Source organism: Pseudomonas lurida, from assembly GCF_002563895.1.
GTDB classification, from domain to species: Bacteria; Pseudomonadota; Gammaproteobacteria; order Pseudomonadales; family Pseudomonadaceae; genus Aquipseudomonas; species Aquipseudomonas lurida.
The window spans coordinates 798436-856106 of record NZ_PDJB01000001.1; the positions used below are offsets into that span (position 1 = coordinate 798436).

The window sequence follows — 57671 nt, forward strand, 5'->3', positions numbered from 1 at the left end:
AGATGAGATCTCACTGGAACCTTGAGTTCCCTGAAGGGCCGTCGAAGACTACGACGTTGATAGGTTGGGTGTGTAAGCGCTGTGAGGCGTTGAGCTAACCAATACTAATTGCCCGTGAGGCTTGACCATATAACACCCAAGCAATTTGACTACTCTAACGAGCATCAGATTGCGGTGTGTGAAGACGAAATGAACCGAAAGTTCGAATCTCACAAACACCGAAAGCTATCACATACCCATTTTGCTGAAGCGAGGCCAGCTGGCCACGACTCAGTACCCGAATTTCTTGACGACCATAGAGCATTGGAACCACCTGATCCCATCCCGAACTCAGCAGTGAAACGATGCATCGCCGATGGTAGTGTGGGGTTTCCCCATGTGAGAGTAGGTCATCGTCAAGATTAAATTCCAGAACCCCTGTTTGCTGACGCAAACAGGGGTTTTGTTTTGGGCGGTCGAAAACCCAAAGCAGCCGTCTGGTCCCCAAACAAATTTGCACAGTTATTTCTGAACCAGACCACTAGAATAGGCACCTAACCTTTTTTAGAGTCAGAGCCCTATCTATGCCGGATCCGGTTGATGCCCTTGAGGTGTCGGATTTACCACTGGACGACCTGGTGGCATGCCATGAGTGCGACTTACTGATGCGCAAACCAGTGCTCGCCCTCGGCGAAAAAGCCCAATGCCCTCGTTGCGGTTATGAGCTTTATGCCCACCGTCACAATGTCGTTGAGCGAAGCCTCGCGTTGGTGCTGGCTGCGCTGCTGCTATACATCCCTGCGAACTTTCTGCCCATCATGCAGCTCAATCTACTCGGGCAGTCTTCTGAAGACACCGTGTGGAGCGGTGTCGTAGGCCTTTTCGATACCGGTATGCAGGGCGTCGCCGCCGTTGTCTTTCTATGCAGCATGGGCATTCCATTGCTCAAGCTACTTTGCCAGCTGGCAGTGCTGCTCAGCATCCGCTGGAAGGTTGGCCGCAGTTACGGATTGCTGCTGTACCGCATCTACCATCATATGAAGGATTGGGGGATGTTGGAGGTCTACTTGATGGGCGTGCTGGTTGCGATCGTGAAACTCGCCGACATGGCCTCCATCACCGTCGGCCTGGGCCTGGGTTGTTTCGTCGCCTTGCTGATGGTTCAGGTGCTACTTGAGGTGGTGATGTCGCCCCACCAGATCTGGCAAGCGTTGTCAGGAGAGGATGATCATGCGGGCGATTGATGCGGGCATTCTGATTTGTACCGAATGCCACGAGTTGAACAAGCAAGAGCCGGATACCGACGAGCAGACCTGCACCCGTTGCGGTGCGTTGATCCATGCCCGTCGACCAAACAGCCTCACCCGTACCTGGGCGTTGCTGATCACGGCGGCCATTTTATACATCCCGGCCAACCTTCTACCGATCATGACCATCAACTCCCTTGGCCAGGGTGACCCCAGCACGATCATGGCGGGTGTGATCCAACTGGTGCAGCACGGCATGTTTCCTATTGCCGCAGTCGTATTTATTGCCAGCATCCTGGTGCCGACGTTCAAGCTGGTAGGCATCGGTCTGCTACTGTTCTCGGTGCAGCGTCATCAACCGCTGTCCGCGCAACAACGCATTGTGATGTATCGCTTTATCGAATTCATTGGCCGCTGGTCCATGCTGGACATTTTCGTGATCGCCATCCTGGTGGCGGTTGTAAACTTTGGGCGGCTTGCCAGTGTCGAGGCCAACCTCGGCGCTGCGGCGTTCGCCAGTGTGGTGATCTTGACGATGCTTGCCGCAGTAACTTTTGATCCCCGACTGATTTGGGATAACACGGAGTCGGACGACGACCATGAGTGATTTGCCTAAAGCTAAAACCCGCCCGGCCTCCAACTGGTCGGCTATTTGGGTATTGCCCCTGATTGCCCTGATTATCGGAGGCTGGCTGGGATGGCGTGCCTATTCCCAACAGGGCATCGAGATCCAGGTACGCTTTGAAAGCGGAGAAGGGATCCAAGTCAACAAAACCGAAGTGGTCTACAAAGGCATGCCTGTCGGCAAGGTCAAGACCTTGGCCCTGGACGATGAAGGCAATAATCGCGGGGTGATCGCCACCATCGAGATGGACAAGGACGTCGAGCAATACCTCAAGACCAACACACGCTTCTGGCTGGTCAAACCAAGCGTCAGCCTCGCCGGTATCACAGGCCTGGAAACCCTGGTGTCAGGTAACTACATCGCCGCCAGCCCTGGCGATGGTGAGCCCACGCGCAAATTCAAGGCGCTCTCCGAAGAGCCGCCGCTCTCCGACGCCAAGCCGGGGCTTCACCTGACGATCAAGGCCGACCGTCTTGGCTCGCTGAACCGAGGCAGCCCGGTGTTCTACAAGCAGATCCAGGTGGGCCAGGTCAAAAGCTACCTGCTCTCCGAAGACCAGAGTACCGTTGAGATAAAGGTCTACATCGAACCGACCTACGCCAACCTGGTGCGCAAACACACACGTTTCTGGAATGCCAGCGGCATCAGCATCGACGCCAACCTCTCGGGCGTGAAGGTGCGCAGCGAATCTCTTTCGAGCATCGTCGCTGGCGGCATCGCCTTCGCCACGCCAGAGAACCGCAAGGACAGTCCACCCACTGACCCGAGCCTGCCATTCCGCCTGTACGAAGACTTCGACGCCGCTGCGGCTGGCATCAAGGTCAAGGTCAAGCTCACCGACTTCGAAGGCTTGCAGGCCGGACGTACGCCAGTGATGTACAAGGGTATCCAGGTCGGTAGCCTGAAAACCCTGAAGATCGACTCAGACCTGTCCAGCGCCAACGCAGAGCTGACCCTTGACCCGCTGGCCGAAGATTACCTGGTGCAAGATACCCAGTTCTGGGTGGTCAAGCCTTCCATCTCCCTGGCGGGTATCACCGGGCTTGAGGCGTTGGTCAAAGGTAACTACATTGCCATCCGCCCTGGTGACAAAGGCACCGCCCCACAGCGCGAATTTGTCGCACGGGCAAAAGCGCCGCCGTTGGACCTGCGCTCCCCAGGCCTGCACATGGTGCTGTTCACCGATAACCTCGGCTCCCTGGATGTCGGCAGCCCTATCCTCTACAAGCAGGTCAAGGTCGGCTCGGTGCAGAGCTACCAGTTCTCGCGCAAGAACAAGCAGTTGGTGATCGGCGTCCACATCGAGAAGGAATACGAAAACCTGGTCAACGGCTCCACGCGCTTCTGGAATGCCAGCGGCGTCACCCTGACCGGTGGCCTCACCGGTGGCATCCAGGTGAAGAGTGAATCCCTGGCCAGCTTGATGGCCGGCGGTATCGCCTTCGAAACCCCTGAGCCGAACGTACCGCTGAAAAAACGCATTCCACGCTTCCGCCTGTTTGCCGACCGCGAGGCCGCCAACCAACATGGCACCCTGGTCACCATCAAGGTCGACCGCGCCGACGGCATGCGCACTGGCACACCGGTGCGCTTCAAAGGCCTGGATGTGGGCAAGATCGAAAGTGTTGACCTCAGTGCCGACATGCAGTCGGTAATCCTCAGTGCACGTATCACCCAGGTAGCGGACCGCATTGCGCGCGCCGGCAGCCAGTTCTGGGTGGTCAAGCCAGAGCTGGGCCTGATGAAAACCGCCAATCTGGAAACCCTGGTCACCGGGCAATACATCGAAGTGCAACCCGCCGCGAAAAACGCCGGCCCACAGAAGAGTTTCGTCGCGCTGGACCAGCCTCCTGAAGCCGCCCACCAAGAGGCGGGCCTGAGCCTGACACTCAGCGCCGCACGCCGTGGTTCGCTGAAGGAAGGCGTACCGGTCACCTATCGTGAAGTCACCGTGGGCAAAGTCACCGGCTACGAGTTGGGCCAGACTGCGGACCGCGTGCTGATCCATATCCTGATCGAGCCCAAGTACGCTCCCCTGGTGCGCAGTGGCAGCCGATTCTGGAACACCAGTGGCTTTGGCCTCGACTTCGGCCTGTTCAAAGGTGCTACCGTGCGTACGGAATCGCTGGAGACGTTGGTTGCCGGTGGCATCGCCTTCGCCACGCCAGACGGCGAGCGCATGGGCAATGCCGCTCGACCGCAGCAAACCTTCCCGTTGTTCGACAAGTTCGAAGAAGAATGGCTGACCTGGGCGCCTAAAATCCCACTCGGTAAATAGACCGAGGCGCGGCCATCGCGGGCAAGCCCGCTCCCACATCCGACCGCTTTCCTACAGGAAAAACCCGGTCAACTGTGCGAGTAGGCTTGCTCGCGAAGAGGCCCCCAAAAGCACGCCACTATTCAAAACCATAAAAAAGGCCGCGATCCATAAGATCGCGGCCTTTTTGCGTTTCAGCGCCGTGGCTCAGACTTCATCCAGCTCCGGCTCATCGGCCTGAACATTCATCGTCGCCTTCACCACATCGAGGCGACGGATGTACTTCCAATCCGCCTCATCGATGTAGATGCCATTCGGCCCACTGCCGCCTTCCAGGTCGATTGCTACCTGGGCGGACACCTGTGGTTTCACGCTGGCCAGGATCGGCACGAAGCCCAACTGCAAGCTGGTCTCCAGCAACGCGGCCTGGTTCTTCTCATCGATGTCTGCCGCCTCGTCGAGGTAGTACGGCAAACGCACGCGACCGGCCTGGTCGCGGTCCATCAAGTGCAGCAACAAGTACATGTTGGTCAGTGCCTTGATCGTCATGGTGGTGCCGTTGGATGCAGCACCATCGATGTCGGTATGGATCACTGGCTGGCCATGCACCTTGGTGATTTCGAACGCCAGCTCGAACAAGTCCTTGAGGCCCAACTGGTTATGGTTGGCGGCCACCAGGCGAGCCAGGTATTCCTTGGCTTCTTCGTTCTTGTTGTCCTGCTCGGCGCTCTGGCTCAGGTCGAACACCGACAGGGTTTCGCCTTCTTCATACTGGCCGGCGCTGTGAATGATCTGGTCGATATGCTTGAGCGCTTCTTTGTTCGGCGCCAGCACGATGCGGAAGCTTTGCAGGTTGGAGACCTGACGCTTGTTGATCTCACGGTTGAACAACGCCAACTGGTGCTCAAGGCTGTCGTAGTCGCTGCGAATGTTGCGCAGGGTGCGCGCAATGTCAGTGACGGCCGCTCGGCGTGCCTTGCCCAACGTCAGTGCTTCATCAGTACGGTGTGCATACGCGTTGATCAGCAACTGCAGGCGACGCTCGACATCATCTTCACTGTCGAATTTGGCCACACCCTTGAGGCGCACCTGTGCATACAGTGCTTCGATCTGGCCATCGGCGCGCAGCAAGCCCTGCCAGCTGTCCTGGTAGTCATTGAGCAGTGGCAGCAGGTTGTCCATGGAATCGTCGACCGGGTCCATGAACGGTGTGCCGAACGGCAAGTCCGCCGGCAACAGCTGACGACGACGCAACGCGTCATCCAGCGTACGTTGCTTGGCTTCCATATCGCCGATCTGGCGACCCACCAGTTGCAGCTTGGCCGACAGTTGCTGGACGCGCTCGGTAAAGGCATCACTGGAACGCTTCAACTCATCCTGCGCCGCTTCCATTTGCGCCAGGTTTTCCAGCTTCTCGCCTTCCTCTGCGCTCAGGGTTTGTGCACGGCGGAAGTCTTCGAGGGCCTTCTGCGCGTCGAGTACCTGCTGGTACAGCGCTTCGGTCTGGGTCTTGCTTGCGGCGCGGTCGGAGGCGACAGCTTGCTGGGTTTTCAGCTGCTTGAGTTCTTTTTCCAGGCGTTCTTTCTGGTCGCGCAACGCCGCGCGATCCGCCAGCGCCTGCAATGCCGGGGGTTCGATGTGGGAGATGTCGATGGACAGCCCCGGCACTTCAAAACGCTCGCCCTTGAAGCCGTCGAGGATCTGCTCCAGGGATTTGACCCACTGGCCTTCCTCATCCAGCGTGATGCCATGCTCGCCCAGCGGCAGGCTGAACAACGAGCTGTTGAACAGGCGCATCAGACGCTCGACGTCCTGCTGTGAGAATTCTTCCCGCAGCTTGGCGTAGCTGTTGTTGTCGGCGTGGTCGAGCTGCTGCTTGACCGACTTCAAGCGCTTTTCCAGGTCGCGTAGACGCTCGTCCAAATCCTCGGCGCTGAACTGTCGCGACTGCGCCAGGGCGCCCGCCAATTCATCGTGTGCATCCTTGGCCGCCAGCAGTTGCTGCTCCAGCACCTTGACGTCATCCACCAGGGCAAAGCGATGCTTGAGCACCGACAACTCGCCCAACCAACGCTGGATCCCACTGATTTCCCGCTCCAGGCGCATCAGCTCCTGGGTACCGCCGCGCTGGTCGTTTTGCAGCGCGTCCTGCTCGTTGCGGTAGTGCTCGGCCTGGATGGTCAGCTCTTCCTTGCGCGCACTGGCGTAGTCCGACCAGGTGCCCAGCAGCGAATCCAACAGCGGCGACAGGCGATGCAATTTGCCGCGCAGGATGTCGCGTTGCTTCACGCCATTGGACAGCGCTTCGACCAGCGGGCCGGCGGCGACCAGGGAGTTGTAGTCCTGCTCCATGCGTCGCACATCGCGGAAGGCTTCCTCGCACGCGGCGATGTAATCCACACTGCCGGAACGCAGGCTGTGTTCAAAGGCGTCCAGGAACAATTGCTTGAGCTTGGCGGCCGTGATTTCGCGCATGTGCAGCAGGTTGATAAACAGCGCACGGAAGGTCTTCAGGCTCTGCTCGCTGGTGGAGCGCAGCGGGATCAACGTCAGGTCCAGCGGGATCGACGTGTGGCCGCCTACCAGCAGACGGCGCAGTTCATCCGGCTTGAGTTCGTAGGCTTTCAGGCCTTCGCGCTCCAGGTTGGTGAACAGCTCTTTCTGACGCAGGCAGGTGTCGTTTTTCTGGTAGTGAGCCAGGTCCAGCTTGCCGGCATAGGCGAAGAACTGGTGACCGAACCCGCCGCCGGGGCCGCGCCCGACCACGCCTATCACGTGCGGGCCATGGGGCAGGGCGACTTCCACCAGGATGTAGCTGGTGTCGGTGGCAAAGTAGAAGCGGCGTGACTGCTCCAGGGTGTACTTGCCGAAACTCATGTCCGACATGCGCGCCAGGATCGGGAACTGCAAGGCGTTGATCGACGCGGATTTACCCAGGTTGTTTGCGCCATACACCGACAACGGTTCTTCCAGCGGGAACAAACCCAGGCTGTAGCCGGCGGTGTTCAATAGGGCGAAGCGGCGGATGCCGTAGCGTTCCTTGCTCATGCATCGGTCTCCTGTTCTTCGGCAATGGCGCGGGCCAGTGCGTCTTCTTCGCTTTCATCCGCGAAGTCGCTCAAGTCGAGTGGATCGTCGGTTTTCAGCAATTTCTCATCGCTGTCTTCGTCGATGATCACCGGTGCCGGCAGCGGCAGCACGCTGTGGACGCTGGCCGCAAGATCGCGGTCCTGCTGTACCGACAGGCACACATCGAGGAAGCGGTGCATGGGCGGCAGGAAACGATAGATGCCGTTGTCTTCGCTGGCAAAACCCAGTTGGGTCATACGGCGCATGATTTTTTCTTCGAGCTCTTCCTGGGTCTGCACTTCGGCCTGGATAAACAGGTCGCGGTACTTTTCCAGCAGCGACGGCAGTTCATCACGGCCCAGGCTGCCACCGTCGAGCACGGCGATCGGGTCGCGGCCCTGGTCGGCCAGGTGCTCGACGATGATGAACGTGAACAACGCCAGGCGCTGGGCGGTCTTGTTCACCTGTGCACTGGCGATGGCGGAGTCGGGTACGAAGTAGTAGAAACCGCGCGTATCGCACACCAACTCAAAGCCCAAGGCCTTGAACAGGGTGCGGTACTGGTCCTGGAAGTTCGACAGTTGGGCGTACAGCTCCGGGTCGCGGCGGCTGACGTGGTAACCCTTGAACAGCTCGCGAAAGATCGGCGCCAGCTGGGACAGTTCGGATAGATCAAGATGCATAAGGTGTGCTCGCAGAATTCTCGGCGGCGTCAGGCGTGGCCGGGAGCAGGGCGAATGAGCGCAGGCTGACCTGATGCTCGTGTGTGTGGTAATCGCGGCGTTCCAGGCGTTCGCGCTTGAAGCGTTTTTCGCGAGACAGCCGTGAGAACCAGTACAGCAATTCGTCGGTGGCGCCGTCCGGCTCCTGTTCCAGCAGCCAGGTCATCAGGTCCGGCATCGGCAGGGCGTCTTCGCAGCGTTCGAGCATTTCCTTGACGGTGCGCGGCGCACGCTGGGCATCGCCCTTGTGGGATTTGTGCGCCTTGGGGAAGCGCGCCGGTTTCGGCTCGAAATTCGCCAGGGCGTACACGTACGCCTCTACCTGGCTCGCGCTGCCGAGGAAGGTGCTTTGCGGCCGGGTGAACATCGGCATCGCCGCTTGCGGCACCGCGTCCAGGCCTTTACGCCGTATGGCCGACAGCGCCAGCGCGGCGCCACGGGTGACGGCGTTGTGCCGGCGCGCTTCTTCCCGCAGTGGCAGCAGCAATTCGCGGGCATGACGCAGCGTCAGTTGGGCGCTGGTTTGCATTTCGAGAATGCGTGCGTGGGTCCGCAGCAACATGTCGTCGTCCACCAGGTGACCGAGACGCTGCTGCTCGGTGAGCATGCGCAGCAACACATTTTCCACCTTGCGCACGCCTTGTTCGAAGGCACCGTCGGCGTTCACCAGTTGGATCATCGGTTCGACGTATTCGTCCCAGGTCGCCAGTACCTCGGCGTAACGCTGGCGCAGCGGGATCTGCCGGTCGCTGGTCTTGGCCCGGTCGGCCACGGCGGCGAGGGCCTGTTCGTCGTTGGCAAGTTTTTTCAGCACGTCGCGCACGCGCATGTCGAGCAGGCGCAGTTGACGGGCCAGGTCGTGGCCATCACGGATGTCGAAAGCGTCCTGGATATAACCGGCCAAGCGCTCCAGGTGGCGCAGGTAGGCTTCGATTTCCAGGCACAGGCCAAGCCGGTGCTCCTTGCGAAGATAGGCGAGGAAGTCGTGGATCTGTGCGTTGAGCTCGAAACGGTTCGGGCTCTTGGCGACAGGCACCAGGATATCCAGGCGAATCCACACGTCCAGCAGGCTGGTGATGTCCTGGGGCGTGCTGTCCAGTTGTTGGGCGGCCAGTTGTGCGCGCAGTTCACCCAGGCTCAGGGTGCCTTGGTCGAAGTGTTCGCACAGAGGCTCGAGTAAGGCCCAGTGTTCGGCGAGGGCGCGCAGGACGCGCTTGGGTTCGATCATGGGAATGGCCGGCTGGTTGGCGATTAAAAGTCGCGATTGTACTGCATCGGGCGCGGGATTTATCCACAGCCGGTCAGTGCACAGTGGGCGATTGTTGCCGAACAGCGTTAGAATCCCCGCACTTTAGTTATCCACAAGTGGCCGAGCTGTGCTTATCGAGTCCCGACGTCGCGCTTACTTGACCGCCATGCAGGTGGTCAACTGGCTGCCCCGCACCGAACTGCCGTTTGCCGCGCCATCGCGGCCCGAGCTGTTGCAGGCGCCCGAGCCCTATGAGGCGTTCGAGTCCTCGGGTGAGGAGGCGGCCGCGCCGGTAGCAGTGGTCAAACCCACCCCGCAAACGCGTCCGGTCGTCGAACGGGGTAAGATCGAAGTGCCGCGCCCCGCGCCCGTGGCCAAGGCAGCCAAGGTGGTCGAAGAGCCTGCTGCGGTGGTCAAGGCGCCGGTGGTGCCGCCTCCGCGTTTCGCCCTGCAATTGCTGCGAGCCGGGCGTTGCCTGCTACTGGTGGAATTGCCAACCGGCGAACGTTTCCAGACCCGCGACCCCGCCTACATGCTGCTCAAGGACATGCTGCGCGCCGCCGGCCTGCCCGACAGCCCACAGATCGTCGGCGACCCGGTGCGCTGGCCGTTGCTGGTACGCGGCACCATGGACCAGGGCCCGGAAGCTGCGCGGGATTTTGTGCAAGGCTTTGTGTCGGCGCGCTTGGAAGATGAACCCTGCGTGTGTCTGTGGCTGATCGGCTTGCCCGCTGTGCGGTTTGCCGGCGAAGCCAATGCCGAAGCCTGGTACCGCGAACTCCAGGTCGAAAGCCTGGGGGCGGTGTGGGCCCTGCCGGGCCTGGAATTATTAATGGAAGAGCCACAGCGTAAGGCTGATGTCTGGCAAGCCATGCGCCGGCTGATGGCGCGCTGGAAAACAACCGATGAGTGAGGCTTTATCCTTCCGCCCGATGACCGAGGCCGACCTCGACGCCGTGCTGAAAATCGAATACGCGGCGTTCAGCCACCCTTGGACCCGTGGAATCTTCCTTGACGGACTGGGCAAGTACCAGATCTGGCTGATGTTTGAAGGTGAGCAGCAGGTGGGGCACGGAGTGGTGCAGATCATCCTCGACGAGGCTCATCTGTTGAACATCACCGTCAAGCCGGAAAACCAGGGCCGTGGCCTTGGCCTGGCGTTGCTGGAACACCTGATGTCCCGCGCCTATGCCGCCAACGCCCGGGAATGCTTCCTGGAAGTACGCGACAGCAACACTGGCGCATTTCGCTTGTATGAGCGTTATGGCTTCAATGAAATCGGCCGTCGCCGGGACTACTACCCAGCCGTAGGCGGCCGCGAAGATGCGGTCGTGATGGCCTGCACCCTCGTGGATTAAGCGCTTGATCCCTTGTGGCAGTCGGCTTGCCCGCCATCGCGATGGTGGTTTCACCCGCGCAATCGCAAGCAAGCCAGCTGCCACAGAGGCCGCGTTTCACAGCGGGTTCTGCTGGTTCAGCGGTTGCCGTCGACGGGGTCGATGTCGGCCAGCTCGGCTTCATCCAACCCATTCCCGCCGCCAATCTCGTCTTCATCGACGATACTCAAGTCCCAATCTGCCTGCTCGCCTTCCCCGGCTTCCTGGGCATCCCGCGCGCCATCTTCATGGATCAGCGTTTCGGGGCTCATGTCATCGTCAGTCGATTCATGATCATCCGTCGAAGCACCGGTCATCCCGGCCTCTCGCACGCGTTCGTCGGGCATCAGGTGCTCGCGCTCGCGGGGCGGGATCTCATCGCCAATTTCCGCCGTCGGTGTTTCCTGGTCAAAATCCAGCTCGCGCATCGAGCCCATGCGGTCTTCGGTGTCATCAATGGGTTCGGGCTGCGTAGCACCGTAGGGACGTCGTGATTCAGTCATGGCCAATCCTCATACTGTGGGGCTTATAGTGTGTGGACAGGCGCTGCTCCCCAAAGATTCAAGCTAATTTGCGCGCGGCGTGACCTGGACGAGGGGTTGTCAGTCACAAAACTGCGCATCATTCCTGAGGCTTTCCCTGATGAACGAACTACAAGACCTGCTTGACAACAATGAACGCTGGGCGGACGCGATCAAACAGGAAGATCCCGAATTCTTCGCCAAGCTCGCCCGCCAGCAGACCCCGGAATACCTGTGGATCGGTTGCTCCGATGCCCGGGTACCGGCCAACGAGATCGTCGGCATGCTGCCCGGTGATCTGTTCGTGCACCGTAACGTGGCCAACGTCGTGTTGCACACCGACCTCAACTGCCTGTCGGTGATCCAGTACGCGGTGGACGTGCTCAAGGTCAAACACATCCTTGTCACTGGCCACTATGGCTGTGGCGGCGTGCGCGCCTCGATGCAGGACCGTCAGTTCGGTCTGATCGACGGCTGGTTGCGCACCATTCGCGACCTCTACTACGAAAACCGCGACGTGCTGGCCCAGTTGCCGACTGAAGAAGAGCGCGTCGACCGTCTGTGCGAGCTGAACGTGATCCAGCAAGTGGCCAATGTCGGTCATACCAGCATTGTGCAAAACGCCTGGCACCGCGGGCAGAGCCTGTCGATCCATGGCTGCATCTATGGCATCAAGGATGGCCGCTGGAAAAGCTTGAACACCACCATCAGTGGGTTCGAGCAGTTGCCGCCGCAATATCGCCTGCGTCCGTTGGGTGAAGCCTAACGGCGTTTGCGCTCGCGCCACTGGGCCATGAACGCCTGTCCCTCGGCGTTCAATGGCTCATCGTGGCCGGTAATCCAGCCCCGGCAGTTCAGTTCGCCACATTGGCAGGCGAACTGCCGGGACAGCACGTCTTCGGTGGTCGCAACGTCCATGGTCAGCAGCGTGCCTGCACGGATTTCATGCAGCGCCCAGACTTCCAGGTAGTGCAGGTCGAGAAACACGTTCGGTTCACACGAGTGTGAGAACAGCCCACTGAACCAACAGTCGTAGAGGTGGATACGGGGTGACAACTGCAAGGTGTGCACGCGTCGCTCGCTCAGGGCGTAGCCGGAGATCCTGGCGATGCATATGCGGCTGTCGAAGGCCACACGCGTCTTGATCCGTGCACCCATGCCGCTGGTGTCTCGCACAACCTCGAATTGCTCGCTCGAAGGGTAGCCGCCTTGTCCGAGCTTGGACTTGAAAGGGTAAAGGCATTCACTCACAGCAGTTTTAGCCTTATCCATGGCTTGAGTCTTCATAACTCTCCTGGTTTAGGCTGCATCGACCTGCGGGTGGTGCCTGACTACCAGTCTTGCAGCTGATGGGCGCAGCTCAAGACTCGCTGAACAGGGCGCCGATTTCTACTGTCAATGTTGACAGTAGAAATCGGTTGTCTTTGTGTGACCTACAGCGCCGGGGCGGTAATGGCCGGGGTGGGCGCGGCATTCCTCAATTGTTTCAACTGGGTCTTGATGGCGGGCGTGGCGCATTTCGCGTTTGCGTCCTCCGGGGACAGGTTGCGTACCGAGGTATAGAACAACTCGCAGGTTTGCTCCTTGCGTGTGACCTGCCAGGTGTTCACGCACGCCTTGAGCAGCACATTCGGATCGCTCGCCGGCTTCTGCCCCATACCGGCTTGCCAGCAGGCGGCGCTCAGGTCCTGGCCCATGACCTTCAAACCGGCCTCGTCGGCTTTCTGCTTATCGCCCTCGTAGGTGTCGGGGCTGGCGGCATACCAGATGTAACTGGGGTGGTTCGCGCCCAGCACCGGGACGGTTTTGCCTGCGACCGGGTTGATCTGCGCCAGGCTCAACACGTTCACGGTCTGCCCGTACTGTTGCTTGATCCAATTGCGCACCGGCGCGCCAAACGCCACCATCGGCAACGCGCCTTTGGCGGACAGGCTCAGTTCCTGGACCATGCGCGTCTGGTAGTCGGTGAAATAGCTGTAGACAGTTTCCAGGTCCTTGCCCGCGTTGGACGGTGCCGCGATGGGCGCGATATCGATGATGGTCTGGTAAGCCGGCGTTTCGGTGGCCGGGATGCCATTGTCCGTGAGCAAGGTGGCCCAGCGGTCGGTGGTGGCCGACTCCAGGTAGTCCTGGGCTTGGGTCAGCGAGTAATCGGGTGGAAAGTGCAAAAGCTCGATGCTTTTGCGGTTCTCCAGCGCCATGCCCAGCGGCAGGAACAGGTACCAGTTATAGGCCCACTTGCCGTCGCTGTTGAGCTGGCTGGCGCCTTGATAGGCGAGGTCGGCGGTGTCGAGCAACGCCGTCAGGGGCTGGCCATAACTGTCCGGTACACCACTGAAGCTCGCTGAGACCTGCCCGTCATGGGTCTTGACGCTGACTTTCGCCCGACCGTACCCGTCCCGTTGCAGGCTCTGGTTCAGATAATGCTCGGCCGTCTGCTCCAGCGTCCATGGCCGAAAACAGATCACATTGCAGTTATTGGGGTAGGCGAACAGTTGGGTCACGCGCTGGGTGCTCCCCAGCGGAACCTCGATGTCGGCCTGAGCGACCGCACTCGCCATCAGTGCGGCCAGGATGAAGGACAGCCTGGTCGGTTTGAACATTGTTGTTTCCTTGTCAGCGAAAGCCCGTCTGCGCGGGGTGAAAAGCCCACCTCCACACAGTAGCGGCTGACCAGGAAAACCGCGTGCTAAATCACCGGGCGTGTCGCTATTGGATAAGAAAACCTACCGGTTGAACTGCAAGGCGTTGCTCAAGTCGCCCATGGGTTTCTGGCCACGGGCGATCATTGCGTCATCGCGTTGCTTGAGGCCATCCAGGGTCTCCAGTTGGAATACCCGGGTGATCAGGCGCAGGATCGATGCGGTGTCATACACCGTATGGTCGACCGTGCCTTTGCGGGCGAACGGCGACACCACAAGCGCCGGGACGCGCGTACCCGGGCCCCAACGGTCGCCCTTGGGCGGTGCCACGTGGTCCCACCAACCGCCGTTCTCATCGACGGTCACCACGACCACCATATTGTTCCACTGCGGGCTCTCTTGCAGCACCTTCAAGGCACGCGCGATATGGCGGTCACCCGAGGCCACGTCGGCATAGCCCGCGTGCATGTTCAGGTTGCCTTGGGGTTTGTAGAAGGTCACGGCGGGCAGCTTGCCGGCCTCGGCATCGGCAAAGAACCGGTTGGTGCTTGATTCGTCACCCAAACCGCCATCGCGCAGGCGCTTATCACGCTCGGCCCGATTCTGCGGACCTTGTTGCTTGAAGTAGTTGAACGGTTGGTGGTGATACTGGAAGTTCGGAATCTTCGGGATACCGCCCGAATCCTTGAACTGGTCCAGGGTCGCTTGCCATGCACCGGCGTACCACGCCCAATCGATGTTCTTTTTCGACAGCTTGTCACCGATGTGCTCGTGGGTTTGCGGCACCAGCACGTTGGGCAGGTCGGGCTTGGAGTAATCCGGGTTTTCCGGGTCGCGGATCCAGGTCGGCCAATAGGGCGGGGCCAGGGTATTCACGCCGTAACCATCCGGGGTCAAGGCACTGGGACCGAACTGCGGCGGGCCACTCATGGCGCTGGCAGGAGACTTGTCCAGTGGCTTGAGGCGCGGGTCGGCAGGGTCATCGCTTTGCAGCGTGGCGATCTGGGCCTTGGCCACCGATTGCGCGGCATTCGGGTAGAACGGCGCGGTGGCGCTGATCAGGTACTGATGGTTGAGGAACGAGCCACCGAACGCACCCTGGAAGAAGTTATCGCAGAGCACGAACTCCTTGGCCACGTCCCACAATCGCAGGGAGTAGCGGCTCTGGGCGTAATGGCCCATCACCAGGCCACCGGAATCGGCCCAGGCGACGAAACCGTCGTTCTTGCCGCCGTTGATCTGCATCTGGTTTTGATAGAACACGTGCCACAAGTCGCGAGTGACCAGGCTCAGGGGCAAGTCTTCGGCGTTCGGGCCCTTGAGGGCGAACGGCGCGTTGGGGAGGTTTTCCTGGAATTGGACTTCGCTGGGGTAGGTCACCCCGTCCACCGTTTGTGGGCCGACCTGTAGCACGCCACCCCAGGCCGGGGGCAGGGTAGTCAGCACGCTGCCGTCGCGGTCGCGTTGCTGGGTGTCGGCGGCCGACAGTGCCGACAGCGGTTTCTCCACACCGGGGAAGTCGGCAAACAGGTTGTTGAAGCTGCGGTTCTCGGCATAGATCACCACCACGGTTTTCACCTGGTCGTGCAAGGCCTTGTCCAATTCCTGCGGCGTGAGCGGCCGCGCCACCGGTTTGCCCGGTGCCTCGCTGGTATTGCCGCAACCAGTCAAGGTCGCACCGACCCCCAATACCGCCGCGCCCCCCAGGAAACGCCGGCGGCTGGTGTCTACGGGCGGTTGCGCTTCGGAGTCGGAGGCGGGGCGGTCTTCGTGATCGTCACTCATGGTGGGGGAGTCCTGGCGAAATGTTGCAAGATATTTCGCAGGACGGTAGCAATGGAATGTGACGGAACGAAGACAGTCCAGCGGGGCCCCAGATCAACACTGGGGGAGCGAGCAAGCCCGCTCCCACACTGACCGTGTCAGGGCATCACTGGCGGCAAATACTTCAACGTCGTCCCCAGCGCCCACAGCAGGAACAGCACCAGCGGCGTGTGCACCAGCAATTGCACGAACGAAAAACCGATCAAGTCCCGGGCCTTCAAGCCCAATACTCCCAGCAATGGCAGCATGTAGAACGGGTTGATCAGGTTTGGCAGCGCCTCGGCGGCGTTGTAGATCTGCACCGCCCAGCCCAGGTGGTATTGCAGGTCATTGGCCACTTGCATCACGTAAGGCGCTTCGATGATCCACTTGCCACCGCCCGATGGGATGAAGAAGCCCAACACCGCCGAGTACACGCCCATCAGCAACGCGTAGGTGTCGTGGGAGGCGATGGAGGTGAAGAAGGTCGAGATATGGTGCGCCAGAGTCTGGCCGTCGCCCCCTTTGACGACGGTCATCAGCGCAGCAATCGAGCCGTAGAGCGGGAACTGGATCAGCACGCCGGTGGTGGTTGGCACTGCGCGGGCGACCGCATCGAGGAAGCTGCGCGGGCGCCAGTGCAACAGGGCCCCGACCATGATGAACAGGAAGTTATAGGTGTTCAGCCCTGAGATGGCGCTAATCGCCGGCTTGGTCGAGAACTCATGGAACAGCCAGCCGGCCGCCAGCAACGCCAACAGAATGGTGAGCAGCGGGCTGTGTTCCAGCCATTCACCCGGGCGCGTAGGGGCTTGCAGCTTGGGCAGGTTGAACGCTGGGTCGACCCCGCAGGCCTTGGCATCGCGAGCGCTGTTCGGGCCGGGGGCGGTGGCGTAGGCGATGATCAGCGACACCACGATCAACGCCAGCAACAACACGCCGGATTGCCACAGGAAGATGGTGTCCGTGAACGGGATCACGCCCGTGATCGACAGAATCGACGGTGGCAGGCTGGCTGGGTTGGCCTGCAACTGTGCCGCCGACGACGACAGCCCCAATGCCCACACGGCACCCAGGCCCAGGTACGCGGCCGCACCGGCCGCGCGATAGTCCATGCGCAAATCCGTGCGACGTGCCAGTGCCCGCACCAGCAGGCCGCCAAACACCAGGGACAGGCCCCAGTTCAGCAGTGAGGCGACCATGGAGATCAACGCCACCCAGGCCACGGCTGAGCGGCCGTTCTTCGGGATACGCGCCAGGCGGTCGATCAGTTTCACCGCAGGCGGCGAGCTGGCCACCACATAGCCCCCGATCACCACGAAGGCCATCTGCATGGTGAACGGGATAAGGCTCCAGAACCCGTCGCCAAAAGCTTTGGCGGCTTCGGTCGGTGCGGCGCCCATGCCCAGGGTCGCGACGGCGACGATGATCACGGCAAGTGCGGCAAACACCCAGGAGTCTGGAAACCAGCGTTCGGCGAAGTTGGAACAGCGCAGGGCAAATCGGGCATAGCGGCTTTCTTCGATAGCATCGGCCACGAGTCTTTCCTCTTGTATTTATTATGGTGCAGGCAGTTTTCCGGCATGTTCCGCTACGGCCATTGATATGGGAATGCAGTTATCTTCATCGATCGTTGAGGAAAACAAATATATCGTCTGTGATTGCCATCCCCTGGCCCAGCTCATAACCTGCACGCCATTTTGTTTGCCTGCCGAGCCTCCACATGACTGCCACCTCTTCCCCACAGGCGCAGCGTTTTTCCCGCTCCGACTACAAAACCCTGGGCTTGGCCGCCCTGGGCGGGGCGCTGGAAATCTACGACTTCATTATCTTCGTGTTTTTTGCGCTGACCTTGAGCCAGCTGTTCTTCCCGCCGGAAATGCCCGAGTGGCTGCGCCTGCTGCAAAGCTTCGGCATCTTCGTCACCGGCTACCTGGCACGCCCACTGGGCGGCATCCTGATGGCGCACTTTGCCGATCACTTGGGGCGCAAGCGCGTGTTCAGCCTGAGCATCCTGATGATGGCGTTGCCCTGCCTGCTCATCGGGATCATGCCCACCTACGCGCAAATCGGTTATTTCGCGCCCCTGATCCTGCTGGCGCTGCGCGTGCTGCAGGGCGCCGCGGTGGGCGGTGAAGTGCCCAGTGCCTGGACCTTCGTCGCCGAACACGCCCCGACCAACCACCGTGGCTACGCCCTGGGCTTCCTGCAGGCCGGCCTGACCTTCGGCTACCTGCTCGGCGCGCTCACCGCGACCCTGCTGGCGCAAATGTTCACCCCCGCAGAAATCCTCGACTACGCCTGGCGCTTTCCCTTCCTGCTCGGCGGCGTGTTCGGTGTGATCGGCGTGTGGCTGCGCCGCTGGCTCAGCGAAACCCCGGTATTCCTCGAAATGCAGGCCCGCCGCCAGGCCGCAGCCGAACTGCCATTGCGCACCGTACTGCGCGACCACCGCGCGGTGTTGCTGCCGGCGATGATCCTCACGTGTGTGCTCACCTCGGCTGTGGTGGTGCTCGTCGTCATCACACCAACCATGATGCAGAAAACCTTCGGCATGAGCCCCAGCCACACCTTCGCCCTGAGCGCCCTGGGCATTGTGTTCCTGAACATCGGCTGCGTCCTGGCTGGCCTGCTGGTCGACCGCATCGGCGCGTGGCGCGCGGTGCTGGTCTACAGCCTGTTGCTGCCGGTCGGGATTGCGCTGCTGTACGCCAGCCTGATCAGCGGCGGCGTCTGGCTGGGGGCGGCGTATGCCGTGGCGGGCCTGAGTTGCGGTGTGGTGGGCGCGGTGCCGTCGGTGATGGTCGGCCTGTTCCCGGCGCAGGTGCGGGTGTCGGGGATTTCCTTCACCTACAACATTGCCTACGCGCTGTGGGCAAGCACGACGCCGTTGCTGCTGATTGCGCTGATGCCCACCCGCCCGTGGATTTGCGTGGGCTATTGCGTGGTGATGGGGGCGGTGGGCGTGGCGAGTGTGGCGTTGTTTGGTAAGCGCCACACGTTGGCTGCCTAGGCGTCAAGTCAAGAAGTGCCAGAGCAGCAGCGTACCCACCAGCCCCACGACCGACACAATGGTCTGCAGCACCGACCATACCCAGATCGTCTGCTTCAACTGCAAGCCAAAGTACTCACGCACCATCCAGAACCCGGCGTCGTTGACGTGGCAGAAGAACACCGAGCCGGCACCGATCGCCAGCGCTACCAATGAGCTTTGTGTCGCCGCCAACCCCGCCATCATCGGCGCAAGGATGCCTGCGGTCGTGGTGGTAGCGACGGTGGCCGAGCCGGTGGCTTGGCGCAACGCAACGGCAATCAACCACGCCAGTAGCAGGTAGGGCATGTGTGCGCCTTCGGCGACCTTGCTGATGGTCTGGCTGACGCCGGCGTCCAGCAGGGTTTGCTTGAGGCCACCGCCGGCGCCGATGGTCAGCAGCAATACGGCGATGGGGGCGAGGGCTTTGCGCAGGGTGTTGCCGACGTCGGCGCGCGGCATGCCGGCGGCCCAGCCCAGGCAGATTACGGCGGCGATCACGGCCAGGCCGAGGGCGATCAGCGGTTCGCCGAGGAACTTCAAGGTCAGGCCAACCGTGCTTTCGGCCGGCAGCGCGACCTTGGCCAGGGTGCTGCCCAGCATCAGAATCACCGGCAACAGAATAATCAGCAACGACACGCCAAAACTCGGCTGGCGCGGTGCCTTGGGCGGTGCGCTGAACAGCGCGCCGATGTCGGCCGGTTCATCTACGTGAAGGCGTTTGGACAGCCAGTTACCGTAGAGCGGGCCCGCCAGGATCACTGCCGGCACCGCCAGGCAGAAGCCCAGCAACATGGTCAGGCCCAGGTCGGCGTGCAACGCGCCGACCGCAATCAACGGCCCCGGATGCGGTGGCATCAGGGCGTGCAAGGTGGTCATGCCGGCCAGCGCCGGTATGGCAATTTTCAGCAGCGGCTGGTTCGAACGTTTGGCCATCACAAAGATGATCGGCACCATCATCACCAGGCCCACTTCGAAGAACAGCGGTAAGCCGATCACCATGGCGACCAGCGCCATCACCCACGGTAATGACCTGCCCTTGCCCAACCCGAGCAGCGTGGTGGCAATGCGGTCAGCCGCGCCGGATTCCGCCATCAGCGCACCGAGCATCGAGCCCAGCGCGATGATGATCCCGGCTTCACCGAGGATCGCCCCCGCGCCTTTACTGAACGCCTTGGCCACCTCTTCTGGCGGCAGGCCTGCGCCCACGCCGGCGATAAAGGTGCCGATCAGGATCGACAGGAACGGCGGCAACTTGGTCGCGCTGATCAGCACGATGATGCTGGCGATCGCCAGTAATACGCAGAACATGAGGCGGGTGTCTTGAACCATCCACGCAGCAGTCGATAACGCCAAAGCGGGACTCCTTATCGAACAGGTTGGGAAATATGTTTCTTTTTGTTTCCTGCTCGAAAAGCATACCTGATACAACTGTTCCAGAGCGTTCAAGCGCCCTTTTGGTGCATCCACAGGTAACGACGGCCTGGCGCGCAGATGACAATTGTGCAACCCGTGCCATTCGATCTGGCCTATAGCTCTATGATCCCCTCGCCCTAACGCAGCAAGCGGATTGCCGGCGATAAGGCCCCCACGCCCCACCACCCTGAGGATTTTCCATGAGCGCAGGACACAGCCACGCCAAGGTACGCGCCGGCCATGAACGTCTGTTATGGCTCGCCCTCGGCCTGACCGGCAGCTTCATGATTGCCGAGGTCATTGGTGCATTCATCACGGGTAGCTTGGCGCTGTTGTCCGACGCTGCGCACATGATGACCGACGCCCTGGCCCTGGGCATTTCCCTGGTGGCCATCCAGGTGGCCAAGCGCGCCGCCGACCGTAAGCGCACCTTCGGCTATGCGCGGTTCGAAATCCTCGCGGCGGCGTTCAATGCGCTGCTGTTGTTCGTTGTCGCGTTCTACATCCTCTACGAGGCGTATCAGCGCCTGCAGGCGCCCGCCGAGATACAGTCCACCGGCATGCTGGTGATTGCCGTGCTGGGGCTTATCGTCAACCTGATTTCCATGCGGCTGTTGAGCGCCGCCAGCGGCGAAAGCCTGAATGTGAAGGGCGCCTACCTGGAGGTCTGGAGCGATATGCTCGGCTCCATCGGCGTGATCATCGCGGCGCTGGTGATCCTTTACACAGGCTGGGGCTGGGTCGACTCGTTGGTTGCGGCAGCCATTGGTTTCTGGGTGTTGCCCCGTACCTGGACGTTGCTCAAGGAAAGCCTGAATGTGCTGCTGCAAGGCGTACCGGACGGCATTGATATCGACCAGGTGGAGCAGGCCATTCGCGGTGTGCCTGGGATCAAGGATGTACACGACCTGCATATCTGGGCGCTCACCAGTGGCAAGAATGTGCTGAGCACCCACCTGGTGATGGATTCGGCGCTCAGCACCGAACAACACATCCTCACCCAGGTGACGGAACTGCTGCATGAACAATTCGACATTTCCCACGCGACCATCCAGGTCGAAGGCGACGGCTTTGCCCATGACGAACATGACGAGGTGCATGCCTGAGCCTGGCTAACGGATTTGTAATGTTCTGCACACCGCTCTGATAAGTACCGAAAGCTACAGTGCCCCGGCTTGGATTTATCCGCCATTTCATGGGCCTGGAACTCTCGTCATGCCAATTCGTGCAAGAACATTGCTGTGGTCGATCGTCGTGTTGCTGACGACGGCGCAAGGGGTCGGTGCACAACCCCTGACCCTCGACGCGGCGCTGCAAACCGCTTTTGCCAACAACCCGGACCTGGCCGCCGCACAGTGGGAAATCGGCATCGCCGAAGGCGCTCGCCAACAGGCGGGCTTGATCCCCAACCCGGTCGCTTCCTGGGACGCCGAAGACACCCGCAGCAGTACGCGCACCACCACTGTGAAACTCAGCCAGACCCTGGAACTGGGTGGCAAACGCAGCGCGCGCATCGATGTGGCGAGTCGCGCACAGGACGCCGCCGCCCTGACCTTGGCGCAGCGCCGCAATGCCTTGCGTGCCGACGTCATCGACAACTACTACGGGGCCCTGCGCGCCCAGGAGCGCCTTGACCTGGCGCAGCGTTCAATGAACGTGGCCGAGCGCGGACTGGCCGTCGCCAACGGCCGTGTCACCGCAGGCAAAACCTCGCCGGTGGAAGCGACTCGCGCGCAGGTGCAATTGTCGGAAATGCGCCTGGAGTTGAACCGCGCGCAAATTGGCCTCACCGACGCCTATCGCCGCCTGGCCACCAGCACCGGCAGCGCCGTAACGGATTTCCAGGCCGTCGCTGGCCAAAACCAACTCACTCCCGCCTTGCCGCCAGTCGCCCACCTGTTGGCGCGCCTTGAGCAGACTGCCGAACTGCGCCTGGCCGAGCTGAGCATCCTGCAAAACGAAGCCAGCGTCGGCCTGGAAAAAGCCCAGCGCATTCCCGACCTCGACGTGTCCATCGGCAGCCAATACGACGCCAGCGTGCGCGAGCGCGTGAACCTGGTGGGCGTGTCGATGCCAATCCCGCTGTTCAACCGCAATCAGGGCAACGTGCTGGCAGCGACTCGCCGCGCCGACCAGGCGCGCGACCTGCGCAACGCCGCCGAACTGCGCCTGCGCACCGAAACCCGACAGGCCCTCGACCTGTGGCAAACCGCCAATACCGAAGTGCGCGCCTTCAACCAGCAGATCCTGCCCGCCGCCCAAAGTGCAGTGGACAGCGCCACTCGCGGTTTCGAGATGGGCAAGTTCAGTTTCCTCGACGTGCTCGACGCTCAGCGCACCCTCATTGCGGCCCGCACCCAGTACCTCACGGCCACCGCCCAGGCCACTGAGGCCTGGGTGCGTATCGAACGGATCTACGGCGACCTCGCCCGGTTTTGATTTTTCCTGGAGTCCTCTATGAACAACACCCATGGCGTGGCGCTAGCCGTCGCCCTGAGCCTGATGCTGTCCAGCTTTGCAAAGGCCGATGAAGAAGAAGGCGAGCTTGAACTCACCGAGCAGCAGATTCAGGCCGCCGGCATTCAGGTCGCCCAGGCTCAGCCGCGTTCGATCAGCACGTTGCTGGTGTTGCCGGGAGAAGTGCGCTTCGATGAAGACCGTACCTCCCACATTGTCCCGCGTGCGGCGGGCGTGGTGGAGTCGGTCAAGGTCAACCTCGGCCAGTCGGTGAAGAAGGGCGAGTTGTTGGCGGTGATCGCCAGCCAGCAGATTTCCGACCAACGCAGCGAGTTGGCTGCCAGTGAACGTCGGGTCGAACTGGCCCGCACCACCTTCCAGCGAGAGCGGCAGTTGTGGCAGGACAAGATCTCCGCCGAGCAGGACTACCTGCTGGCGCGCCAGGCCCTGCAAGAAGCCGAAATCGCCCTGGCCAACGCCCGCCAAAAGATGAGCGCATTGAGTGGCAGCGCGGTGTTGGTCGGCGGTAATCGCTACGAACTGCGTGCGCCCTTTGCGGGTGTGGTGGTGGAAAAACACCTGGGCGTGGGTGAAGTCGTGGGTGAGAGCACCAACGCCTTCACCCTCTCGGACCTGTCCCAGGTGTGGGTGACGTTCGGCGTGTTCCCCAAGGACTTGAACAAGGTGCGCGTGGGCAAGCCGGTGAAAGTCAGTTCCACGGAAATGGGTACTGAGGTGCTCGGCACCGTGGCCTATGTTGGCAACCTGCTCGGCGAGCAGACGCGCACCGCCACTGTGCGCGTGAGCGTGCCCAACCCTGATGACGCTTGGCGCCCGGGTTTGTTTGTCAGCGTGCAGCTGGCCACCGATACGCTCCAGGCCAAGGTCACGGTACCCCAGGAGGCGATCCAGACTGTCGAGGACAAGCCCTCGGTGTTCATGCGCACCGAGCACGGTTTTGTCACCCGTCACCTGGAGCTTGGCGCGAGCGAAAACGGCTACGTCGAAGTCCGCCAGGGCCTGGATGCCGGGGCGCAGGTGGCCACGGTCGGCAGTTTCATCCTCAAGTCCGAACTGGGCAAAGGCTCGGCCGAGCACGCCCATTGATCCCGCGAGTGATTCCCCATGTTTGAGCGCCTTATCCAATTTGCCATCGAGCAGCGCATCATCGTGCTGCTGGCGGTGCTGCTGATGGCCGGTGTCGGCATCGCCAGCTACCAGAAGTTGCCCATCGACGCGGTGCCTGACATCACCAACGTACAAGTGCAGATCAACTCGGCGGCGGCCGGTTTTTCACCGCTGGAAACCGAACAGCGCATTACCTTTCCCATTGAAACCGCCATGGCCGGCTTGCCCGGTTTGCAGCAGACCCGTTCGTTGTCGCGTTCCGGTTTGTCCCAGGTGACGGTGATTTTCAAGGACGGTACCGACCTGTTTTTCGCCCGCCAATTGGTCAACGAACGCCTGCAGGTGGCGCGTGAGCAATTGCCCGCTGGCATCGACACTGCGATGGGGCCGATCTCCACCGGGCTCGGGGAGATTTTCCTGTGGACCGTGGAAGCCAAGGACGGCGCGCTCAAGGAAGACGGCACGCCCTACACCCCGACCGATCTACGGGTCATCCAGGACTGGATCATCAAGCCGCAACTGCGCAACGTGCCTGGCGTGGCCGAGATCAACACCATTGGCGGCTTTGCCAAGGAATACCAGATTGCGCCCGACCCCAAGCGCCTGGCTGCCTACAACCTGACCTTGAATGACCTGGTCACGGCGCTCGAACGTAACAACGCCAATGTCGGCGCCGGCTACATCGAGCGCAGTGGCGAGCAATTGCTGATCCGTGCGCCGGGGCAATTGGCGTCCATTGATGACATCGCCAATATCGTCATCACCAGTTCGGACGGAACTCCGATTCGCGTGCGCAACGTGGCCCAGGTCGATATCGGCCGCGAGATGCGCACCGGAGCCGCCACGGAAAATGGCCGCGAAGTGGTATTGGGCACGGTGTTCATGTTGATCGGCGAAAACAGCCGCAGCGTGTCCCAGGCCGTGGCAAAAAAACTCGAAGAGATCAACCGGTCGTTGCCCGAAGGGGTCGTCGCCGTCACCGTTTATGACCGCACCCACCTGGTCGAAAAAGCCATTGCCACGGTGAAGAAAAACCTCTTTGAAGGTGCGCTGCTGGTGGTGGCGGTGCTGTTCCTGTTCCTCGGGAATATCCGCGCTGCACTGATCACCGCGATGGTGATTCCGCTGGCGATGCTGTTCACGTTTACCGGGATGTTCACCAACAAGGTCAGCGCCAACTTGATGAGCCTCGGCGCGCTGGACTTCGGCATTATCGTCGATGGCGCGGTGGTGATCGTCGAGAACGCCATCCGCCGCCTGGCCCATGCGCAACAGCGCCATGGTCGCCTGCTCGCCCGCAGCGAACGCCTGCATGAGGTGTTCGCGGCAGCCAAGGAGGCGCGGCGGGCGTTGATCTTCGGGCAACTGATCATCATGGTGGTGTACCTGCCGATCTTCGCCCTCACCGGGGTGGCCGGGAAAATGTTCCACCCGATGGCGTTTACCGTGGTGATCGCCCTGCTGGGCGCGATGATTCTGTCGGTGACCTTCGTGCCGGCGGCGATTGCGCTGTTCGTCACGGGCAAGGTCAAGGAGGAGGAAAACTTCGTCATGCGCAGCGCGCGCCGGGTCTATGCCCCGGTGCTGGATTGGGTCATGGCGCGTCGCCCGCTGGTATTCGGCCTGGCGGTATTGACCATCGTCGCTTCGGGCGCCGTCGCCAGCCGCATGGGCAGCGAATTTATCCCCAGCCTCAGCGAGGGCGACTTTGCCCAACAGGCCTTGCGCGTGCCGGGCACCAGCCTGACGCAATCGGTGCAGATGCAGCAGCAGCTGGAAAAAACCTTGATGGCCCAGGTGCCGGAAATCGAGCGGGTGTTTGCGCGTACCGGCACTGCGGAGATTGCGTCCGACCCGATGCCGCCGAATATTTCCGACAGCTATGTGATGCTCAAGCCCAAGGACCAGTGGCCCGATCCTGGCAAGTCGCGCGAGACACTGATCGCCGACATCCAGCGCGCCAGTGCGATTGTGCCGGGCAGCGCGTATGAGTTGTCGCAACCGATCCAACTGCGCTTCAACGAACTGATTTCCGGCGTACGCAGCGACGTGGCGGTGAAGGTGTTCGGCGATGACATGGCCGTGCTCAACAAGACCGCCGGGGAAATCGCCGAGACCCTGCAAAAGCTCAGCGGCGCGTCTGAAGTCAAGGTTGAACAAACGTCTGGCCTGCCGGTGCTGACCATCAATATCGACCGCGACAAAGCTGCGCGTTTTGGCCTGAATGTCGGCGATGTGCAGGACACCATTGCCGTTGCCGTCGGAGGCCGCCAGGCGGGTACGTTGTATGAAGGTGACCGGCGCTTTGACATGGTCGTGCGCTTATCCGATGCGTTGCGCACCGATATCGACGGGCTGTCGCGGCTGTTGATTCCGGTGCCGGGCAACGCGTCTGGCCAGTTGGGGTTTATCGCCTTGTCCCAGGTCGCCAGCCTGGACCTGGTACTTGGCCCGAACCAGATCAGCCGCGAGAACGGCAAGCGCCTGGTGATCGTCAGTGCCAACGTGCGTGGGCGGGATATCGGCTCGTTCGTGGAAGACGCCGAAGCGGCCCTCATCGCCCAGGTGAAAGTCCCGGCGGGCTACTGGACCACGTGGGGCGGGCAGTTCGAACAACTGAAGGAGGCGTCCGACCGCTTGCGCATTGTAGTGCCGGTGGCGTTGCTGCTGGTGTTCGGCTTGCTGTTCATGATGTTCAACAACCTCAAGGACGGCTTGCTGGTGTTTACCGGCATTCCGTTCGCCTTGACCGGTGGGATCATGGCGCTGTGGCTGCGGGATATTCCGTTGTCGATCTCGGCCGGCGTGGGCTTCATTGCCTTGTCCGGCGTGGCGGTGCTGAACGGCCTGGTGATGATCGCCTTCATCCGTAATTTGCGCGAAGAAGGGCGCTCGTTGTCGGTGGCCATCCACGAAGGCGCACTGACTCGGCTGCGCCCGGTGCTCATGACCGCGTTGGTGGCATCCCTTGGGTTTATTCCCATGGCGCTCGCCACCGGCACCGGCGCCGAAGTACAGCGGCCGCTGGCAACGGTGGTGATCGGCGGGATCATTTCTTCTACGTTGCTGACCTTGCTGGTGCTGCCGGCGCTGTATCAGTGGGCGCATCGCAAGGAAGAGGAAACACCAGGCTGAACCGCGTGAAACGGCCCGGCTGGCTGCTGACGTCGGCGTGCCCCTGATGCAGGTGCATGATCGACTGCACAATCGCCAGCCCCAGGCCGGTACCACCTTCGGCCCGGGTGCGGCTGCTGTCGGCGCGATAGAAACGTTCGAACAGGTGCGGCAGGTGATGGGCTTCGATGCCGCGCCCCGGATTGCCGACCGACAGCGACACGCTCTGGTCATAGCTTTCCACCAGCAGCAACACACTGGAAGCGCTGGGGGTGTGGCGAATGGCATTGGACAGCAGGTTGGAAATGGCGCGCTGGATCATCAAGCGATCACCCGTCACCCAGGCATCGCCGCGCAGGCTCAGGGTGACGTGCTTGTCCTCGGCGCTCAGGGCAAACAGTTCCATCACCCGCTGCGCCTCCTGCGCCAACGACACCGGGGCAAACCCGGCCCGCGCCGCCGGGTGGCTGACCTGGGCCAGGAACAACATGTCGGAGACAATTCGTGACAGGCGCTCCATTTCCTCGGTGCAGGATTCCAGGCTGGCCTTGTAGTCGTCCGAGGGCCGTTCGCGTGAAAGGGTCACCTGGGCCTTGCCCATCAGGTTGGTCAACGGTGCGCGCAACTCGTGAGCAAGATCGTCCGAGAACTGCGACAGCTGCTGCACCCCGGCGTCGAGGCGGTGCAGCATGAAGTTGATGCCCTGGGCCAGCTCGCCCAGCTCCTTGGGCAGATTGTCCAGGGACAGGCGATGGGTCAGGTCCTGGGTGCTGACCTTGGCCGCCACGCGACTGAACTGCTGCAGCGGCGCGAGCCCGCGTTGCACCAGCCACCAGGCGCCCATGCCGATCAGGATCAGCAACATCGGCAGGGCGATGACCGTGGAACGCAGGTAGGCACTGAGCAACGCTTCATCATCGGAGCGATCCAGCGACAGCACCACGCGCACGTTCTCGCCCCTTTGCAATGACATCAGGCGGGTAGCGCTGAGGATCCGATTGCCCTGGCCATCGACCCAATTCAGATAGGCCAGGTTTCTGCCCGCGGGCACGTCGAGCAGCAATGGCTGTTGCGGTTTGGCGCCGACGCTCAGCAGCACTGGCGCATCGGGGCGTGCGCCGACGATGGTCAGGTAGATGTTGTCATGGCCCATCACCAGGTCCAGCAATGAGTGGGGGCGGTTGCTGATGTCATGGGCGTCGAGGCCCTGGCCAAGGCTGTGCTCCAGTTGTTCCATCTTGTTTTCCAAGCCCTTGCGCGCCAGTTTGTCCAGCTCGTGGGTCAGGGCCAGGTACGCCAGGGTCGCCAACAGTACGACGAGGCCGGCGCCCATCAGGCTGACCGTCAACCCCAGGCGCATCGACAGGCTGCTGGTCCTCATGCACGCGCCTCCAGTACATAACCCACGCCACGGATGGTGTGGATCAGCTTCACCTCGCTCTGGTCATCGACCTTGGCTCGCAGGCGACTGATTGAGACCTCCACCACATTGGTGTCGCAGTCGAAGTTCATGTCCCACACCAGCGAGATGATCTGCGTGCGGGTCATCACCTCGCCGGCCTGACGCATCAGCACGTGCAGCAGGGCGAACTCCTTGGTGGTCAGGTCGATCCTGCGGTTGCCGCGATAGGCGCGATGACGGCGCGGGTCCAGTTCCAGGTCCGAGACGCGCAGCACCTCCGGAACCGGGATGTGCTCGCTGCGTCGCAGCAGGGTGCGCACACGGGCCAGCAGCTCGGGAAACTCGAAGGGTTTGACCAGGTAATCATCGGCACCCATGTCCAGGCCCTTGATCTTGTCGGCCAGCCGGCCGCGCGCGGTCAGCATCATCACGCGCTGGTTGCCTTCGCGGCGCAGTTGTTCCAGCACTTCCCAGCCGTCGGTGTTGGGCAAGTTGACATCGAGGATCACCAGTTCGTAGCTGTGTTGCCGGGCCAGGTGCAGGCCATCAATGCCGCTGGCGGCGCAATCGACGACATAACCGCTTTCGGTCAGGCCTTGCTGCAGGTAGTCGGCGGTTTTCTGCTCGTCCTCAACCACAAGGATACGCATGGGGGGGGTACCTTCAAAAAAACGGAAAGGGGGCATGGCCTCATCGCGGCGCAGGGCAGGCTTTGCGCGAACTCTGAACCGTGAAGTAGCTTTAGGGTCAAGGCCGGTCAGGCAGGTGCGACGATTCGTCACTGAGCCATCGCACAAAAAAAACGCCCCGGTCGGGGCGTAAAAATTCATCTCTGTTCCAAAGGAGCTACACAAAAGCTGCAGAGATGAGATGTGTTCGGTGTGCAGTGTAGAAAGTGCAACTTAACGAGACGGTGAGGCCAATATTACAGTTCTGACAGACTTCAACTTGTGAAGAGATGTAGGCCATCGGCAAGTGAATGTAAGCGCTGTGCCTTAGCGCACCGCGAGTGGGTACTCGATAATTAGCCGAACTTCTTCCAGGTCCGACTCAAACGCACTAGAGCGCACCGTCGCCTGTCGAAGTCGCAGCGACAAGTCCTTCAAGTTGCCAGCCTGTACGACATATTTGGCTTCGATATCCCGCTCCCAGCGACGTTGATCGGTCAGTGGATCACCGGCCGCATCGCGACGCATGTACACCGCGTTGGCGTTGCTGTAGTCGGCATCGGTGCCTTTGCCGTAGCGGGTCATGAACGACAGGCCGGGGATGCCCAATGGCTGCATGTCCAAGTCGTAGCGCACCATCCACGAGCGCTCCTTGGGCGAGTTGAAGTCGCTGTACTGGATCGAGTTGTTCAGGAAGATCGAGTCCGACTGGCGCAGGTAATCGAAGTCGTCATCACCGTTGTTGCGCTGGTGCGATACGGCCAGGCTGTGGGCGCCGACCTTCACCCCGAGCCTGGCGCTCCAGATGGTGTTGTTGAATTCACCCAGGCGTTTTTTACCTTCGTCCACGGCCTTGTAGTAGTTGAAGTCGCCGAACAGCGAGACCTCCTCATTCAGCGGATAACTGGCCGCGCTGCCGAAGTAATACTGGTCCCAGGCGTCCTTCAGGCGGCTGCTGTAGAGGCTGACGCTGAGGTGTTTGTTGACGGTGTAGTCGCCGCCGAAATAGCCGACCCAGGGCGAGTCGACCTGGCCTGCATAGAAGGTCGCGAAACCTTTGTTCATGCCACTTTCGGTCGGCTGGCTCATGCCGCTCAGGCGTCCGCCCTGCAGGCTGAGGCCTTCCAGGCTGGTGTTCTGCAGGGTCACGCCACGGAAGCTTTCCGGCAAGACGCGCGAGTCGCCGTAAGCCACCACCGGGTTCAACGGGAATACGTCGCCGGCCTTGACCACGGTGTCCAGCACACGCAGTTTCGCGGCACCGCCGACTTTGCTGTAGTTGTCCTCGGGGTGGTTTTCGCTGTCCACCGGCAGCATGCCGAACGAACCCTTGCCGCCGCTGCGGCCGGTGCCCGAGTCGAGTTTCACGCCGACCATGGCGAACGCGTCCAGGCCAAACCCCACGGTGCCCTGGGTAAAGCCAGACTCGAACTTACCGATCAACCCCTGGGCCCAAGCCTCTGAATAGCCGTTGCCGGTGGGGCTGGACTGGCCCTTGCGGTCATCGCGATTGAAGTAAAAGTTACGTGCCAGCACGTTGATGCTGCTGCCTTCGATAAAGCCTTCGGGTGTGTCCTCCACGGCCGCGGCGGCCAGGGGCAAGGCGGCACACAGTGATAGGGGAAGGCTGTAGTGACGGATACGCATGGTTCGCTCCTGGGTAATGGCAGTTATCAGCTTCTTATGGGAGAGGGCGTTCTTATTGATGTGGCCCGGGCTGATAGTTGCAAACCGTGGATAACGAAGAAGTGGCACGTTGATTACAATTCTGGAAACTCACTGTTATCTAACAAATAAGTAATGTTCCGGTGAAGGTGGCGTCAGGGTCCGTTGGTTAGTCTCGGCACTTCACTTTCAGTCGAGGAACTAAGCATGAACTTTTATACCGCTGGCCTGGGTGTGTTGACTGCCATGTTGTCTTTTGGCGCGGTGGCCGAAGGCGGGGGCGATCGTACGTTCGCGCTGATGATGGAACGCAATGAAAAAGCCATGGCCGACTACGCGGCCAAGAAAGGCAAGCCGGCACCCGTGGTGCAGGCTTATCGCTATGGCATGACGCTGGACATTGCCAAGGTGGTCAATGTCACGCCGCCGATTCGTTCGTGCAACCCGGTGCCGTCACGCATGACCTATGAAGACGCCAGCGGCAAGCTCAATACCCTTGAGTATCAAGTGATGGGGGTGTGCCGAAATAACGGCAGTTAATGGATCCAAAAATATAGTTGGGTTGGGGGCCAAAGCCCTCTTAAGAAAACGCCGGAAGCGCCGATGCAGGTCAGATTCATCTCCCTCATTTGGTCATTGGTGCTCCATGTTCAACACCCGTTTGAAGCAGGAGCTGGCGGCTCTTCGCGAAGAATTGTCCAGCTTGAACCAGGTCAAGGAGAGCCTGGAAAGTGAAATGCTGTGCCTGACGCTGGACGCCGAAGGCCGGGTGGAGTGGGCGAACGCCAACTTCCTGCAGGAACTGGCGTACCAGAGTGGTCAACTGCTGGGGCGTTCGATCGAAGACCTGGAGCCGGCCCACGTACGCAGGGATGAATTCCAGCAACGCTTCAAGAACGCCTTGGTGCGTGGCGAACATTTCGCCGGCACCGTGCGCCTGATGCGCGGCAATGGCCAAGAGGCGTGGCTGCGATCGATTCTGCAGCCGGTGCGCGGTTCCGATGGGCGCATCAAGCATTTTTCGATTTATTCCAGCGACCTCACCCGCACGATCGAGGCCTCCCGCGAGCATGAAAACCTCATGAACGCATTGGTACGCTCTACGGCCGTGATCGAGTTTGACCTGGGTGGCCACGTGCTGACCGCCAATGATCGTTTCCTGGGCGGCATGGGTTACACCCTTGCGCAGATCCAAGGCAAACATCACCGGATGTTCTGCGAGCCGGAGGAATACAACAGCACCGAGTACCAGGACTTCTGGAAGCGCCTGAACGCCGGTGAGTTCTTCGCGGCGCGCTTCAAGCGGGTCGATAGCCACGGCCGCGTAGTGTGGCTGGAAGCAACCTACAACCCGGTGCTGGACGCCAATGACCGGCTGTACAAAGTGGTCAAGTTCGCCACGGTGATCACCGACCAGGTCAACCAGGAACAGGCCGTCGCCGAAGCGGCGAACATTGCCTACAGCACCTCGCTGCACACCGACAATAGCGCCCAGCGTGGTACCACCGTGGTGACCCAGGCAGTGGATGTGATGCGCGACCTGGCCAAGCACATGCAACAGGCCGGCGACGGCATCGAGGCGTTGAACGCTCAGTCCCAAGTGATCGGCACCATCGTCAAGACCATCAGCGGCATTGCCGAGCAGACCAACCTGCTGGCACTCAACGCCGCCATTGAAGCAGCGCGCGCCGGTGAGCAGGGCCGTGGCTTTGCCGTGGTGGCCGATGAAGTGCGGCAGTTGGCATCGCGGACCAGCAAGGCGACCGAAGAGATCGTTGGTGTGGTGCGTCAGAACCAGGACATGGCCCGCGACGCGGTGACCCTCATGAACGACGGCCGCATGCAAGCCGAGCAAGGCCTGGCCCTGGCAGCCGAAGCGGGCACGGTGATCGTGGAAATCCAGGACGGCGCCCAGAAGGTGGTCAGCGCGGTAGGCCAGTTCGCCAACCAACTGTCGAGTTGAGTGCAGGGCTTCAGGTATCGTAGGGACTTTCTTGCATGAAGAGTCGACCTTCCATGAGCCCTACCCACCGCCGCCCCGTTCCGCTGTCCAAGGCCTACCGCTTGCTCAACCACGGGCCCACCGTGCTGGTCAGCGCCGCGCACAATGGCCAGCGCAATATCATGGCCGCTGCCTGGGCCATGCCGTTGGATTTCGAACCGCCGAAAGTCGCCGTGGTGTTGGATAAAGCCACCTGGACCCGCCAACTGCTGGAAGGCGCCGGCACCTTTGTGCTTCAGGTGCCGTGCGCGGCCCAGGCTGATCTGGTGCAAACAGTGGGCAATACGACCGGTTCCGAGACTGACAAATTTGCCACCTACGGCCTGCAGGTATTCAACGGTGAACACACCGAAGCGCCCTTGCTGGAAGGCTGCGTGGCCTGGCTGGAGTGTCGCCTGCTGCCCGAGCCGCACAACCAGCAGACCTACGATCTATTCCTGGGAGAGGTCGTGGCGGCCTATGCCGACGAGCGCGTGTTCAGCGATGGGCACTGGCACTTCGAAGGCCACGATGAGCTGCGCACCCTGCACCATGTGGCGGGTGGGCATTTCCTTACGATCGGCCAACCCGTCACCGGTAACACCCTTGCCTGATGCGCCCCTGTAGGCGCCGGCGCCTACAGGGTTACCAGTGTGCCTGGCTGAGCGCTTCGGCAAACGCCATCAGCTTCGGCGAATATTGCCGGGACGGCGGATAGACCAGCGAGATCGCCCGACTGCGCCCGGCCACGTCTTCCAATATCGGCACCAGGCGCCCGGCGGCCAGGTCGTCACGCACGGCGAAATCCATCACCTGGGCGATGCCGAAGCCGCCCACGGCGCCGTCCACCAGGGCATCGCCGATATCAAAGATCAGCCGCCCTTCGACACTCACGTCCTGCACCTTGCCCTCGATCATGAACTGCCAATCGACCATGCGGCCGCTGCGCAAATTGCGCACGGTGAGGCAGTGGTGGTCGTTGAGTTCAGTGACGCTCCTGGGCGTTCCGAAACGTGCGAGGTAAGCAGGCGCGGCCACGGTGACCCAGCGTAAGGGCGGCAGGGCGCGGGCGATCAGGCGCTGGTCCTGGATCTCGCCGGTACGCAACAACGCATCGAAGCCCTCGTCGACAATATCCACCAGGCGGTCAGTCATCACCGCCTCGATGCGCAGTTCGGGGTAGCGCAAGGTCAATTCGCCGATCACCGGCATCACCACTTTGCGCCCGAACAGCGACGGTGTACTGATCTTCAACAGACCGGACGGGGTGCTACGCCGGTCGAGCATCAGTTTCTCGGCTGCGGCTAACTCCGCCAGCAACGGCGCACTGCGCTCGTACAGCATTTGCCCGTCGGGGGTGAGGCTGACGCTGCGCGTATTGCGTTGCAGCAGGCGAACCCCCAACTCGTTCTCCAGCCGCGAAATGGCGCGGGACAGGCCCGATTGTGTCAGCCCCAGGTCACCCGCTGCGCGGGTGAAGCTGCGGGTTTCGGCCACGCGGACCAGTAGGCGGACAGCGTTCAGATCCATGATTAAAGTCATTACTGAAAGAGTGATAGCGCTATTTATCATCTATCCAGCATGAAAGACACTGACGGCCTCTCATTTTCGGACAGGACGCTGTGATGTCTCCCTCTCGACCCTCAGGCTGGATGCTGACGTTGCTGGCCACGGCGCAGCTGATCATCGCGCTGGATGCCACCATTGTGTTTGTTGCCTTGCCGCAGATCGGCACGCACCTGGACTTTTCTGCCCCGCAATTGCAATGGGTGGTGAGCGCCTACAGCGTGGCGTTTGGCGGTTTCCTTTTGCTGGGCGGCAGGGCTACCGATTTGCTTGGCAAGCGGCGTTTGTACCGGGTGGGGCAGTCGCTCTACGCACTGGCCTCTCTCGCGGCCGTGCTGGGCGGTAGTGCGGTATTGCTGGTGTTGGCGCGGGCGGTGCAGGGCGTTGGCGGCGCGATGCTGTTTCCGGCCACCCTGGCGCTGATCAACACCCACTATGCCGAAGGTCCGGCGCGCAACCGTGCGTTTGCCGTGTGGAGCGCCGCGTCTGCGGCTGGGCTGGCGCTGGGCGCACTGCTTGGTGGCGTGCTCACCCAGGTGTGGGGCTGGGAAGCGGTGTTCCTGGTGAACGTGCCCCTGGCGGGCGGCTGTGCATGGGCGGCGCGCTACTGGATCCCCGCCGATGGTGAGCGCGCGCGGGGGCGCAACTTCGATATCAGCGGCGCGTTGGCTGTGACCGTCGGTGGCACGTTGCTGGTGTTTTCGTTGGTGCAGGGGCCGCAATGGGGTTGGGCGGCACCGTCGACCCTGGGTTGCCTCGCCCTGGCGTTGGCGTTGCTCGGACTGTTCGCCTGGATCGAACACCGCGGGCGCGACCCGCTGATGCCGTTGCGCTTGCTTGCCTACCGCGAACTGCGCATGGCCATGCTGCTGACAGCGGTGTTCATGAGCAGTTTTGGCGTGCAGTACTACTTCCTGGCGCTGTATTACCAGCAGGTCTATGGCTACAGCGTGCTGCAAGCGGGGTTGGCGTTCTTGCCGGCGACGTTGGTGTGTACGGCCGGGATCTGGCTGGCGGAGCGCTCGCTGGTTCGGCTGGGGTTGCGCAACACGCTCGTCAGCGGGCAACTCGCCGGAGCGGTGGGCATTGCGCTGGTGAGCTGGGCACTGCCGACCGGTGTTGGGTTCTGGTCGCTGCTGCCGGGGATTTTCATCCTGAGCATCGGCCAGGGCATGACCTGGACCGCGATGTGGGTGGCAGCGGGCCTGGGCATCCGGCCAGGCGAGCAGGGCGTGGCGGCCGGGATGGCGTCCACCAGCCAGCAGATTGGCGGGGCGTTGGGGTTGGCGGTGCTGGTGTCGGTGGCGAGCGCGGGTGGGATCGAGCGGGCGTTATGGTGGAGTGCGGCGATTGCCCTGGCGGGCGCGGTGTTGGCGCTACGCCTCAAGCAACCTGGCGGGTTAGCGGCGCTGAAAACGGTCTGACATCTTCACCCAGCGCGACGGCGGCATGCCGTAGGTGCTGCGAAATTGCCGGGTCATGTGGCTCTGGTCGGTGAAGCCAGCAGTCAGCGCCGCGTCCACCAGCGATTGGCCCTGGGCGAGCAGGCTGCGCACCAGGTCCAAGCGGCGCATCGTCAGGTAGCGGTAGGGACTGGTACCGAACAGCACGCGAAAATCCCGCGACAGGGCCCAGCGGTCGCGACCGGCGTGGTCGGCCATTTCATCCAGGGTGATGCTGCGGCCCAAGGCGCTGTGGATAAATTCCCGGGCACGTTCGGCTGCGATGTAATCGAAGGTCTTGCGGCTGACGATCCCGCCCGAGACGTTACTGAGCGCGTGGGCCAGGTCGAACAGGGCATCCTGTTCCTGCAGCGGATCGATAGGGTTGTCCAGGTTCTGCAGCAGCACTTCGCTGGCGCGGAACAGCCGTGGGTCGGTGGATAAACCATTGGGGATAAACGGTAACGGTTTGCCGCCGAGGATCTGCTGGATCAGTGAGGGCTCGACGTAAATCATCCGGTATTTGAAGCCCTCGTCACTGCCGGCGTGGCCGTCGTGGGTTTCGTCGGGGTGAAGCACCATGGTGGTGCCGGGCAGGCTGTGGATCATATCGCCACGGTAGTGAAAGCTCTGCACACCGGTCAACGTGCGCCCGATGGCGTACGTGTCATGGCGATGCGGGTCAAAGGCGAAGCCGGCAAAGTACGCCTCGATACGGTCCAGGCCACTGGCATGCGGGGCGCGGTGCAGCCAGTCGAGGGTGGCGGTGGGTTTGCCCATGGTGACTTGTCACGAAAAAAAGAGGTGGAAACACGTTAACCCAGTCTGAATGCCTTGTCTGCCGGGGTCTTGTACGATTGTGCAGGGTGAGGAGGAGGCCTATGATCGCATTCGTGCCCTGCGCCGAAGGAGCTGACCCCCATGGACTTTTTAAACCCTGCGTACGTGGCGCCCCTGGTATCGCTGGCCCTGCTGTGGACAGTCGCGGTAGTGACGCCCGGCCCCAACTTTTTCAACACGGCGCAATTGGCCGCCAGCTGTTCGCGCCGTCATGGCGTGGTGGCGTCAGCCGGTGTGGCCACGGGGACGGTCATGTGGGGGCTGGCGGGTGGCCTGGGCATTAAATCGCTGTTTACGGCGGCCCCGATGTTGTACCTGGCGTTCAAGATCATCGGCGGTTGCTACCTGATCTACCTCGGGTTGAAACTGTTCAGGCGCTCGGCGCCGGCCCTGGGCCAGAGCGTGCTGCCAGATGATGCTCGGCGCTCGCTGTTTTCCGCCTGGCGCCTGGGGCTGCTGGGCAACCTGTCCAACCCCAAGGCCGCGTTGTTTGTGGCCACCATCTTCGCGTCCACCATGCCACCGTCTCCGTCGCCGATGCTGCTGACCCTGGCGGTGATCACCATGGCCACCTTGTCGTTCAGCTGGTATTCCAGCGTGGCCCTGGTGTTTTCCAGCGAGCGCATGGCCACTCTCTACAGCCGTTCGCGCAAGTGGCTCGACCGCTTTGCTGGAGGCTGCTACGTCCTGTTCGGTGCACATCTGGTGGCGAACCGCTGACGGCCCGTGGTAAGAAGCCTTACTTTCAACAGTGAGGCCGGGTCATGCGCAAGGTGCGGGTAGGTATTATTTTTGGTGGCCGTTCGGCCGAGCACGAGGTCTCGTTGCAATCGGCGCGCAATATCGTCGATGCGTTGGACCGCTCCCGTTTCGAACCGGTGTTGATCGGTATCGACAAGGCCGGCCACTGGCACCTCAACGACACCTCGAACTTCCTGCTCAACCAGGAAAACCCTGCCCTCATTGCCCTCAACCAGTCCAATCGCGAACTGGCAGTGGTGCCCGGCAAGGCCAGCCAGCAATTAGTGGAAACCTCCGGCAGCGGCCTGCTGGAACATGTCGATGTGATCTTCCCCATCGTCCACGGCACCCTCGGCGAAGACGGCTGCCTGCAAGGCCTGTTGCGCATGGCTGACCTGCCTTTCGTCGGCTCCGATGTGCTCGGCTCGGCGGTGTGCATGGACAAGGACATCAGCAAACGCCTGCTGCGTGATGCTGGCATTGCCGTGACCCCCTTCATCACCCTGACCCGTGGCAATGCCGCGCGTACGTCCTTTGATACGGCAGCGACCAAGCTCGGTCTGCCGATGTTCGTCAAACCGGCCAACCAGGGCTCTTCGGTGGGCGTGAGCAAGGTCGGCAACGAAGCCGAATACCACGCTGCCGTCAAACTGGCCCTGGGCTTTGATGAAAAGGTGTTGGTGGAGTCTGCGGTAAAGGGCCGCGAAATCGAATGCGCCGTGCTGGGCAACGACAATCCCATCGCCAGCGGTTGTGGTGAGATCGTGGTGAGCAGTGGTTTCTATTCCTACGACAACAAATACATCGACGATCAGGCTGCCCAAGTGGTGGTGCCGGCCGCTATCAGCCAAGCGGCCAGCGAGCGTATTCGCGGGCTGGCCGTCGAGGCGTTCGAGGTACTGGGTTGTTCCGGCCTGGCGCGGGTCGACGTGTTCCTTACCGACGAGGGCGAAGTACTGATCAACGAAATCAATTCACTGCCCGGCTTCACCCGCATCAGCATGTACCCCAAGCTGTGGCAGGCGGCGGGCATGAGCTACAGCCAACTGGTGAGCCGCCTGATCGAGCTGGCGCTGGAGCGGCATGCGGGGCGTCAGGGGTTGAAGATCAGTCGGTGATGCGAGCAATCCACGAATAGATCAACGTCTTCACCTCCTGCGGGTGATGGGTCCTGCGGCGGTAACTGGCAAAGGTGGGCGAGGTGCAGTAAGTGCACACCTCGCTCACCTCGATCTGCTCTCGCCGAATCCCCGCCGCTTGCAGCAACATCACCCCGTACCCACTCAAGTCAAACCACGCACTTCCCGCTTGCCGCGCAGCAGGCGGTGCAATGTCGGGTGGCAGCAACGGCGCCGGTTGCACCCGGCACCAGGGCGGCTGACGGTCGCGCCACAAGTGCCCCTGGTCCTCCTGGAACCGTGCAATAAACTCCCGGCTCACTTCATAACAGCATGGCTTGATCGATGGCCCGACCGCGACCTGCAACTGGTCCGTGGCGATCCCTTCATCGGTGAATCGCTTGATGGCATTGGCGATGATCCCGCCCTGCAACCCCTTCCAGCCGCCATGCACGGCTGCCACCTTCTCGCCGTTTTTGGAAGCAATGAGAAGGGGCAAGCAATCGGCGGTGACCACTGCGATGGGTGGATGCTCACCCGTGCACACCCCATCGGCCTCTACCGTATTGCTTGCCAGGTCCGCCTGCCACTCCACCACCGAAGCGCTGTGCACCTGCTTGCAGATGAACACTGCCTGCGGGCGCAGCGGATCATTGATCGTACAAAAACCGTGGTCGACGCCTGGGATGGCGCCGAGATTATCTGCCTGCTGCACGATAACGTTCTCCGTTGATTGAAGTGTTCAGTCGCCGAGCGCTTCGCCTTCACGCCGAGGGTCGGCACCGCCGCTCAGCGACACCTTGCCCTGGGCATCCCGCGTGCGAACGATGGCCTGGATGCCGCTCGTCATATCGATCTCGCTCAGCGCATGGCCCTTGTCCTTGAGCGCCTGTTTCAGCGTAGGGCTGAACAGACCGGCTTCCAACTCGGTCGCGCCATTGCGGCTGCCAAAATTGGGCAGGCTGATGGCGGCTTGTGGGTCGAGTTTCCAGTCGAGCATCGCCACCAGGGACTTGCTCACGTATTCGATGATTTGTGAGCCGCCGGGCGAGCCGACGGTGGCCAGCAACTCGCCGCTCTTGCGGTCGAACACCAGCGTAGGCGCCATGGCCGAACGCGGGCGCTTGCCAGGCTCGACCCGGTTGGCAACGGGCTGGCCGTTTTCTTCAGGGACAAATGAAAAGTCGGTCATCTGGTTGTTCAGCAAGAAACCCTGGACCATGACATGGGAGCCAAATGCTGCTTCCACCGTGGTGGTCATCGACACGGCGCCCCCCTGGTCATCCACCGCCACCACTTGCGAAGTGGAGATGCGCAGCGGTGAGCGGTCCGGCGCATAGGCCACCTGGATGCCCGCAGGGACGCCCGGCTTGGCGATACCCATGCTGCGCTCGCCGATCAGCGCGGCACGCTTGGCCAGGTAGTCGGGGGCGACCAGGCCGGCAACCGGCACGGCGACGAAATCGGTGTCGGCCAGGTACAGCGCGCGATCAGCGAAGGCCAGTCGGCCGGCTTCGGCAAGCAGGTGCACGGCTTCGGGCGTTGGCTCAAGGCCTGCCGGCGAAGAGCTTTTCAGCGGTCGCATCGCGGCGATGCCCAAGCCTGGGTTGCGTGCTTGCAGCGCCTGCAATGTGCCCAGGATTTGCGCGATGGCAATCCCGCCCGATGACGGCGGCGGCATGCCACAGACTTTCCATTGCTGGTAGTCCGTGCACAGCGGCGTGCGCTCCTTGGCGGTATAGTTTTTCAGGTCCGCCAGGGACAGGCTGCCCGCGTTGCGATGGCCCTGTACCTTGCGTGCGATCTCAGCGGCAATCGGCCCGCGGTAGAGCGCGTCCGGTCCTTCCTTGGCGATACGCTTGAACACGTTGGCCAACGCCGGGTTCTTCAGTACGGTACCGGTGGCTTTTGCCGTGCCATCGGCGTTCAGGAAGTACGCGGCCATGTCTGGCGATTGGGGAATAGAGCGGTCAGCCGCGATCAGGCTGTGCAGGCGCGGGGAAATCGCGAAGCCCTGTTCCGCCAACCGTATCGCCGGCTCGAACAACGTGGCCCATTGCAGGTGGCCGGTCTTCCTGTGCGCCATCTCGAGCGCTCGCAATACCCCAGGCGTACCGACCGAGCGCCCGCCAATCTGCGCCTCGGTGAACGCCATCGGCGTGCCGTCGGCCTTCAGGAATAGCCGCTCGGTGGCCCCGGCGGGGGCTGTCTCACGGCCGTCGTACGCGTGCACAGTCTGGCCGTCCCACAGCATGATGAACGCGCCACCGCCGATGCCGGACGACTGCGGCTCCACCAGGGTCAGCACGGCCTGCATCGCAATTGCCGCATCGATCGCCGACCCACCCATGCGCAACATCTCGCGCCCGGCCTCGGCCGCCAGCGGGTTGGCAGCCGCAGCCATGTGGCGCTCGGCATGTTGGGTTGTGAGGTCGGTGCGATAACCCGAACCCAGCTCCGGCGGCGGTGGCTGTTCGTTGACAGAGGAGTTGCAGGCAGCCAGGGCGAGGGCTGCGGCAATCACCGACAGTTGACGGCGGGAAATCGAAAACACGCGCTGAACTCCGTTCATTTTGAGAATGATCTGTTGTCCTTTGAAACACATTGTCATCGCCGAGGCGGTCAGATCAGAAAGTCACTTTCCAACTCCGCCAGGGTGATGAAGGCCATTGAGATAGAGCCATTTTCTTCAGGAGGAAAATTGACCGTGGCGAAGCACACGCGACCGAGTTTGGCGAGTTCCAGCAACACCTTCAATTTGTATTGAGGCATCCCGAATACCGCCCACTCCGCCCGATCGGGAAGGTGGGAGAGATAGGTCTCGGCATATTTTTTCGAGATGAACAATGGAATCGTCGGCCGGCCCTCGACAGGGGGCGCGTAGTAGGTGCCGGTACTCAGCTTTTCAAGCGTTTCGCTGCGTTGGGCGATCACCCAGAACGGTTCGCCGATCAAGTCCGGCTCATGCAGCGCAGCGTTGACGATTTGACGACCGACCAGTTGAGGAAGCGAAGGAAGATCTTCAGCCGACAGGAGCAAAATGTTGTGGCGTGCCGCCACTTTGTCAGCGCCCGATTGATAACCTGAGCGCGAGGCGATTATGCCAACGATATCGCTACCGATATTTTTGATTTTTTGATGAAACTCGAGAATTTTGCCCTGATCCACGGGGCGCTTCCAATCCTTGCATTCGATGGCCACTCGGTGCCTGACGCCGACTCTGACAAATTCATAATAGACGTCGACTTCATAGCTATCTCCGGTAGGTAGCGTGAAGGTGGTTCTGCGAGAAACCTGGGTTTTTTCTCCGCGAAGGTTGAGCAGGGTGCTGTAGACGTATTGCACGTAGCTCTCGAAATCCCGCCCGGTATTGGTGGATTGCGACATCTATCGTCCCTCCGGTGGGTGTGTCTCGATTACCGCGATCGCTTGGGCCAGTTGCATGTCACTCATGTGAGGCGCCGGGTAGGACGCGTGGTAAGTCCTCACGGCGAGTTCAAACCGTGCGCCACGAATATTCCCGTCCGAGCCGATGAACGCCAGGGCATCCCCCTTGGCCGACTCCAGCATTTCGAGCGGATGGGACGTGGTTCCCATCGTGGCGAAGGTGGTGAGCACCGGGCCGGCGAGGATCATCAAGCTGGCTTGGTCGACCCTGCCCATGCCTTCGGAAGCGGCACTGGCGAGCGACGGCAGGGCAGACAATGCAAGTACAAGGAACAGGGGCTTGGTGGCCATCGAACACTGAATCCATTTAGTGTGACTGAGCGCGTGATCCTACTTGGTAAAGCGGTGTTAGCCCAATCGCAGTACCATCGCCCCGCCCGCAATGATGCAAGCGGCAATCACGCGAGTTCGCGTCAGTTGCTCTTTGAGTACCAGCGCCGAGATCCCCACGCCGAACAGGATCGACGTTTCCCTGAGTGCTGAAACCGTGGCGATCGGTGCCGCCGTCATCGCCCACAGTGCCAGGCCGTAGGATGCAACCGTGCCGAAGCCGCCCACCACGCCAAGGTGCCACTGACCGATGACATACCGGCAGAACACCCTGCGTCGGGTAGCCAAGGCCCAGGCGGCCAACGGTAGGCCTGTCAGCAGGAAAATCCACAGTGTGTACGCCGCGGGTGCGCCGGACTTGCGCACCCCCACACCATCGACAAGGGTGTAGCCGGCGATGACCCCTGCATTGATCAATGCGAGGACCAGGCCTTTTCGCTGGCTCGTCGAAGGGGCGGCGGCCATGCTCAGGATGCCGAGGCAGATCACCGCAATGCCGCTCCACGCAAGCGGTGACAACGACTCGGACAGCACAAACACACTCGCCGTCGCCACCAGCAGCGGCGCAGTGCCGCGCATGATCGGGTAGGTCTGGCTCATGTCGGCGATTCGGTAGGTCGAGGCGACCAGTACGAAATACAGCACCTGGAAAACGACCGAGGCACCGATGAATGGCCAGCTTTCCCTGGCCGGAAGCGCCAGGAAGGGAATGACGGCCAAGGCGATCAGCGAGGCGAAGGACGTGATCATGCAGGTCGTCAGCAGCGTGTCGCCGCCGCCTTTGACCACGGCGTTCCAGGTCGCGTGGAGGGCCGCGCCCAGCAGGATGACCGCGAACACGTCAAAGCTCATGAGTGGGTTCCTATGGGGCTCAAGCCTGGGGAGTCGGGGGAGGATCGCTGCGAGTATGCCTCAGCACTTTTCGCCAGGCATAAAAAAACGGCCTACCTTTCGGTAAGCCGTTTTTAGTACTTGGTGGCTACACAGTCATTTGAACTGGCCTTGTAGCGCGCTGTATTTAAAGGGTTTTGTATTGTGTCTGTCAGTTAGGCATACATGTAGGCATACACGCTGCTTGCTTCTGCCTACGGATGTAGTGGTATTCCCGCTAGGTAAAGCACCACCAGGTGGTAGGTGATGTGTAGCCATTCGGCCAGGTAGTCACTTCTTTGCCCGACCTTCTGCCGACAGTGAGGCGAGGGCAAGGGTGATGAATCCTGCATTCCCATCCAGGGTTTCTAGTGCGCCTCGGATGTTCTGTGCCACTTCTGTAGATCCTCTTTGCTCAACCCAGTTTGACAGTTCCTCGATAGCTGCACCCAGCGCCAGTTGGTTTTCATTCATGCGCTTGAGTAATGACGCAAGCAAAGGGGTGTCTTCCATGATGTTCTCCCGCCGTGTTGTCAGGTAATCAATCTACCTCGAGCCAGTGGCACTGCATATCAGATGTCCTCACCACCTGGTGATCGGAAATCACTCTGGTCATCTGGATTCCCTAGGTGCGTAGTTGCATGGACTTGACCACCCATTTGCATTCGACTTGACCAGTCGATTGCATCGGATTTGACCAGCACACTGGGTGGCCTTGATCGGCAAAAAACGGCCAAAAAATGACGATCCTGTGATGCATTGATAGTCTGTATACGCGCTCAGCCGGCTAGGCCTTTTCCGCTTAAACTAAATCAGGCTCAACACCCAAAACCGAACGCATGACACAAGGATATCCCGATGACCCTAGCTGACTTGCAACGGCTATCAGTATCTCAAAGCGAACTGGTTCTTCCTTATCCTCACGCGATCACAGCTTTGCAACTCCTGGAGGCAACCGGCGCCATCCTGATGGGGTGGGAGGGATGGTTACGCTATCCAGACGGCAGGTTGGGACATTCAGACATGCACCAAGGCACCACTGACACTTCAGCGCTTTCTTCATCAGAGGCGTATAGCTGGACCAAAGCCTCCATGACCCTGGCGCAAAATGAACACGAACTCCAAAACGAAACTACCGATATCAAGCTGCTTTTTTGCATCGTGGTGTAGGGCCAATTTGGAAAGGTAGTGTGAGAGCACATATCCAGCCCCCCTCCAAAACTGGTGTAACCGGTGTTACGAGTGTAACGCCCTTCACCAAACGCCCGGATTCATTGGCCTTCATGCCTGTTACACAGTTGAGCGACATAGCGTACCCCCGATGTAACGCTGCCCCTGCGTGTAACGCTAAAGTCAGCATCCGGGTGTTGTGGGCAGGCGCTTTGTGCTCGAGCCTACCAAGCGAATTTCGCTGGATTCGCCTTTCGATGAGAGGAAATCACGCTGGGGACCCTGAGAGGTTTCGCGTTACACGGGGCATGAAACCCGCGGGATCGTGGTAGCGGCAGCCGCACCAGCTTACTGAAATTTCAACGTTGAAATTGAAAGGATCTTGAAGAGAAAAGTGCATCCTTACCGGATCTGTAACGGTCATGGGTTTCGTTCAGGATAGTGAACGATTGGCCTGGTCAACTCGGTCAACCAGTCAACTAACTTTGGAGCCCAGCCACTAACGAGATCCGGCGGGTTCTATGCCCCGTGTCTATCCGAAATGCCCAGGGTCCCCAGCGGCTTTTCGATTCATAGGGCAAATGCACTGGTAAACAGCAGTTCACCCGGTTCACCTGTTCACTAAGCTGGGCACCTTTCCGCTGACACGATCACGCGGGTTTCCGACCCCGTACCAATCGGACTTGCTCAGGGGCCCCGGCGACCTTCAGCTCTATAGGGCAAATGCACCGGTGAACCGCAGTTCACTATGCTGTGCACTTTTCGCTGACAAGATTACGTGGGTACAGGACTATCGTTTGCCGCTGAAGGTTTTACTGAAAACGGGGAGCGGGGGCGCACTCTCTTACCCCTTAAGAAGTTCGTGCAACAGGTGTTACTCGTGTAACGATGGTAATCAACTATTTGAATTTATTGAATAATTTGTTCTTTGCACGATTTCTAACATCCGTGTACACGAAGTGACACAATGGTAGCCGGTGTAACACCTGTATCAGCTCAAAAAATTAGACTTCAGTCCCCTTCGTTCATCGACCCTCCAATGCGTTAGAGCAAGGACTAAGTATGCAAAAACTACGCAAAGACAATCATTACGTGCCGAAGCTTTACCTAAAACAGTGGGCATGCAATGGTCAAATACCAACGTACCGACTGTTAGTGCCGAACAGTAATTACCCTCTGTGGAAAGATTATTCCATAAAGGGAATAGCCTTTCACCGGCACCTCTACACCTATGTAGCGGATCATGGCGAAACGGACGAGTTCGAACGTTGGTTAGACCGAGAGTTCGAAAGTCCAGCGGAAGAGGCAATTTCTCGTGCAATAAATGAGCAGAAACTTAGCCCACAGCATTGGCATCAATTAATCAGATTTCTAGCGGCTCAAGATGTGCGAACTCCTGTAAGGCTAAGGGAGTTTATAGAACGGCAAAAAAAGCAGATGCAGCCTCTAATAAATGACACTCTGACCAGCTCTATCGAAAATCTTGAAAATGCAACGAGATCCGGATTTCGTCTCCCTGAGTCAGATAAAAAAAATAACGGTCTCTACCCCTTCAAGGTAACTGTTGTTCGAAGTCCTGATGGAGGAGGGACTATCCAAGCTGAAACAGTTATCGGCAGGCGCCTATGGCTCACCTCTTCGCGTCATGCATTGACCAGCACAATCTCACACTTAATGACGCATCGATGGACAATCGTCCGCGCTCCAGACGGCATCACCTGGCCAACAAGTGATAATCCTGTTATCCGCCTTAATTTTTTAGACCCTGATAATTACGATTTTTTTGGGGGCTGGGGTAGACAGAATGGCAATATTTTACTCCCCTTGAGTCCTAAGCATCTGATGCTGACTCAAATTGGTAGCAGGTCCTATCCTCGCGGAAAGACGTTGGATTATCAAATGGCACGTCTGGTGCGGAGAATGCTAATCCAGCACGCGGATCGATATATTTTCGCCAAGGAGGAAGGTGATATCCATTTAATACGCCCACGCAAGGTTTGTAATGCAGCGTACCAGCGAGAGCAGACTGCTTGGCGAAGCTGGCACGGCGAGCAGAGCAAAGCAGAGACCGATCTTTTATCCTGATTATTCCAAGCAGCACCTTCCAGTTTTAAACCGTGTTTTACCACCGGGCTACCAATGTGAATCCATCCGTCTAAAGGGGCGCCCCAAAATGAATTCTACTGCTTGAATAATGAGGAAATGAGTCGAAAGACTCGGAATAACAATCGTTATCATATTTGACGGTTGGACAAAGGCCAAGAAGGAGGTATCGTGATCTCATAATGGTGGCGCTGGCGTAGGGAAACATCTGAAAATATAGGGAGGACGTATGCCAATCTTCGTCAAAGTGCTTAAAGCGGGTCACGGAGACTCAATTCTCGTCTCACATCGGTACGAAAACAAAATATTCAATCTTTTGATTGACGGGGGACCCGCATCCACTTTTAGTGTCGCAAGAAGACCTGGTGGTAACGCTCTAAAAAATGTTTTAGACGAAGTTATTAAGTCTGGATCTGTTGTCGATTTGGCTATATTGACGCATGTAGACGGCGACCATATAGAAGGACTTATCGGAGCTTTTAAGGTTCGGGATTACCTTCCAGCACTTGCAAAGAAGGTTTGGTTCAATACCTCAAAATACATAACTGATTATTTTGATCATCCCGAAATTGTCGAAAATGAAATTAAGGGTGTTTTCGATAGTAATCCGAATACTAGTATCGCTCAGGCGAAGACCCTTGAGTTACTACTTCGCGATCTTAATGTCCATCATCCAAGCCTAATTAAAGCAGGCGACGTCTACCAAGAGGGGCCTTTTAAGATTACAATCTTATCCCCGAGTATAAAGAACCTAGAAAAGCTTCTATGCATTTGGCCAAGGGAGGAGTATTCGCCTAACACATCACGCAAGGAAACGGATCACAAGTTTCTATTTAAAGACTTGCTAATCGATGATGTGTTTGTCGGTGATTCTTCTATAGCCAACGGAAGTTCGATTGCGTTCATATTGGAAGCAGATAATAAGAAAATGCTGTTTTTTGGTGATGCATATGCAGAAGTACTTACAGATAGTCTTAGGGAATTAGGGTATACCAAAGAAAATCCAATTAAGGCTGAGTTTGTTAAGATTTCTCATCACGGTAGTAAGCATAATACAAGTCCTGAGCTGTTGGATTTAATAGATACTAGGGTATTTATAGTTTCAACAGATGGCGCTCACTTCAATCACCCAGATAAAATAACACTCGCTAGAATATTTTCTCACAATCCAGCCAATATAATATATGCAAATTACGAGTCTGTAATTAAGTCTGTCGTTTTACCTGTAGAGGCTGACAGCTATAAAGCTCGGTTTTTTGTAAATCCTACAGCGATCGAACTGTAAATGACTATTCATGAAAGAATGAAGTCTTACTCTGTTAGGGTTAACGAGGGAAGTGGTGTGCTCATTCGCCCTATGTCTACTGAGTATTCATACGTGCTGACTGCTAAGCACAACGTTGAAGGTCAGAAAGTCGAAATTTATGACCTTGATGGTATTTTGTTACCTTATTTGGAAATATATCCACACAAGGATAAAGGTCGCGACTGTGCAATTATAAAAATTAAACTAATAGCAGGCTTAACCCCTACGCGATACCATGATGAATATTTGCAACATAATGCTGAGTCCACCTTGGCTGGGTTTCCAACACTTAGTCGATACGCAGATGTTATGCGAGAGCGTTGTAGTTTAATGAATGGAAAGATCTCTTCTGTAGATAGGGAAGGGTTCACGTTCACTGCAGAAAATTTACCGAATAAAAATATAGTCGATGGGTATTCCGGTGGAGGAGTATATCTAATCAAAAATGATGAGATATATCTTATTGGAATAGAGTATCGGATGGATGGGGAGGCTGAGCAACAGCAGTATAGTATCGTTAGATGTCTTAATTTTAAGTGCTTCGATGAAATCGTGGAGGAAAATAAGTTAGCACCGCTTATCCCCAGTTATTTTGAATGTTTCTCGCAGACAATTAAATATACCTTCCAGTACACAGAAGCTGTTAAACCTGAGAGTTTCAAAAATCTTAAAGTTAATTTAGCTGCTTTCGCCTCTGCCTTGGTAGCAGGCGGATTACCAACGCCTGAAAAGCTATTGGCAGAATATGGTCGTCAACTCTTATTGACTGGGGAGTCGAATCAGTCACTTTATGATATGGATTTGTGGTTTTCTTTTTTTGAGTTTTTGATTATTTGTTCAATAATTGATGATGTGGCCAGTATTGATGGCGAGTATATAAAAAATCTCGAAAAAAGCAGGCGCTTTATTTACTCTCGTAATGGCGATAATTGGGTGCGCCATCTGCAAGCAATAATCGATATTGCGGATGAGCTGTTAGGCGAAGATGGAACAGTTGTTATTCGAACAAACCATGTAACTCACACAGCTAGACCTACAAAAAAAGAAATTTCCTTTATCGTACCTGATATATCGATAGTGCCCTCAGAAATGAGAGAAAGCAGGATTGACCTAGGAAAAGCAGGTAGTGTTTCTGGATTAAATCTCCTAAATCTATGCGGTTTACATTATGAGTGTGTTATTTCCGACGAGCCGGAATACGCAAAATCTCGAAAAAGAGATCTTATAAAATTATTCAGGGATAACCATAATGTATTTATCAAGTAACCAGAATTTCCCCTTGGATTTTTTAATAGACGAGTTTCCGTCGTTTGAGTTTCGCCTCTTCATGACAGATACTGTCTCTTTTATCAGTTGTATCGCCTGCTGGTGTCGTGACAGTTCGAGTGTGGTGACTTACTGGCGAGATATACAAAGTGTTTTGTCTGCGAGGTATCAGCCGGAAGGGGCACTGGCAAAATGGAATATATATCTTGTGTTTTTTTGTCCCGAGGTTGTTTCTATTGCGGACAAATACATTATTGAGAATGATAAATATTCTGTTAGAAAGCTTATAGTTGCTAATGATTGCAAGCCAGATAGCGATGAAGCATTGAAAGAATTAAATGACTTGCTGCTGGGGCATGACCTTGAGTTAAGTATTGTGGATGATCAGTTGCTAGAGTCTTATTCTTCGGTGCTTGCTAAACAGATTTCTGGAGTGTTGGTAGATGCCACCGATGTGGCGAAACAACAACGCGCCGAACTGATTGCTAATTTAATAAGTGAGCAGGGATCGCTATGAAAATCAAAAGAGTAGAGATTGAAGCGTTCCGCGCTTATTTGTATAAAAAAGATGGTACTTTCGACTTCACATTACCTGGAGAGAAAATTGCTAATTTTGTATCTATTTATGCCCCCAATGGATTTGGGAAGAGCTCATTTTATGATGCCGTAGAATGGGCAATGACTAATAATATTGAGCGTTATATTCGGGAGCCACATAGAAAATATAATGATGTTGAAGCTAGGGCGACTAAAGTTGATGGTGTTCCTCAATATATTTGGCGTAATAAAGATGCTCCTTCAAAGGTGCGGACATCTGTTGTTGTTGAAACCACAGCAGAGAACTTCTCGCGTGGTCTGAACACGGTCAGATCTAATTCTAGAGACGCGAGGATGAATGATGACAGCAGCACTGATGATGCGAAGATCTATAGACGGATATTTCTTTCTCAGGATGCTATCGATGGCTTTCTGCGGGAAATAAAACCTGAAGATAGATATTATGAGTTTATGGAGCATTTTGGCGGAAATGCCGAAAAAAGTAGACGGGAAATATTTGCCGTCAAGCACGATAATAAACTTTTAGTCGATAGACTGGTTGCGCAGCGTGAGGTTTTCAAAACAAAGCTTCTGCAAGAAACTGACGAAAGTATTTTTGGTTCATATAATAATACAGCGCAAGAACTGCGAGCTTTGGGTGAAAGAGTAGAGGATGTAACTTATGATTTTAGCAGTATTAAAGAGCATCAGATACTATCTGGCGCAGTTACTAGGACGCACCAACTAGAGCTAAACTCGCTTGCAATAATGGCGAGTATTGAAGCGTTAAATAAGAAGCTCAATGCTATTCCTGAGTATGAACGCGCTATATTGCAAAAAAATACATTGAGTCAGTCGATTGCTTTAATAAATAAGGGAATAGCAGATGCGGGTGTCTATGGTAATCTATATAGCGCCTTTCAGATTGAGAGTGCTGATTGTGAGTTGGTGAATCAGAAGATAGCAGAAATAAACTCTATCTTGTCTCGTTTTGATCTTTATTTGAACTTAAGTGGTGAGCATAAAAAGTCGCGTGAAACGCGAGCGGAATTAGAGAGTGAGAAAGGTAAAGTCTGGTCAGCGCTTCAAAATGATATACAGAAAAAAAATAGTACTGAAGATGGCATAAGAAATACGGTTGACGCCATAGCGGCTTGGCGAGCACTGGAAGGAGCGGCTAGTAATATCTATGTTGAAATCGCAACAAATAAAGCTCTTTTATCGCAGTGGGAGACAGAAGTAAAAAGAGCGACGTCGGCCATCTCTCTGGATAGTGCCGTGATTAATAATATAAATGGCACTCTGCTGAGAGTGCAAGGTTTAGAAATAAATGTAGATGTCGCCTCATCGCCAGATTTAGCGCTGCTTGAAATAAATCCAGAAACGCTCCAGGCTTTAGAATATTTAAATGCTAGCAACGATATATTTACGCTCCAAGAAAGCAGTCTAAGAGCTACTCAAGAAGCATTAGCGATCCAATCAAGTGCTATTCAGCGTCTTGTAGCTCTTGGCTTAGAGTGCGTCGGAGCACATGAGTCAAACAACTGCCCTCTTTGCCTTTCAAAGTTTGATACTTATGAGGATCTTAAGGGGGCTGTAGCAAAGAACGATTTTGCGTCGGATATATTGCTCAAAAACTCGCTATTAATTGAATCGATTAATCAGCAGAAAAGAGATACAGCGGATCAGATTGAGGCTGTGCTTAAAAGTTTAGCCACAATCAGATCCCAAAAAATTTATAAGTTACAGAACGAGCAGCGTCTCATTCAAGGGGGGCTGGAAAAGGAAGGGCGCGCTCTAAATACTGCTAATGCTCAGGTCGCAATTATAAGGAACTATTTAAGTCAAAAATCTGATTTGGTACTAGGCTTGGATCATTTAAGTCTTACATCTAGGATTCTTCAAGAAATTGATGATTTAGTAAAAACTCAGGAGGGATTTGAACTCGAGCTTGTAAGGTTGGTTGGTGTTATAAAAGCTAATGAGCAAAGAATAGCTGTAGCAGACAAACAGATACTTGAATGTCTCGGTAGGGAACAAGCTATTGAACAACAGCCAGATTTTCTCGAAATATCATTATTTTTACAGCGAAACGGCCAAGAGGAAGGTGAGCAAGGTCTTCGTTATATTCAAGCGCAACTCGAACAAAATTTAGTCGAGAGGGAGGCCAGTCTCGCGACCCTTGAAGCGATGAGGCAGGAGGCTAGCGCACTTCAGAAAGCGATGGCGGAAGAAGGTAGTTGGATTGGGTTAGATGCGTTAAATCAACGTAAAGATGATGTTGAGTCACAGCTTTCGGCCATCGATGAAATCATCCTTCCATTTATGCGTGAGCTGTCAAATACGCTCGGCTTTGAATTTTCAGCTCAAGAAAGCTCTGTAGAAGTCGTTATAGATGAAGCGCTTGCTAAGCTAGGAGAATTACTTGAAAGCTCTAGCAAGATCATACAGCTTTATAAGTTATTGACTGATCAATTGAATGCCGTTTCTCCATATGTGGAGCATCTCTCTATATCAGCAGAGCTTACTTCAGTTGAAGCTGAGCTTGAGAAGCATATCGCGCTGGATACGCGACTAGGCACTGAGCTTTCTAGCATTCTTAGCGTACTCGAAAGTCAGATTGATGCCTTTTTCGATACCACACTAATTAACAAGATTTATAGAAAAATTGACCCGCATCCTTCGTTTAAGAAAGTCGATTTTAAGTGTTTATTTAGTTTGACAGAAAAGCCAAAACTACATGTCGTGATATCGGACGAAATCGGTAATACAATTTCGCCGAATTTGTATTTTAGCGCCGCTCAATTAAATATTCTCAGTTTGAGTATTTTTCTGGCTCGAGCGTTACAAGTGGAAGATAGTGCAGGGAACTCATTGGACGTCATATTGATAGATGATCCGATTCACTCAATGGATTCAATCAATATATTATCTACTATAGATTTGTTGAGAAATATTTCGGTGAATTTCAATAAGCAGATAATCGTGTCGACCCACGATGAAAACTTTTTTCAGCTTCTGAAAAAGAAAGTGCCATCTGACATTTGCGATTCTAAATTTTTGCGACTGACTACTTTTGGTGTCGTGGCAACGGATTAGTATTTCAGGCGATTGGATGAATACACCTAAGTAACGATGGTGGTTTTAGGTGGGAGCAATTTTGTCGATTGAGTAACCTAAGCTCAACTATGTGGCTCAATAGTTCAAAAAACAGCCCGCGAGTGCGGGCTGCTTTGAGGTTATGCTGCGAGTAAATCCGATAGGAGAATCTCGCGGGCCGCCGCCGATAGGTCGGAACGATTAAGGCTCGAATGGAAGGGACCGAAGCGAGGTATTTCCAGGCCGGACAACGCATCGCCCATCCCGCCCTTTAGGTAGCTGACGGCAAGGATGCGAGAGCCTACAGCGAGCAGTTGCTCGGTCGCAGCGTTCCATTCCTCGTTCAAGGTAAATCCGACCGCGTTCAATACCGTGGTCTTAGCTTCATCTGCACGTTGGCGGGCATTCGTGATTTGATCATCAAGAGTATCAAGCTCGACTTGGAGAGCTCCGAGGATCAGGTCTTGCCTTCTGACCTGCTCGTCCGTTGTTGCCAGTTGCTTAGCGGCCTTTTGCATTTCGCCGCTTGCTGATTTTTCCCCCTCCGTATCACCTCTTGCCAGGCTTTTGGCGTAGGACGTTGCAGCATCGCGCTCGGCTTGTTGCGCCTTTTCCAGGGCTTGATCGGCTTCTGATTGAATTGTCTGAAACCGTTCGTTCAGGTGCGTTTTTTTCCGCTCCAACGCTTCTACTTCAGCGGCTGCATCGGTCATCGCGTGAATAGCGTCAGCTTTGATCTGATCAATTTTTTGCAGTCGTTCAAGGTGCTGAATTTTTCGATCAATTGATGCCAGCTCACCGGGAATTGCATCTATGCGGGCTTCGACGCTTGATAATTTTTCCATAGCCTCGCGGCTTTCAGGGCTTCCAATTACGTTGCCATTCGCACTGAATCCGCTTGGTGCATTGCGCCATTCGGCCTCCAGTTGTGGCAGGCTTTCTTCCAGTGTTTCCAGTTCTTGAATCAAGGCGGCTTGTTGCTGTTTTAGCTGGTTCATGTTGCGTTCCCAAAGGCGAAAGGTTGATTGGTTTTTTCTCGTTGGCGGGCCAGGCCAAGGTGAGCCTGAATTCCTCATGGAGCGGCCGTTATTACGCCGCCTGGGCGCCGTGATCACCTTGTTCTGGCACTGCCACAACTACATAGCAGCGCTGCAAGCCCAGCCCCGGTAGTCGCACTGCGGTTGAAGCTTTGCCATCCTTTCCAGGCTCTAAAACGCCTCGTCGCAGGAGCTCTTTGTTAACCGCACTCAGGTTCATGCCTCGGAAGATTTCGGAGCGCCATGCTTCCGGCAGCACGTAGTAGGTGTTGGTGGTGTGCAGGGCATCGCCCATGCCGTGTTCCATCGTCTTGCGAAAGCCCAGCCGATCAATCGTGCGTGGGCCGTGTTCATCGATCTTGGCGGCGGCAGACTCCCAGCGGGTAAAGCGGCTTTCTCCAAAGCGCTCGATGACTTGTCTCAGTCGCGCCAAAATCGCATCGCCCTCGAAATTTCCGGCGCCGCCACGCTCGGCTAGCCACGCATGCAGACACACACGTGCAGCGGTCGTGGCTGTGCCGTCCGGCCAGCCGGTGACTCCGAAGGCGGTGGCTAATTCTCCGGCCGCTGCGGCGAGGCCGAAGCGAAGGGCAGCACGCTGGGCTTGACCACTGGCCGAGGCGGGCAGGTTTTGGGTGATGAACTGTTCCACCGTGCGGCGAACGATCACCGTCCATCTGAGCATTTCCCCAGGAGCACACAGTGCGTGCAGGAAGGCGGTAAGCGGTGTGCCGTAGTATTTGGCGACACGGGCCTTGAGCGCATCGGAGAGGGCGGCAGCGTCCTCAAAACCGTTCAGCACATCGAACATGCCTAGCCCCTTGCTGGCATCTGCTGGTACCGCAAGCATGCGCACTTCCATGCCCGCTTTCAGCTCCTTGTTTGCATCCGCCATGTGCTGCGCCAATGTCTTCTCGCCGGTCGAGAGAAACAGCAAGCGCCACTCCTGCACCTGTCGGCCCGCTTGTCCTCGATCATTCGCTCGGGCCTTACCGGTGCCGTTGCCGAGCATGTAGACCGTCTCGCCAATAATGCGTGGGTCACACATGCCAATTTCATCGAGCACCAGTAGGCCGTCTGAGTGAGCGGCTGCGATGGACTCCAGGGCGTTGTCTGTCGAGCGCCATGAACGCACTAGGCGTGGCCCGCCATAAACCGAGGCGGCGACTTGTAGGTGAGTGGTCTTGCCACCGGAGCTGTCGCCATACAGGTGGAAGCCGCCTGATTCATGCCCGAGCAGGTTCAACAGCGGGCCTGCAAAGGCCACAGAGACGACAAATGCCAAGCGGTGGTTGCCAACGCACAGCGCGCCGATTTGCTGTTGCCACTGGTCCAGAGAGCCCGCCTCGCTGATCGGTGGCAACTGCGCACCGGCCTCATAAAAATGCAGGTGTTCGGCGTGCGAGCCAATCTGTTGTTCGGGCAATAGAAACGCCTTGTCGTGCCAGCCCAAGCGCGTTACCAAGCGTGCGCGCTGGGCGCTGTCGAAGCCGCCGAGATAACTCTGCAGATCATTGCGTGCGTTACGTCCAGATCGACTTCCTGCAAGGCGCAAACCCATATCTACCAGTGGACCGAGTACGTCCTTGCCGAAGTCGCCGGTCATGGTTCGGGCTGGAATGTTCCAACGTTTTTTAGCGCCGTCCGGGTCATCGAACTCAACCAACAAGCCCCAGTTGTGGCCCTTGTCGTCGCGAGTGCGAGCGATGATTTCGAGAGGCGAACAGACGGGGCGCGCCTCGCCATCATCGCCGGAATAAAACACCCCGTCAGGAGTCAGCCGAAAGCCGCCCGGCAACAGATCATTTTTCGATTTCGCGGGGCGTTTGGCGGGCGCCTTGGCCTTCGGTTCTTGAGGCTCAGTGGGCTCAGCAACAGTGCCGAAAAACTCACCGCTGCGCACCAGCTCGGCGACGTGGGCAGCGGTCCAGCCTTTGGCTAATGCGTCTGCTGCATCGTCGCCGTCTGCCCATTTTCCACCCTTGATGAGCGTGGAGTTTCCGCCTTTGCTGCTGGGCTTGAGCTTGAACACATCGAGCGAGATTCGTTGCACCGAAGCGGCGCCCAGCTCAGTCACCTTGAGCTCAATGGCGTCCATGCAGGCCTTGCCGCTGGCATCGTTATCCGGCCACAGCACAACGCTTCGCCCTTTGAGTGGCGTCAGATCGGCCTTGTGCCAAGAGTTAGAGCCGTTCGGCCAGCAGGTGGCTACGTGGTCGGGCATGAGTTCAGCAGCGGCATCAGCGGCCTTTTCGCCTTCACACAACACCACAGGCGCGTCGGCCCGCTTTGCCAGCTCATCCAGGCGCAGCAATGGCCTTGGCTCCGGCAAGCCTTGCCAGCGCCATTGTGTGGTTTGCCCATCGGAGCGTTTGCACCAGGTCAACGGCGCAAAAACCTTTCGCGGTTTGCCGTCTTCATCTGTGCCCAAGTCGAAGCGATACAGCGCCATGACCGGTTGGCCCTGTGCATCGCGATAGATCCAAACCTTGGACGGAACTCCGTGTTGCCGGTGTTTGGCAGGGCACTTGCTCGTGGCCTCGGCCGGGATCGGCTGAATTGCGATCCACTCCGGCGTTGCGCTCTTCGCCGGTGCGCTTTTGGTGGTTGCAGATCCTGCGGAAACGCTGAGCAGATCCGCCAGCTTTTTGCAGGCCTCAACGTCCGTGCCGCCGTCGATGTAACGCACCAGGTCGATCAGGTCGCCGCCCTTATCGCCGGTGGCGAAATCCGCCCAGGTGCCTTTGCTCAAATTGACCTTGAGTGAGCCCGCACGTTTGTCTGTGCGCGTGGGGTTCGGTGCGGTGTATTCCTTGCCGCCATCGACGCGTTTGCCGTTCGGCAGCCAGTGCGCAAGCACACGGTCGATGTGCTTCAGGGCAACGCTTTTTACGTCGGCAAAGCTGGGGCGTTTTGAGGTGTCGCCGGTGCGTTGAGTCATAGGGCGCCCCTCGATTCAAGCAACGCCTCGTTCACGTCGTCGATTAGCGCCTTAGCCATCTCGCCGAGGTAGAACGCAGGCCAACTAAAACGCTCGCCCGCATCGCTGATGGCGGCGTCGAGGATCAGTTGATTGGCGTGGTGCAGAATCTGGGAGACGGCTTCAAGTGCGTCTTCCAGCGGGATACCGGCATTCACTCGAAACAGGTTTTGGCCGTTACCGTTGGCAGGGGAAAACTCGGAGCGTCCAAGCGTGCTGTAGTGGTTCACAGAGCACCGCCTTTCTGGCCCATCGGCACAGAGGAGGCATCACCGTACATGGTGAGTGTTTTGATCAAGCCCAAGGTGCCACGCACGTCCCAAATAACGGACGACAGCACGCGGTTGGAAAGCAGAGGTTTATCGCCGTCTAAGTGATCTTCCAACAGCATGAGAACTGAATCGGCACGGTCGAGCGCACAGGTGATGGCGTCGATAGGCAGACCGGCTTCGGCGTCTTGACTGACGCAGAGCAGATCCTCGGGCAGTGCAAAGCCTGGGAGCATGCTCATTGAGCACCTCCCACGGCTTCCAGGGCGCGAGCCTTGGACATATGGGCGTTGTATCGGGAGAGACGTGTAGCGAGGCTGGAGTTGGCGTGTAAAGCGGCGAGAGCCATAGCTCGGTGAGCGGCGGCGCGAATTTTGGACGGATTGGTGGCGTGCATTGGGCGAAACTCCTTTGTCTGGGGAGCTGCCACGGTTCGCCGTCAAACGAATTAGGGTGGCAGCTGTACGCAGGTTGACGGACCGGGGACAAAGGAACCCGGCATACCCGAAGGTATCCCGCGCACAGCCGCCATAAACAGGATGTGCAGGCACAAAAAAAGCGCCTGCAATCGTGATGGGGGCGCCTGTGCGCCAATGTCTGAACGGGCCGTCAAACCCGGTCGCTGATTTTGCAGCGACGACCAGAGAGTAACGCCCGCTTTTTGAAAGTGCAACTATGCAGATTACTTGCGGATTTTTTCGATGCGGCATAAATTGATCTGGCATGTAGATTTACCTCAACGCCTCCGGTTGCCGCCGGGGGCGTTTTCGTTTCAGGCATGGATGTCCCAGCGCAGGGAGACAAAGGGCAACAGGTCGTCTTCGAGGCACGCGCGCGCAGCCTCGTAGGCATCGATTTGTTGGCCTTCGTCGACGATGATTGCTTGAGGGGCTTGGCAGGGAACTGACAATGCGCACCAGATGCCATCTCTCCATCGCATTACCATCACGTCCCGGTTCAGGCGTTTTTGCTCTGTGCGGTAACGTTCAAAACGCTGCATACCGCGTGATGAGAATCCGACTGTTCTGAGTACGGAAAAGGGCTGCAAAATGGCGTTGTTAGCGGCTCGATTTTTCATGCCGCCACCCTGTCTCGAGCTGCGATTCGTGCACGCGTCCAATCTAAAACTTCAGCCAGTACCCATGCGACGGGAGCGCTACGTGCGCTACTACCGCTTAGTTTTACTGGAAGTGGGAAG

48 protein-coding genes, 2 rRNA genes and 2 pseudogenes (2 of these 52 only partly in view) are annotated in these 57671 nt (G+C 58.3%); 26 read left to right on the top strand and 26 right to left on the bottom strand.

Going from position 1 to position 57671, the window contains the following annotated elements:
* The 5 genes from ATH90_RS03495 to ATH90_RS03515 form a co-directional block, all read left to right on the top strand.
* A 23S ribosomal RNA gene (locus tag ATH90_RS03495) occupies window positions 1-129 on the top strand (it extends 2763 nt beyond the left edge of the window).
* Window positions 130-285: 156 nt separating this feature from the next.
* Window positions 286-401: ribosomal RNA gene (gene rrf / locus ATH90_RS03500) — 5S ribosomal RNA — on the top strand.
* Between the two features lie 162 nt (window positions 402-563).
* The gene (locus ATH90_RS03505; RefSeq protein ID WP_034101910.1) at window positions 564-1223 is read left to right on the top strand and encodes a paraquat-inducible protein A; all 660 of its coding nucleotides are present in this window, start codon (window positions 564-566) and stop codon (window positions 1221-1223) included.
* On the top strand, window positions 1210-1833 hold the full coding sequence (locus ATH90_RS03510; protein ID WP_034101913.1) for a paraquat-inducible protein A: 624 nt from the start codon (window positions 1210-1212) through the stop codon (window positions 1831-1833). Before ATH90_RS03505 ends, ATH90_RS03510 begins: the two co-directional genes overlap by 14 nt.
* The gene (locus ATH90_RS03515; RefSeq protein ID WP_034101916.1) at window positions 1826-4129 is read left to right on the top strand and encodes a PqiB family protein; all 2304 of its coding nucleotides are present in this window, start codon (window positions 1826-1828) and stop codon (window positions 4127-4129) included. Before ATH90_RS03510 ends, ATH90_RS03515 begins: the two co-directional genes overlap by 8 nt.
* Before the next feature lie 186 nt (window positions 4130-4315).
* Here ATH90_RS03515 and mksF read toward each other — a convergent pair whose 3' ends face one another.
* Genes mksF through mksB form a run of 3 tightly spaced genes read right to left on the bottom strand, consistent with a single transcriptional unit; the run spans window position 4316 to window position 9127 of the window.
* Complete coding sequence (gene mksF, locus ATH90_RS03520; protein ID WP_034101919.1) at window positions 4316-7156, bottom strand: Mks condensin complex protein MksF; 2841 nt, start codon at window positions 7154-7156, stop codon at window positions 4316-4318.
* A complete protein-coding gene (gene mksE / locus ATH90_RS03525) occupies window positions 7153-7860 on the bottom strand; it encodes an Mks condensin complex protein MksE (protein ID WP_012722059.1) in 708 nt (235 codons plus the stop codon). Before mksE ends, mksF begins: the two co-directional genes overlap by 4 nt.
* Entirely contained in the window at window positions 7850-9127 is a 1278-nt protein-coding gene (gene mksB, locus ATH90_RS03530; protein WP_034101922.1) for an Mks condensin complex protein MksB, read from the bottom strand. Before mksB ends, mksE begins: the two co-directional genes overlap by 11 nt.
* A gap of 187 nt (window positions 9128-9314) precedes the next feature.
* Between mksB and ATH90_RS03535 the strand changes: the two genes are divergently transcribed.
* Complete coding sequence (locus tag ATH90_RS03535) at window positions 9315-10061, top strand: energy transducer TonB (protein WP_098465709.1); 747 nt, start codon at window positions 9315-9317, stop codon at window positions 10059-10061.
* A complete protein-coding gene (gene rimI, locus ATH90_RS03540; RefSeq protein WP_003188286.1) occupies window positions 10054-10506 on the top strand; it encodes a ribosomal protein S18-alanine N-acetyltransferase in 453 nt (150 codons plus the stop codon). Before ATH90_RS03535 ends, rimI begins: the two co-directional genes overlap by 8 nt.
* Before the next feature lie 116 nt (window positions 10507-10622).
* On the opposite strand, the gene ATH90_RS03545 is transcribed toward rimI, so the two are convergent.
* Window positions 10623-11027 (bottom strand): hypothetical protein, encoded by a 405-nt coding sequence (locus ATH90_RS03545; RefSeq protein ID WP_034101927.1) that lies wholly within the window; start codon window positions 11025-11027, stop codon window positions 10623-10625.
* 139 nt (window positions 11028-11166) lie between these two features.
* Here ATH90_RS03545 and can point away from each other — a divergent pair, with 139 nt between their 5' ends.
* A complete protein-coding gene (gene can / locus ATH90_RS03550) occupies window positions 11167-11811 on the top strand; it encodes a carbonate dehydratase (RefSeq protein ID WP_025856499.1) in 645 nt (214 codons plus the stop codon).
* Here the strand turns inward: can and ATH90_RS03555 are convergent.
* From ATH90_RS03555 to ATH90_RS03570, 4 genes are all read right to left on the bottom strand, one after another.
* On the bottom strand, window positions 11808-12332 hold the full coding sequence (locus tag ATH90_RS03555) for an SET domain-containing protein (protein WP_098465710.1): 525 nt from the start codon (window positions 12330-12332) through the stop codon (window positions 11808-11810). The two genes, can and ATH90_RS03555, sit on opposite strands and share 4 nt — an antisense overlap.
* A gap of 146 nt (window positions 12333-12478) precedes the next feature.
* On the bottom strand, window positions 12479-13648 hold the full coding sequence (locus ATH90_RS03560) for a hypothetical protein (RefSeq protein WP_098465711.1): 1170 nt from the start codon (window positions 13646-13648) through the stop codon (window positions 12479-12481).
* A 123-nt stretch (window positions 13649-13771) separates the two neighbouring features.
* Window positions 13772-15472 (bottom strand): acid phosphatase, encoded by a 1701-nt coding sequence (locus ATH90_RS03565; protein ID WP_098465712.1) that lies wholly within the window; start codon window positions 15470-15472, stop codon window positions 13772-13774.
* A gap of 137 nt (window positions 15473-15609) precedes the next feature.
* Window positions 15610-17028 (bottom strand): short-chain fatty acid transporter, encoded by a 1419-nt coding sequence (locus ATH90_RS03570; protein WP_034101937.1) that lies wholly within the window; start codon window positions 17026-17028, stop codon window positions 15610-15612.
* Window positions 17029-17213: 185 nt separating this feature from the next.
* On the opposite strand from ATH90_RS03570, the gene ATH90_RS03575 reads away from it, so the two are divergent.
* On the top strand, window positions 17214-18503 hold the full coding sequence (locus ATH90_RS03575) for an MFS transporter (protein WP_069021669.1): 1290 nt from the start codon (window positions 17214-17216) through the stop codon (window positions 18501-18503).
* A 3-nt stretch (window positions 18504-18506) separates the two neighbouring features.
* Here the strand turns inward: ATH90_RS03575 and ATH90_RS03580 are convergent, their stop codons facing one another.
* The gene (locus ATH90_RS03580) at window positions 18507-19877 is read right to left on the bottom strand and encodes a GntT/GntP/DsdX family permease (RefSeq protein WP_098465713.1); all 1371 of its coding nucleotides are present in this window, start codon (window positions 19875-19877) and stop codon (window positions 18507-18509) included.
* A 260-nt stretch (window positions 19878-20137) separates the two neighbouring features.
* Between ATH90_RS03580 and ATH90_RS03585 the strand changes: the two genes are divergently transcribed.
* The 4 genes from ATH90_RS03585 to ATH90_RS03600 all read left to right on the top strand — a co-directional run bounded on the left by ATH90_RS03585 (window position 20138) and on the right by ATH90_RS03600 (window position 26657).
* On the top strand, window positions 20138-21043 hold the full coding sequence (locus ATH90_RS03585; protein ID WP_098465714.1) for a cation diffusion facilitator family transporter: 906 nt from the start codon (window positions 20138-20140) through the stop codon (window positions 21041-21043).
* A 109-nt stretch (window positions 21044-21152) separates the two neighbouring features.
* Window positions 21153-22376 carry a TolC family protein gene (locus tag ATH90_RS03590; protein ID WP_098465715.1) on the top strand — a complete coding sequence of 408 codons (1224 nt, stop codon included), beginning with the start codon at window positions 21153-21155 and terminating at the stop codon, window positions 22374-22376.
* An 18-nt stretch (window positions 22377-22394) separates the two neighbouring features.
* Window positions 22395-23501, top strand: a complete 1107-nt coding sequence (locus ATH90_RS03595; protein ID WP_098465716.1) for an efflux RND transporter periplasmic adaptor subunit — start codon at window positions 22395-22397, stop codon at window positions 23499-23501.
* Window positions 23502-23519: 18 nt separating this feature from the next.
* A complete protein-coding gene (locus ATH90_RS03600; RefSeq protein ID WP_098465717.1) occupies window positions 23520-26657 on the top strand; it encodes a CusA/CzcA family heavy metal efflux RND transporter in 3138 nt (1045 codons plus the stop codon).
* Here ATH90_RS03600 and ATH90_RS03605 read toward each other — a convergent pair.
* From ATH90_RS03605 to ATH90_RS03615, 3 genes are all read right to left on the bottom strand, one after another.
* Window positions 26581-28017 (bottom strand): heavy metal sensor histidine kinase, encoded by a 1437-nt coding sequence (locus tag ATH90_RS03605; RefSeq protein ID WP_069021659.1) that lies wholly within the window; start codon window positions 28015-28017, stop codon window positions 26581-26583. The two genes, ATH90_RS03600 and ATH90_RS03605, sit on opposite strands and share 77 nt — an antisense overlap.
* On the bottom strand, window positions 28014-28688 hold the full coding sequence (locus ATH90_RS03610) for a heavy metal response regulator transcription factor (protein WP_034101953.1): 675 nt from the start codon (window positions 28686-28688) through the stop codon (window positions 28014-28016). Before ATH90_RS03610 ends, ATH90_RS03605 begins: the two co-directional genes overlap by 4 nt.
* A 345-nt stretch (window positions 28689-29033) precedes the next feature.
* Window positions 29034-30353, bottom strand: coding sequence for an OprD family porin (locus ATH90_RS03615; RefSeq protein ID WP_098465718.1), 1320 nt, complete (start codon window positions 30351-30353; stop codon window positions 29034-29036).
* A 225-nt stretch (window positions 30354-30578) separates the two neighbouring features.
* Here ATH90_RS03615 and ATH90_RS03620 point away from each other — a divergent pair, with 225 nt between their 5' ends.
* The 4 genes and pseudogenes from ATH90_RS03620 to ATH90_RS03630 all read left to right on the top strand — a co-directional run bounded on the left by ATH90_RS03620 (window position 30579) and on the right by ATH90_RS03630 (window position 32966).
* Complete coding sequence (locus tag ATH90_RS03620) at window positions 30579-30911, top strand: DUF2790 domain-containing protein (RefSeq protein WP_098465719.1); 333 nt, start codon at window positions 30579-30581, stop codon at window positions 30909-30911.
* Between the two features lie 196 nt (window positions 30912-31107).
* Window positions 31108-31794, top strand: a pseudogene (locus ATH90_RS29835) (PAS domain-containing protein); the annotation flags it as partial.
* 111 nt (window positions 31795-31905) lie between these two features.
* Window positions 31906-32334 (top strand): annotated as a pseudogene (locus ATH90_RS29840) (methyl-accepting chemotaxis protein); the annotation flags it as partial.
* Window positions 32335-32387: 53 nt separating this feature from the next.
* Window positions 32388-32966 carry a flavin reductase family protein gene (locus tag ATH90_RS03630; RefSeq protein ID WP_034101961.1) on the top strand — a complete coding sequence of 193 codons (579 nt, stop codon included), beginning with the start codon at window positions 32388-32390 and terminating at the stop codon, window positions 32964-32966.
* 31 nt (window positions 32967-32997) lie between these two features.
* On the opposite strand, the gene ATH90_RS03635 is transcribed toward ATH90_RS03630, so the two are convergent.
* Window positions 32998-33882 carry a LysR family transcriptional regulator gene (locus tag ATH90_RS03635; RefSeq protein WP_034101963.1) on the bottom strand — a complete coding sequence of 295 codons (885 nt, stop codon included), beginning with the start codon at window positions 33880-33882 and terminating at the stop codon, window positions 32998-33000.
* Window positions 33883-34004: 122 nt separating this feature from the next.
* On the opposite strand from ATH90_RS03635, the gene ATH90_RS03640 reads away from it, so the two are divergent.
* Window positions 34005-35342 carry an MFS transporter gene (locus tag ATH90_RS03640; RefSeq protein WP_098465721.1) on the top strand — a complete coding sequence of 446 codons (1338 nt, stop codon included), beginning with the start codon at window positions 34005-34007 and terminating at the stop codon, window positions 35340-35342.
* On the opposite strand, the gene ATH90_RS03645 is transcribed toward ATH90_RS03640, so the two are convergent.
* A complete protein-coding gene (locus tag ATH90_RS03645; RefSeq protein ID WP_069021649.1) occupies window positions 35319-36140 on the bottom strand; it encodes an AraC family transcriptional regulator in 822 nt (273 codons plus the stop codon). The two genes, ATH90_RS03640 and ATH90_RS03645, sit on opposite strands and share 24 nt — an antisense overlap.
* A gap of 141 nt (window positions 36141-36281) precedes the next feature.
* Between ATH90_RS03645 and ATH90_RS03650 the strand changes: the two genes are divergently transcribed.
* Both ATH90_RS03650 and ddlA read left to right on the top strand, forming a co-directional pair.
* Complete coding sequence (locus ATH90_RS03650; protein WP_034101968.1) at window positions 36282-36920, top strand: LysE family translocator; 639 nt, start codon at window positions 36282-36284, stop codon at window positions 36918-36920.
* Window positions 36921-36964: 44 nt separating this feature from the next.
* Window positions 36965-38059, top strand: coding sequence for a D-alanine--D-alanine ligase (gene ddlA, locus ATH90_RS03655; protein WP_098465722.1), 1095 nt, complete (start codon window positions 36965-36967; stop codon window positions 38057-38059).
* On the opposite strand, the gene ATH90_RS03660 is transcribed toward ddlA, so the two are convergent.
* From ATH90_RS03660 to ATH90_RS03685, 6 genes are all read right to left on the bottom strand, one after another.
* Complete coding sequence (locus ATH90_RS03660) at window positions 38049-38774, bottom strand: purine nucleoside phosphorylase YfiH/LACC1 family protein (protein WP_098465723.1); 726 nt, start codon at window positions 38772-38774, stop codon at window positions 38049-38051. The two genes, ddlA and ATH90_RS03660, sit on opposite strands and share 11 nt — an antisense overlap.
* A gap of 27 nt (window positions 38775-38801) precedes the next feature.
* Window positions 38802-40631: a gamma-glutamyltransferase gene (ggt, locus tag ATH90_RS03665; protein ID WP_098465724.1), complete on the bottom strand. Its 1830-nt coding sequence runs from the start codon at window positions 40629-40631 to the stop codon at window positions 38802-38804.
* A 50-nt stretch (window positions 40632-40681) separates the two neighbouring features.
* Window positions 40682-41446: a restriction endonuclease gene (locus ATH90_RS03670; protein WP_069021638.1), complete on the bottom strand. Its 765-nt coding sequence runs from the start codon at window positions 41444-41446 to the stop codon at window positions 40682-40684.
* On the bottom strand, window positions 41447-41797 hold the full coding sequence (locus tag ATH90_RS03675) for a DUF2388 domain-containing protein (RefSeq protein WP_244905979.1): 351 nt from the start codon (window positions 41795-41797) through the stop codon (window positions 41447-41449). It lies immediately after the preceding gene.
* Between the two features lie 57 nt (window positions 41798-41854).
* Complete coding sequence (locus ATH90_RS03680; protein ID WP_098465725.1) at window positions 41855-42688, bottom strand: EamA family transporter; 834 nt, start codon at window positions 42686-42688, stop codon at window positions 41855-41857.
* A 309-nt stretch (window positions 42689-42997) separates the two neighbouring features.
* Window positions 42998-43219, bottom strand: a complete 222-nt coding sequence (locus tag ATH90_RS03685) for a hypothetical protein (protein WP_098465726.1) — start codon at window positions 43217-43219, stop codon at window positions 42998-43000.
* A gap of 345 nt (window positions 43220-43564) precedes the next feature.
* Between ATH90_RS03685 and ATH90_RS03690 the strand changes: the two genes are divergently transcribed.
* From ATH90_RS03690 to ATH90_RS03710, 6 genes are all read left to right on the top strand, one after another.
* Window positions 43565-43876, top strand: coding sequence for a hypothetical protein (locus ATH90_RS03690; RefSeq protein WP_098465727.1), 312 nt, complete (start codon window positions 43565-43567; stop codon window positions 43874-43876).
* Window positions 43877-44938: 1062 nt separating this feature from the next.
* Window positions 44939-45961, top strand: coding sequence for a DUF4238 domain-containing protein (locus ATH90_RS03695; protein ID WP_098465728.1), 1023 nt, complete (start codon window positions 44939-44941; stop codon window positions 45959-45961).
* A gap of 247 nt (window positions 45962-46208) precedes the next feature.
* Window positions 46209-47264 carry a ComEC/Rec2 family competence protein gene (locus ATH90_RS03700; RefSeq protein WP_098465729.1) on the top strand — a complete coding sequence of 352 codons (1056 nt, stop codon included), beginning with the start codon at window positions 46209-46211 and terminating at the stop codon, window positions 47262-47264.
* On the top strand, window positions 47265-48551 hold the full coding sequence (locus ATH90_RS28960) for an ABC-three component system protein (RefSeq protein ID WP_141537457.1): 1287 nt from the start codon (window positions 47265-47267) through the stop codon (window positions 48549-48551).
* A complete protein-coding gene (locus ATH90_RS03705; protein ID WP_098465730.1) occupies window positions 48535-49068 on the top strand; it encodes an ABC-three component system middle component 1 in 534 nt (177 codons plus the stop codon). The genes ATH90_RS28960 and ATH90_RS03705 overlap by 17 nt, the downstream gene beginning before the upstream one ends.
* On the top strand, window positions 49065-52187 hold the full coding sequence (locus tag ATH90_RS03710) for an AAA family ATPase (RefSeq protein WP_098465731.1): 3123 nt from the start codon (window positions 49065-49067) through the stop codon (window positions 52185-52187). The genes ATH90_RS03705 and ATH90_RS03710 overlap by 4 nt, the downstream gene beginning before the upstream one ends.
* A 140-nt stretch (window positions 52188-52327) precedes the next feature.
* Here the strand turns inward: ATH90_RS03710 and ATH90_RS03715 are convergent, their stop codons facing one another.
* The 6 genes from ATH90_RS03715 to ATH90_RS03740 form a co-directional block, all read right to left on the bottom strand.
* On the bottom strand, window positions 52328-53185 hold the full coding sequence (locus ATH90_RS03715) for a hypothetical protein (RefSeq protein WP_098465732.1): 858 nt from the start codon (window positions 53183-53185) through the stop codon (window positions 52328-52330).
* Between the two features lie 91 nt (window positions 53186-53276).
* On the bottom strand, window positions 53277-56165 hold the full coding sequence (locus ATH90_RS03720) for a DUF927 domain-containing protein (RefSeq protein WP_098465733.1): 2889 nt from the start codon (window positions 56163-56165) through the stop codon (window positions 53277-53279).
* Window positions 56162-56434: a DUF3077 domain-containing protein gene (locus ATH90_RS03725; RefSeq protein ID WP_098465734.1), complete on the bottom strand. Its 273-nt coding sequence runs from the start codon at window positions 56432-56434 to the stop codon at window positions 56162-56164. Before ATH90_RS03725 ends, ATH90_RS03720 begins: the two co-directional genes overlap by 4 nt.
* Complete coding sequence (locus tag ATH90_RS03730) at window positions 56431-56715, bottom strand: hypothetical protein (RefSeq protein ID WP_017846196.1); 285 nt, start codon at window positions 56713-56715, stop codon at window positions 56431-56433. Before ATH90_RS03730 ends, ATH90_RS03725 begins: the two co-directional genes overlap by 4 nt.
* Window positions 56716-57245: 530 nt before the next feature.
* A complete protein-coding gene (locus ATH90_RS03735) occupies window positions 57246-57551 on the bottom strand; it encodes a hypothetical protein (protein ID WP_098465735.1) in 306 nt (101 codons plus the stop codon).
* Window positions 57548-57671: the end of a helix-turn-helix transcriptional regulator gene (locus tag ATH90_RS03740; protein ID WP_098465736.1), read on the bottom strand. The gene runs 194 nt beyond the window's last position; only the last 124 of its 318 coding nucleotides appear in the window; its start codon lies beyond the right edge, outside the window — the gene reads right to left on this strand; the stop codon is at window positions 57548-57550. Before ATH90_RS03740 ends, ATH90_RS03735 begins: the two co-directional genes overlap by 4 nt.

Bases quoted from the DNA above. Each gene is read 5' to 3' on its own strand.
- ATH90_RS03640 (WP_098465721.1), top strand. From the start codon at position 34,005: ATGCTGACGTTGCTGGCCACGGCGCAGCTGATCATCGCGCTGGATGCC.
- ATH90_RS03730 (WP_017846196.1), bottom strand. From the start codon at position 56,715: ATGAGCATGCTCCCAGGCTTTGCACTGCCCGAGGATCTGCTCTGCGTC.
- ATH90_RS03650 (WP_034101968.1), top strand. From the start codon at position 36,282: ATGGACTTTTTAAACCCTGCGTACGTGGCGCCCCTGGTATCGCTGGCC.
- ATH90_RS03555 (WP_098465710.1), bottom strand. From the start codon at position 12,332: ATGAAGACTCAAGCCATGGATAAGGCTAAAACTGCTGTGAGTGAATGC.
- ATH90_RS03645 (WP_069021649.1), bottom strand. From the start codon at position 36,140: ATGGGCAAACCCACCGCCACCCTCGACTGGCTGCACCGCGCCCCGCAT.
- mksF (WP_034101919.1), bottom strand. From the start codon at position 7,156: ATGAGCAAGGAACGCTACGGCATCCGCCGCTTCGCCCTATTGAACACC.
- ATH90_RS03510 (WP_034101913.1), top strand. From the start codon at position 1,210: ATGCGGGCGATTGATGCGGGCATTCTGATTTGTACCGAATGCCACGAG.
- ATH90_RS03585 (WP_098465714.1), top strand. From the start codon at position 20,138: ATGAGCGCAGGACACAGCCACGCCAAGGTACGCGCCGGCCATGAACGT.
- ATH90_RS28960 (WP_141537457.1), top strand. From the start codon at position 47,265: ATGACTATTCATGAAAGAATGAAGTCTTACTCTGTTAGGGTTAACGAG.
- ATH90_RS03575 (WP_069021669.1), top strand. From the start codon at position 17,214: ATGACTGCCACCTCTTCCCCACAGGCGCAGCGTTTTTCCCGCTCCGAC.
- ATH90_RS03710 (WP_098465731.1), top strand. From the start codon at position 49,065: ATGAAAATCAAAAGAGTAGAGATTGAAGCGTTCCGCGCTTATTTGTAT.
- ggt (WP_098465724.1), bottom strand. From the start codon at position 40,631: ATGAACGGAGTTCAGCGCGTGTTTTCGATTTCCCGCCGTCAACTGTCG.
- ATH90_RS03675 (WP_244905979.1), bottom strand. From the start codon at position 41,797: ATGGCCACCAAGCCCCTGTTCCTTGTACTTGCATTGTCTGCCCTGCCG.
- ATH90_RS03610 (WP_034101953.1), bottom strand. From the start codon at position 28,688: ATGCGTATCCTTGTGGTTGAGGACGAGCAGAAAACCGCCGACTACCTG.
- ATH90_RS03630 (WP_034101961.1), top strand. From the start codon at position 32,388: ATGAGCCCTACCCACCGCCGCCCCGTTCCGCTGTCCAAGGCCTACCGC.
- ddlA (WP_098465722.1), top strand. From the start codon at position 36,965: ATGCGCAAGGTGCGGGTAGGTATTATTTTTGGTGGCCGTTCGGCCGAG.
- ATH90_RS03700 (WP_098465729.1), top strand. From the start codon at position 46,209: ATGCCAATCTTCGTCAAAGTGCTTAAAGCGGGTCACGGAGACTCAATT.
- can (WP_025856499.1), top strand. From the start codon at position 11,167: ATGAACGAACTACAAGACCTGCTTGACAACAATGAACGCTGGGCGGAC.
- rimI (WP_003188286.1), top strand. From the start codon at position 10,054: ATGAGTGAGGCTTTATCCTTCCGCCCGATGACCGAGGCCGACCTCGAC.
- ATH90_RS03600 (WP_098465717.1), top strand. From the start codon at position 23,520: ATGTTTGAGCGCCTTATCCAATTTGCCATCGAGCAGCGCATCATCGTG.
- ATH90_RS03605 (WP_069021659.1), bottom strand. From the start codon at position 28,017: ATGAGGACCAGCAGCCTGTCGATGCGCCTGGGGTTGACGGTCAGCCTG.
- ATH90_RS03545 (WP_034101927.1), bottom strand. From the start codon at position 11,027: ATGACTGAATCACGACGTCCCTACGGTGCTACGCAGCCCGAACCCATT.
- mksE (WP_012722059.1), bottom strand. From the start codon at position 7,860: ATGCATCTTGATCTATCCGAACTGTCCCAGCTGGCGCCGATCTTTCGC.
- ATH90_RS03715 (WP_098465732.1), bottom strand. From the start codon at position 53,185: ATGAACCAGCTAAAACAGCAACAAGCCGCCTTGATTCAAGAACTGGAA.
- ATH90_RS03515 (WP_034101916.1), top strand. From the start codon at position 1,826: ATGAGTGATTTGCCTAAAGCTAAAACCCGCCCGGCCTCCAACTGGTCG.
- ATH90_RS03505 (WP_034101910.1), top strand. From the start codon at position 564: ATGCCGGATCCGGTTGATGCCCTTGAGGTGTCGGATTTACCACTGGAC.
- ATH90_RS03735 (WP_098465735.1), bottom strand. From the start codon at position 57,551: ATGAAAAATCGAGCCGCTAACAACGCCATTTTGCAGCCCTTTTCCGTA.
- ATH90_RS03695 (WP_098465728.1), top strand. From the start codon at position 44,939: ATGCAAAAACTACGCAAAGACAATCATTACGTGCCGAAGCTTTACCTA.
- ATH90_RS03705 (WP_098465730.1), top strand. From the start codon at position 48,535: ATGTATTTATCAAGTAACCAGAATTTCCCCTTGGATTTTTTAATAGAC.
- ATH90_RS03685 (WP_098465726.1), bottom strand. From the start codon at position 43,219: ATGGAAGACACCCCTTTGCTTGCGTCATTACTCAAGCGCATGAATGAA.
- ATH90_RS03565 (WP_098465712.1), bottom strand. From the start codon at position 15,472: ATGAGTGACGATCACGAAGACCGCCCCGCCTCCGACTCCGAAGCGCAA.
- ATH90_RS03590 (WP_098465715.1), top strand. From the start codon at position 21,153: ATGCCAATTCGTGCAAGAACATTGCTGTGGTCGATCGTCGTGTTGCTG.
- ATH90_RS03670 (WP_069021638.1), bottom strand. From the start codon at position 41,446: ATGTCGCAATCCACCAATACCGGGCGGGATTTCGAGAGCTACGTGCAA.
- ATH90_RS03615 (WP_098465718.1), bottom strand. From the start codon at position 30,353: ATGCGTATCCGTCACTACAGCCTTCCCCTATCACTGTGTGCCGCCTTG.
- ATH90_RS03620 (WP_098465719.1), top strand. From the start codon at position 30,579: ATGAACTTTTATACCGCTGGCCTGGGTGTGTTGACTGCCATGTTGTCT.
- ATH90_RS03690 (WP_098465727.1), top strand. From the start codon at position 43,565: ATGACCCTAGCTGACTTGCAACGGCTATCAGTATCTCAAAGCGAACTG.
- mksB (WP_034101922.1), bottom strand. From the start codon at position 9,127: ATGATCGAACCCAAGCGCGTCCTGCGCGCCCTCGCCGAACACTGGGCC.
- ATH90_RS03535 (WP_098465709.1), top strand. From the start codon at position 9,315: ATGCAGGTGGTCAACTGGCTGCCCCGCACCGAACTGCCGTTTGCCGCG.
- ATH90_RS03680 (WP_098465725.1), bottom strand. From the start codon at position 42,688: ATGAGCTTTGACGTGTTCGCGGTCATCCTGCTGGGCGCGGCCCTCCAC.
- ATH90_RS03560 (WP_098465711.1), bottom strand. From the start codon at position 13,648: ATGTTCAAACCGACCAGGCTGTCCTTCATCCTGGCCGCACTGATGGCG.
- ATH90_RS03595 (WP_098465716.1), top strand. From the start codon at position 22,395: ATGAACAACACCCATGGCGTGGCGCTAGCCGTCGCCCTGAGCCTGATG.
- ATH90_RS03720 (WP_098465733.1), bottom strand. From the start codon at position 56,165: ATGACTCAACGCACCGGCGACACCTCAAAACGCCCCAGCTTTGCCGAC.
- ATH90_RS03635 (WP_034101963.1), bottom strand. From the start codon at position 33,882: ATGGATCTGAACGCTGTCCGCCTACTGGTCCGCGTGGCCGAAACCCGC.